The organism is Clavibacter tessellarius (genome assembly GCF_001618005.1).
In the GTDB taxonomy this organism is placed as follows: Bacteria; Actinomycetota; Actinomycetes; order Actinomycetales; family Microbacteriaceae; genus Clavibacter; species Clavibacter tessellarius_A.
The window spans coordinates 112707-168891 of sequence record NZ_LQXA01000013.1; the positions used below are offsets into that span (position 1 = coordinate 112707).

The following is a 56185-nucleotide window of genomic DNA, read 5'->3' on the forward strand; positions in this document are numbered from 1 at the left end:
CAGCTCGAAGTTGCGGTTGCTGCCGGGGGTGACGCGGCGGTAGTCGGCGGAGTAGTCCGACGGGATGAAGCGCGGGACCCCGGCGGCGACGGTCGCGGCCAGCAGCGCGCGCTGCGCCCCGACGATCACGGCACGGGCGCCGCTCACGGCGGAGACGACGACGCGCGCGCCGGCGACCCCGCGGATCAGCGCGGCCCGGTCCGTGTACGCCGCCTCGACGACCTCGACGCGCGGGTCATCGCCCCACGCGTCCCGTGCGGCGCTGCTGCCGGGGCGGGTGAGCACGCGGACGCGCGCGCCCGCCGCGAGGAGCTCGCGGACGATGCGGCGGCCGATGTCGCCGGTGGCGCCAGCCACGACGACGGGGCCGGATGCGGATGCGGGGGAAGAGGTGGTCACGAGTGTTCTCCGTCTCGGGGGGTGCGGCGCGCCGGTCGGCGCGAACGATGGGGGGCCGCGACGGGCTGCTCGAGGCGCGCCACGTCCGACTGCTCGGCGACGGGGCCCGCGGCCTCGCCGATGCCGACGGCTACGCGGGCGAGGAGGCGCCGGAAGGCCGTGCGCTCGGCCGGGGCGAGGTCGCGCATCAGGCCGTCCTCGACCTCGCCGAGCGCGACGCGGGCCGTCGCCAGCAGGGCGCGTCCGGCGTCCGTCGCGACGACCTGGCGGACCCTCCGGTCGCGCGGGTGCGGCTGCCGCTCGACGTGCCCGCCCGCGGCGAGCGCGTCGATCACGTACGTCATCTGAGTCTTGTCGATGCCGAGGCGCTGCGCGAGCGCGAGCTGCGACGACGGCTCCTCCGTGGTGATCGCGACGAGCACCTGGTACCCGCGCGGGCCGCCCGGCACATCCGCGACGGCGGTCTGCGCCGTGCGCACGAAGCCCTGGTAGACGGCCTGGATGGACCAGCCGAACTGCGTCTCGATGCCGCCGGAGCCCCAGTCGATGCCGGACGCGTCCACGTCGGGGTCGTGGTCGGCGCGGTCGCGGGTCGCGGCGGAGGAGGAGGTCATGGGGAGAACGTATCCCCAGAAGATCGTCTTTTGCAAATACGATCTTCGCGCGCGATGGATGGCCGGCGCGCAGCACCGCCCCCGGCTCAGCCGCCGAACGGCCGCAGCGACACCGACTCGAGCGTGCCGTCGCGCGTCTGGTCGACCACGAGGCGCACGGCGCGCGCGACCGACGCGGGCTCGAGGTACCGCGTCTCGTCGTACTCCCCGCCCTCCTTGGCGCGGAGCTCACGTTGCATGTCGGTGGCGACGCGTCCGGGGTGCACGCTCGAGACGCGCACGCCGTGCGGTCGCTCCTCCTCGCGCAGGGCGTCGCCGAGCGCGCGGAGGGCGAACTTGGATCCCGCGTACACGCCGCCCGTGGGGTTGGCCGTGAAGCCGGATCCGGAGTTGACGAGCACGACCTGCCCGCGGGCCGCCCGGAGCGCGGGCAGCAGCACGCGCGTCACCTCCGCGACGGCGAAGACGTTGACCTCGAAGACGCGGCGCCACTCGTCGACGGGCGTCTCGGCCACGGCGTCGCCGCCGATCACGCCGGCGGAGTGCACGAGCACGTCGAGGCGGTCGAGGGCCGGCACGAGGCCGGCGAGGCCGCCCGCGGCGAGGTCGGCCGGCCAGCCGACCGCGTCGGGCAGGGAGGCGGCGAGCGCGTCGACGGCGGCGCGGTCGCGGCCGTGCACGATCACGCGGTGGGTGCGGGCGAGGTCCTCCGCGACGGCGCGGCCGATGCCGCGGGTGGCTCCCGTGACGAGGGCGACGGGGCGGGCGTGGTCGGTCATGGATCCTCCTGGGTCGCGGTCCTCCAGGCTACCGACGGCATCCGGCCACCCGTCGGGCGCCGCGGGGAGCATGACGTAGCGTGAAGGGACGGCGGCCGCGAGGCGCGTCGACCCGCCGCCCGAGAGGATCCGCCCGTGCACGCCCGCTTCCCCGCCAGCCTCGAGGTGCTGCGCCAGGAGGCCCGCGACGAGCTGGACGCCGTGATCGAGCACCGCTGCCGGAACGGCGACGACCCCTGGGAGGTCATCCCGCAGCTGCCGACCGTGGACGAGCACGTGGTCGCGACCCTCCGCCAGGACGCGCTCGAGGCCGACGGGATGGCCGAGGAGCTCGCCCGCGTGCGGCATCCGTCGGCCGAGCCGGGCGTGGTCGCGCGCTTCGAGTACGGGCTGCTGCGCGCCATCGCGCTCGAGCACCCGGACCTCTCGCGTGCGGTCTGGACGCTCATCGGCCGCATGGAGCGCGACCTCCGCCGACGCGCCTGAACCGGTGATGAGAGCGGCATTCGCCCTCGGCGAACGCCTTGGCACTCCCCCACTCCGAGTGCTAATCTGAACGCAGTTGAGCCGAGGGGGCTCAACCCCGGAGATCATCACCGCAGATCATCAGAGGAGTCGAGCATGAACATGACCTTCGATCCGTTCCGCGAGCTGGACCGCGCGGTGGGCGCGCTGGCCGAGACCCGCCAGGCGAACCGGCCGATGCCCATCGACCTGCACCGCGAGGGCGACACCTACGTGCTGGCCGCCGACCTCCCGGGCATCGACCCGGGCTCGGTCGACATCGACGTGGACGGCCAGCTGCTGACCATCCGCGCTGAGCGGACTCTCGCCGGCGACCAGAACGTCCGCTGGCTGACGCGCGAGCGCGTGGCCGGCACGTTCCTCCGCCAGCTCACGCTCGGCCAGGGCATCGACACCGAGCGCATCTCGGCGCACTACGCCAACGGCGTGCTCAGCGTCACCATCCCGGTGAGCGAGCGGGCGAAGCCGCGCAAGATCGCGGTCACGTCCGACGAGCAGCAGGGCCAGGGCGGCCAGACGCTGACGGTGGAGCAGGGCGCGCACGCCGCGAGCTGATCCGCCCGGGCGCCGCATCGGCGCCGACACGACGAGGAGCCGTCGTCCGCATCCGCGGGCGGCGGCTCCTCTCGCGTCCGGGCTTACGCGATCCACGGTCACGCGCGCCACCCTCACAGCGAGCCGCAGTCAGGAGACGCGTCGTGGGACCCGCGTCCGAGCCCGGACCGAACCGTCTCGACCATGGATGCTGATCTCCCCTCCGCCAGCCCCCCAGATGATCTCGCGAGCGTGAGCGGCAGCCTCCGCCTGGGTGCCGAAGTGAGCCGAAGCAGATGGTGACCCCACGATGACAATGTCCCATCCACCAGCGCCGGAGGGGACCACCTCGCCCTCGACGTCGACTCCCGGGTCGCTCGCTGAAGCGGTGGGCCCGGATTCTCCCTCTTCGACCAGGGGGGCGTACTTCCGATGCGCGTTCTGCTTGGAGGTGCGCAACGCCATGCCGATCGCCGTCCACGAGTCGCCGGCACGCCGGGCCGCGCGAACCGCGTCGACGAGCCCCTCCTCCGCCGCCTCCACCGCCGTCCGGGCAGCGGCGATGCGCCGGAGGTGCGCAGCGTCACGCATGGTCGAGGGATCGATGCTGTCGATGAACTCCTGGACGCCCTCGTCGGCGACTCCCGCTTCCCTCCCGCTCATGTGTACGTCTCCTCTCATAGGTACTCGAACCGGCCCGGCCGGAGCACGTCCGCGTGGATGACACGTGCTGGCTCGTCCGCAGGGACGAGGACGATCTCCAGCAGCCGCCCGGTGGGATCCGCTCCGATCACGAGCATGCGCAGTTCCCCGCGGTACTCCTGCTCTCGATAGCGGAACGGATGATCCAAGGCGTGCATGATGTCTTCGTCCGAGATGCCGTGCTTCCTCGCACTCGGCACGATCTCCACGCCGTCATCATCTCATTGACGCGGGTGAGCGTCAATGAGTTGATGACGGCCTCGATGTTCAGCCGATCCGCGGCCGCAGCCCCCGATGGATCGCGAGCGGATTGCGCAGCGAGCCGTGGATCTGCATCACCGGCGCCTGGAGGTCCACCATCCGCCGGTTGTCGCGCAGCTGCAGCCGGTTCAGGCACGAGCGGTCGAACGACGGCGTGAACAGGTCGAACCGGGAGAAGCGCTCCGCGAGCTCCGGGTGCGCACGCTCGTGGTCGGCGAGCGCCTCCGCCGCCACCCGCCACAGGCCGTCGGGGCCGAGGTCGTCGCGGTCCTCGACGAGCGCGGCGGCGAACCGCAGGAACCCGTCCATCACGTCGGTGAAGACCGTGAGGGTGCGCTCGTCCTCGGGGATCTCCATGCGGATCCGCCGCACGTCCTCCGGCAGCTCGCGCTCCATGTCGAAGAGGGCGACCTCCTCGGCGATGTCCTTCATCAGCACGCGGACGACGACGTGGTCGCGGAGCACGAGGATCACGTTCTCGCCGTGCGGCATGAACGCGAGGTCGTGCGCGATCAGCGCGTGCGCGAGCGGCACGAGGTAGGCGTCGAGCCAGCGGCGGATCCATGCCGCGGCGCCGATCCCGGACGCGTCGATGAGCGCGCCCAGCACCGTGTCGCCGTGGGCGTCGACGTGCAGGAGGCTCGTCATGCTCATCAGCCGCTCGCCCTCGGCGAGACCCGGCACGGGCGACTCGCGCCAGAGCGCGGACAGCATCTTGCCGTGGGAGTGCCCGGGCGGCAGCGCCGAGTCGACCCGGGCGTCGCGCACGCCGACGGACGCGACCTCGCGGAGGATCCCGAAGCCGAGGCGCGCGAACTCGTCGTCGCCCGTCACGAGCGCGTGCACCCAGTCGTTGATCGCCGGGGTGACCGCCATGTAGGCCGGCGACAGCCCGCGCGTGAACCCCATGTTGAGGATCGACAGCGACGTCTTCACGTAGCAGCGTTCCGGGGTCGTGCGGTTGGCCCACGTGCGGATCGACTGTTGGGCGCCGTACTCGTCGTCGCCCGTGCCGAGGAGCACGATGTCGCGCGTCGCGATCAGGCCGGCGAAGGTGACCGTGACGACGTTCTCCCACTGCCAGGGGTGCACGGGCACGAGGACGCGCTCCGCCGGGTCGATGCCGTGGTCCGCCATCCGGGCGCGGAACCGCCCGCGGACGACCGGGCCGAGCTCCGCGTCGAGGAACGCCTCCCGGTCGAGGCCGTCGACCGAGGCGAAGTGCGCGAGGCGCTCGTGCACGGCGAGCCAGAGGATCCGCACGTCCTCCCCCGCCTCGGGCGCGTACCGGTCGTGGTCGTCGAGGTCGAAGCCGATGCGGCCGTTGGTCGCGACGAAGCAGGGGTGGCCCTCGTCCATCGTCGACTCGACCTCGGCGTAGGACGCGGTGAGGAGGCCGCGGGCGTCGGGCACGTCGCGGAGTCGCGAGAACGCGGCGGCCGAGAGCGTGCTCTGGATCTCGTCGAGGTAGACCGGCAGCACCTCGTCGGTGATGCCGAGGCGGTCGCGGAGGTCGAGCACCAGGTCGATGGCGTCGAGGGCCGCGGGCTCGCCGTCGACCGTGCGGCGGATGCTCGCCTCGTCGACGTCCCAGTGGTCGAGCTCGAGGATCCTGGCCCGGTACGCGTAGGCGCTGCGGCCGTCGGCGCTCGCGACGCGGTAGTCGGCCCAGGCGCGCGGGTCGTGCGGCGTGCGGGGTGCGCCGGGTGCCCGCTCCGGATCCACGCGCTCGGGCTCGACGAGCAGCTCGTGGGCGAACTCGGCGAGCGCCTTGCGCACGAGGTGGCGCGTGGCGGCGGCCCAGGCGTCGGGACGGAGGTGCGCGGCGGGGTGGACGCGCGGATCCGGCTCGGAGGTCCTCGACGCGGCAGCCGGCCGGGACTCGGGGTGGGTGTCGAGGGAGCGGTCGTGGGTGAGGGTCATGGCGTGTCCGTCCGTGGGGGTGGCGTGCGGGAGGGCGTCGTCGCGCGTGGCGACGCTGAGGAGCGCGTGCTTGGCGCCGAGGTCGACGACTCGGAGCGGCCGGAAGCCGACGAGCTCGTTGAGGCGCTGGATCCGGGTGTTCCGGACGTCGGGCTCGACGACGAGGCGCTCCACGGCCGGGTCCCGGAGCAGGTGCGCGACGACGTGCCGCATGACCGCGGTCGTGAACCCGGGCAGCGGGTCGCCGGCCGGCGGGGCGACGAGCAGGTGCATCCCGCGGTCGCCGGGGAGCGGATCCAGGTGCGCGCCGATGGGGTCGTCGGCCGGGTCGTACGCCTCCACGAGGAACGCGGGGACGCCGTCGTGGAGGCCGATCCAGGCCTCGCGCCGCGGATCCGCCGCGATGGACCGGTACTCGGCCCGCACGTCGTCGAGGGTCGCGTGCTCCATCTGCCAGAAGCGGGCGCGGGGCGCCGTGACCCAGGCGTGCACGAGCGCGGCGTCGGCGTCGGGGTCGAGCGGGCGGAGGTCGAGCCCGTAGCGGGGCTCGGCCCCGAGGTCCGCTCCGGCCGCGGCGTCCGCGTCGGGTGCGGCGGTCGAGGCGGGCGCGGGCGCGCTCACGCGAGCACCCCCGATCCGGCGACGGGCGCGTCGTCCGGCAGCCCGAACTCCTGGAACGCGATCCGCTCCTCCACCGCGTACGTCTCGCGGCCCGTGATGGCGCGCAGGATCCGCGAGTTGCGGTGCGCCGTCATCCCGAGGTCGGGCGCCACGAAGCCGTGCGTGTGCACCTCCGCGTTCTGCACGAAGAGCGTGCCGGCGTCGTCGACCGTGTGCTCGCGTGCCACGTCGAGCCGGCCGCGCGCGTCACGGTGCACGCGGTCGCCGAGCCCGTCGAGGATCCGCGGGGCCTGTGCGTCGTACCCGCTCGCCATGATCACCGCGCCCGTCGGCCACTCGCGCTCGGCGCCCGTCTCCGCATGCCGGAGCCCGAGGACCGCGCCGCCGTCCGGCGTCGCCCGGGACGAGACGACCTCCGCGTTGGTGAGCAGCCGCGTCGGCACGCCGGATCCCGCGTCGCCGCCGGGCGCCAGCCGCCCCTCCGCCCGCAGCGCGTCGAAGGCGAGCCGCTTCCGGTAGAGCGTGTGGAAGACGTCGTCGATGAGCTCGGAGTCGATCCCCTTGTAGAGGTTCCGCTGCTCGCGCAGGAGCACGTCGCGGGCCTCCGCGGTCAGGCCGAAGAAGTGGTCGCTGTACTCCGGGCTCGTCATCTCGAGCGTGAGCCGCGTGTACTCGAGCGGGAAGAAACGCGGCGAGCGCGTGATCCAGTCGAGCCGGTACCCGCGGGAGTCCACGTCCTCGAGGAGGTCGCGGTAGATCTCGGCGGCGCTCTGCCCGCTGCCGACGACCGTGATCGCATCCCGCTCCTGCAGTGCGTCCTTGGCGCCGAGGTAGCCGGAGCTGTGCACGACGCCCGGGAGGTCGCGCACGGCCTCGGGCAGCCACGGCGGGGTGCCCACGCCGATCACCAGGTTCCGTCCGCGGTGCACGTGCGCGCCGCCCGCGGAGTCGACCGACTCGACGACGTACGCGCCCGCGGCCTCGTCGAAGGAGACGGATCGCACGTCGCGGTCGAGCTCGATCCCCCGCGCGCGCTCCGCCGCCCACCGGCAGTACGCGACGTACTCGCTGCGGAGCACGAAGAAGTCCTCGCGGATGTAGAAGGAGTAGAGCCGCCCGGTGTCCTTGAGGTAGGCGAGGAACGAGAAGCGCGAGGTCGGATCCGCGAGCGTCACGAGGTCGGCCAGGAACGGCGTCTGCAGGTGCGCGCTCGGCAGCATCATGCCGGGGTGCCAGTCGAAGCGCGGCTTCCGCTCCAGCACGACGAGGTCGAGGTCGAGCGGATCCGCGAGGCACGCGAGCCCGAGGTTCGCCGGGCCGAGGCCCACGGCGGCGACGTCGCGGATGCGGTCGGGCGCGCCGACCGATGTCGCGGCGCTCATCGGGCGACCTCCGCCACTGCGTCGACGGCACGGGCGGCGTCGGCGGCGTGGCCGGCCTCCGCAGCCACGGTGACGTCGCCCAACCCCGCGTCGAGCGCGTCCCCCGCCGCCACGACCATCCCGAGGATCTCGCGGATGTGCGCGTCCGTGGTCGCGGGGTTCAGCAGCGTGAGCTTCAGGTGCGCGCGCCCGCCGACGCGCGTCGCCGCGACCATCGCCCGGCCCGAGTCCTGGATCGCCTGCCGGATGCCGCGGTTCACGGCGTCCGAGCGGGCGCCCGCGTCGGGCCCCGCGGATCCGTCCCGCTCCCCCGCCGGCACGTACCGGAACACGAGCGCGCTGATCTCCGGGCGCACCACCACCTCGAGCGCCGGATCCCGCCGCATCGCGAGCCAGGTGCGGTCGGCGAGCGCGATGACGTCGTCGAGCATCCGTCCGACCCCGTCGGCGCCCACCGTGCGGAGCGTGAGCCAGAGCTTGAGCGCGTCGAAGCGCCGCGTGGTCTGCAGCGATTTGTCGACCTGGTTCGGGATCTCCTCGTGGGCCCGGTCGGCGGGGTTCAGGTAGTCCGCGTGCAGGGTCGCGTGCCGGAGCGTGCGGCCGTCGCGCACGATCAGCGCGCTGGAGCTCACGGGCTGGAAGAAGGTCTTGTGGTAGTCGACCGTCACGGAGTCGGCGTGCTCGATCCCGTCGAGGAGCCGCCGGTGCCGGAGCGACGTGAGGAGGCCGCCGCCGTAGGCCGCGTCGACGTGCAGCCAGATGCCCTCGCGGCGGCAGACGTCCCCGATCACGGGGAGCGGGTCGACGCTGCCGAAGTCGGTCGTGCCCGCGGTGGCGACCACGGCGATCGGCAGGAGGCCGGCCGCGTAGCAGCGCGCGAGCTCGCGCTCGAGGGCGTCGACGCGCATCCGCATGGCGTCGTCGGCGGGCACGCGGATGACCGCGTCGGGCGCGAGCCCGAGGATGCGGGCGCTCTTCTCCACGCTGAAGTGGCCGACCTCGCTCACGAGGATCCGCATCCGCTGCCGGTCGGCCATCGACAGCCCGTGCACGGCCGCCGCCTCGTCGCGCGCGAGCAGCAGCGCCTGGAGGTTCGACTGGCTGCCGCCGCTCGTGAAGACGCCGTCCGCGTCGTCGCCGAGGCCGATGCGGCCCGCCGTCCAGTCGATGAGCGACCGCTCGATGAGGGTCGCGCCCGCGCTCTGGTCCCACGTGTCCATCGACGTGTTGACGCTCGAGAGGATGAGCTCCCCCGCGAGGGCCGGGATGAGGATCGGGCAGTTGAGGTGCGCGACGTACGACGGGTCGTGGAACCAGACGGCGTCGCGGAGGTAGAGGTCGTCGAGCTCGTCGAGCGCGGCGTCGAGGCCGCCGAGCGGGCGGTCGAGGTCGAGGCCCGCGAAGGAGCGGCGGAGGCGGTCGGGCGTGATCCCGGTGAACGGGCCGTCGGCGCGCCGGGCGGCGGAGCGCACGTGGTCGGCGGCGGCGCGGAGCGCGGCGTCCCAGCCGGGGAGCGAGCGGTCGGAGAACAGCGCGGCGGCGGGGTCCGCATCGGCCGCGAGCGGGTCGGCGCGGCGGTCGGCGAGGAGGGTAGAGGACAGGGGGACGGGGGCGTGCGGAGTGAGAGACATGGGTCCTTCGCGGTCGAGGTGGAGCCGTGTCCGGGTCACGAGCTGGCGTGCGAGTTAGGTAAGGCTCACCTACTATCGACGTGCTCGGGCGAGAACGCAACCCGGCCGACGACGACCCGCGGGGACCCTCCGCGGGGCGGTCGCGCGACCCCGGATCGGGGGCGCCCGGGCCGCACGGCGTGGCAGAGGCACCTGGTGACCGATGGGTCCGTGCCGTGCGTCCCTCCTCGCGGCGAGCCGCCTCAGTGGTGGAACAGCCGCAGGCCGGTCCGGACATGGACGATCCCGTGCTCCGCGCACGCGGCCGCGACCTCGTCGGCGCGCACGGATCCGCCGGGCTCCGCGATCCAGCACACACCGTGCCGCCGGGCGTGGTCGACGTTGTCGCGGAAGGGCAGGAACCCGTCGGAGACGAAGGCCACGGCATCGAGCCCCGCCAGCCATGCGCGTCGTCGGGCGGCGTCGATCACCGGGACTCCGCCGAGGAGCACGCGGGACAGTCGGGATGCCTCGTCTGGCGTCATGTCGCCCTCGAGGCAGCGGATCCGCCCGTTGATCCGCTCCTGTCGCCCGACCCCGGAGCGGAACGCCATGTCCCGCACCTCCGGGAGGCGCCGCAGCCACCAGGCATCGGCCTTCGCGCCGGCGAGACGCGTGCAGTCGACCCGTGACTGCTGCCCCGCGCCGATCCCCAGGGTGACGCCGTCGCGGACGTACGCGACGGAGTTCGACTGTGTGTAGCGGAGCGCGACCATTCCGAGGAGCAGGTCGTCCACGGCGCCATCCGGCAGCGGCCCCCCGTCCGCGGGCGCGAGCAGCCGCCGGTCGATCACCATGTCGTCCCGCGGCTGCGTGAGACGCACCCCGTGCACGTCCCGTGACTCCTCGGCAGGAGGCACGACGCGCTCGTCGGCCTCGAGCACGACGAAGGCGCCGCCCTTCTTCCGTCGCAGGATGTCGACGGCGCCGGGCTCGAAGGCCGGGGCGATGATCCCGTCGGACACCACGGACGACACGCGGGTCGCCAGATCGAGGGTGACCGCGTGGCTGACGGCGATGAAGTCGCCGTAGGACGACTTGGGGTCGGCATCCCGGGCCCGCAGGTACGCGCTCGTCACGTCGTCGACCTCCTCCGCGGCGTCGAGCCCGGCGTCGGCGCGGAGCACGGCATCCAGCCCGCCCGACCGGGCGACGCCCGCCGGGGACACGTGCTTGAACGACGCGGCCACCACCGCGCCGAGTGCGACGCCGGCCTCGCGCACGAGCTGCCACGCGTTCAGGGCGTCCAGGACGTTCACGTAGGAGAGCTCGCCGTTGACGACGGAGAAGGGCATGGCGTCCGGGAGGACGGGTGCGAGCCGCGCAGGGTCCCGGTGCGGGTTGATCCCGTATCGCATGTCCATGTCGCCATCGCCTCCTGCGGTCGTCGTGACGCGTCGCACCCGCGCGTCGGGAGCGGTCGGGATCGTGCCGCGGGACGCCAGTACATCGAGGATCCGCCCGGCGCCCGCTGCTCCGTGCACAGGCCGGGACCGGGTCGCCGCCCGCCCCCGCTCGTAGGGTGGGGGCATGAGCGATCGCGACGAGCACGCAGACGGCATCCGCACCGGGCGCGGCCCCGGCGATCCCGACGGGCTGGTGACCGTGGACGACGTGGTCGCGGCCGACGGCGGCCCCGCCGGCGTGGGAGACGCGGTCCGCGAGCCGGAGGGCACCGACTACGGGCACGCGGAGGAGGACACCCTCGCGGTCGAGGACGCGGATCCGGCGAGCGCCGAGTACCCGGAGCTGCCGGACAACCGCTCCGTCACCGCGGCCGACTCGCATATGAGCGCGCCCGCCGACGACGCCGCCGGCCACGTCGACCCCGAAGGCCGCTGACGTGACGGATCCGACGGCCGACGGCCCCGCGCGCCACCCGCTCGCCGAGCCCGCAGCCATCGACGCCGACTCGATGGAGGAGCTGGCGGAAGCCGCCGAGGAGGACGCCCGCGAGGACGCCCCCGACCCGTTCGGCGAGGGTCCCGACGACATGTGATCCGGCTCGGGATCCCCGGCGACGCCCCGCCCGGATCCCGTGCATGGGCGTTGCCTGAACGCCACCACACGCCGCGGGAGGCCGAGCGTAGCGTCGGCCGCATGGACACCGACGACCCGCGCCTCCAGCCCGCGGACACCTCAGACACCAATCAGGACAAGGACTTCATCTCGCCCAGCGAGGACGACACGCAGGTGAAGCAGGAGCAGCAGATCGTCGAGAGCGAGGGCGTCTCCGACGACGTGCCCGCCGCCGCGGACGACGTGCAGGTGCTCCCCGGATCGGGCGGACCCGACGACGTCGGTGAGATCGACGTGGATCCCGACGAGCTCAACCTCAGCGGCGACTCGATCCCCGGCCACCCCAAGCCCGAGGCGGGTGAGTGACCGTGACGGACGCCACCTCCACCGCCCCCGGTGACGACGCCACCGGCGACGACACGGCCCTCGACGCGGTCGGCATGGACCAGGAGACCGTCGTGAACGACGCGGTCGCCGGCGAGACCGTGCTGCCCGACACCGACGAGCCCGTGGAGCAGATCGACGAGGACGACGCGGTCGCGGCGGCCAACGCCGAGCCCGAGGCCGACGCCCTCGGCGTCGACGGCGAGGCCGAGGCGGTCCTCGCCGACAACGACCTCGCCGGCCAGGACATCGACCTCGACGACACCCCGCCGAGCTGACGCCCGGCACCCCACGCACCCGCACGACGCACCAGCCGAAGGAGAGCACATGAGCACCGACCAGTACACGTTCCAGGACCCGACCAAGATGTACGCCGACATCGACCCGACCGCGCAGCAGCAGGACGGGCCCGGCCTCGACGCCGACCTGGACGAGACCGCGGACCGCGGCGAGAAGACGTACCGCGGATCCAGCCGGCTCGAGGGACGCAAGGCCCTCGTCACCGGCGCCGACTCCGGCATCGGCGCGGCCGTCGCCATCGCCTACGCCCGCGAGGGCGCGGACGTCGCGCTCTCCTACCTGCCCGAGGAGGAGGAGGACGCGAAGAAGGTCGTCGCCCTCATCGAGGAGGCGGGACGCACGGCCGTCGCCATCCCCGGCGACATCTCCACCGCGGAGTTCAGCCGCGAGCTCGTCGCGAAGGCGGTCGAGGGCCTCGGCGGCCTCGACATCGTCGTCAACAACGCGGGCAAGCAGCAGAACGTCGACGCGCTCGAGGACATCTCGGACGAGGAGTTCGACCTGACCTTCAAGACCAACGTCTACGCGATGTTCTGGATCACGAAGGCCGCGCTCCCCCACCTGAAGCCGGGCTCGACGATCATCAACACGTCGTCGATCCAGGCCTACGCGCCGTCGCCGAACCTGGTGCACTACGCCACGACCAAGGCGTCGATCAACGCGTTCTCCAAGGGCCTCGCGCAGCAGCTCGCGCCCAAGGGCATCCGCGTGAACGTCGTCGCGCCCGGCCCCATCTGGACGCCACTGCAGACCGCGGGCGGCCAGCCCGCCGACGCGCTGCCCGAGTTCGGCGAGCAGACCCCGCTCGGCCGCGCCGGCCAGCCGGCCGAACTCGCCCCCGCCTACGTGTTCCTCGCGTCGAACGAGTCGAGCTACGTGATCGGCGAGACGCTCAACGTCAACGGCGGCATGCCGACGCCGTAGCGACCTGACGTCGGGCGCAGGCCGGACGCGCTCGCGCGAGGGCCGGAGGGGATCACCCCTCCGGCCCTCCGTCGTCCACGGGGGTGGCCAGCGCGGAGGCGGACGCGCAGCGACCATGGCGGCGCTCCGCCACGATGCGCCGGGTGATCGTCCGGTGATGTGCGGCGAGCACCGCGGTCCGCGCCACCACCTCCGCCAGGGCCATCGTGACGAGCGCGGTCGACCACGTGCCTGCCGCGTGCAGGTCGAGACGGACGCTCGCCTCGGCGATGATCCGCCCGCCCCCGTGGAGGGCGATCAGGCCGAAGGCGAGGCGCCCGCCCATCCCCGCGATCCACGCGGCCGCCGCGAGCCAGGACGCCCGGGCGACGACGACCCCGGCGCGCGCCTCCACCCGGGTGAGGAGCCCGCACGCGATGCCCAGCGCCGCACCCAGCGCGCCGAGGCCCGCGACGAGCGCACGGTCGGATGCGAACGGCGCGACGGCGCCGAGGTACTCGACCCCCGCCCAGGCCACGAGCAGGACCGGCCACAGGAGGCTGAGGAGCGTCAGGCGTCGACCCCGGAGCTGCCGCACCACGAGCAGGATCAGCGCGATGGAGACGAGCGCGTCCGACACGTCCATCCGCGACCCTCCTCCACCTCCGGCATCCGGCCCGTCGGTGCCGGAACAAATACATCTGCATGCGATGCATCTGTGGCAGATGCTATTGTCCATCCAGGGCAGGCGCAAGAGCCCGCGTCGTCAGCGAAGGAGGTGGGCATGGCCGCTCGGGAGCCCGCGATCGACGTCGTCGCGCTGAGCCGGCTCGCCCGGATCCTGCGCGAGATCGCCCTCGAGGCCAGCCAGGGCGGGCGCGACCTCCCGGTGACCGGCGGCGAGCTGACGCTCATCGAGGCCGTCGCCCGGCAGCCCGGCAGCACCATCCGCCAGCTCTGCGAGACGACCGGGCTCGCGCAGAGCTGGGTCTCGACGCTGGCCCGGCAGCTGGCCGACAAGGGCGTGCTGCGGCTCGAGGCGGATCCGGCCGACGGGAGACGCACCCTCGTGCGGCTCGCGCCGGAGACCGCTCGGCGCGCCCTGCACGAGGAGGGGCGCCGACCGATCGGCGACGCCCTGACACGCGCGCTCCCCCATCTCGACGCGGCCGACGCGGCGGAGCTGGAGCGCCTCCTCACGAGGGCCCATGCGCTGATCGCACCCGGACGCATCCGGGACGCCGAGCGCGCACCGGAATAGGGTCGGGGGATGTCCGGCACCACGGCCCGCGTCGGCGGGAACGTCCTCGCGGGGCTCGTCTCCGCCGTCCGCCTCGTGCGTCGGCCGCGGCCGCTGCATCCGCACGGCGTCGCGCTCTCCGGGACGCTGACGCCCGTCGCGGGCCGTGCCGCATCCGGGCTCGCGTGGCTCGACGGGCTCGACGCGCCGCTCGCCGTCGACGCCCGCTTCTCCCGCGGCGGCGGCCTCCCGCCAGCGCTCCCCGACGTGCTCGGGCTGGCACTGCGGATCCCGGACGGCGGCGGCACCACGGTCGACCTGCTGCTCGCGACCACGGGCCTCTCGCCGCTCGGCCGATTCCTCCTCGCACCGCGGCGCGCGCTCTCCGGCGCGCGACTCACCACGCTGATGCCGTACCGCGGATCCGCGGGACCGGTGCTCGTCGGCGTGCTGGTGGACGCGGATCCGCCGCTGCCGGCCGGCGCCGCCGACCTCGGGCGGGCGCTCGCGACCCGGCCCGCCGGGATGCGGCTCGTGCACGCGACGCCGCGCGGGCGGTGGCACGTGGCGGCGCGCATCGAGCTGGGCCACGACGCGAGCGGGCCGCTCGACACGGCGACGCGCGCGGATCCGGTGCTCGCGGCGCCGCCCGGGGACACCACCTATCCGTGGACGCGGCGGCTGCGGGCGCCGGGCTACCGGGCCGCGCGACGCGGCCGACCCGTCGCGTCCCAGCATGCGGCGCAGGATCCGGACGCCTGACGGGAAGCGGACGACCGACGCGATGGTGATCGGTAGGCGGCCGTCACGCGCTCATGGACGCAGGTCGGGCCGGAGGAGATCCCCCGGCCCGTCCGACACGTCAGATGCGTCAGGACTTGCGGCAGCGCGAATACTGGATGTAGGGGATCACCGCATCCATGCCGTGGACCTTGCAGTCGGATTGCCGGACGACGGCGCTATCGAACAGCGCGGTCAGGCTCTTGAAGCACTGGTCGCCGAGGTGGTAGAAGTTGCACACGTCGGTCGCGGCGCCGATCGATCCGTCGGGGTATTCGGGGTCGAGGTACCGCGGAGCGATGTACAGCCGCCCCGTCGGCTGACGGCGGTCGCTCGCGGCCACGGCCCCGGCGTCGGCCGGGCGGCTCTCCGAGGAGTGCGTCCACGTGGTCGTGCTCGCGGCCGACGCCGCATCCGTCGGCGAGGCGACGGAGACCCCGAGGGTCACGACGGCGGCGAGCGCCAGGGCGGCGGACAGGCGGCGGGCGACGCTGCGGATCTGAGATGACATGGGTGCTCCTTCTGCGCGCGAGAAGGGGGGGGGATCGCGGCGGATCGAGACGCTAGCGGGTCCTCGGGGCCGGGCCGTGCGCGCGGCCCGCGCCTGTGCACTCGGCCCCTGACCTCCGGCCCCGGTCCGCCGGCCTCCGGACGACCCGCTGCGCATCCGAACGAGTCCGGACGTGCATGCCGAGCGGGACGGAGGCAGGACCCGGGAGACGGTCCGACGGGCCGGAGGAGACCTCCGGCCCGTCGGACCGTACGGAGAGCGCGGGTGCGCTCAGGAGGGGCCGGAGGGGTCCCGGCCGGGTGCGCGCCGCGCGACCGTCAGCGGCCGCAGCGCGACTGGAAGGCGTCGGGGAACACGATGGTGTATCCGCCGGTGATGTTGCAGGTGCGCCAATCCACCATTCCCTGTCCACGCCGGAGGACGTAGGAGGCGATCGTCACGCAGGCCCTCCCCGTGTGATTCGCCGTGCAGATCTGGACCGCGAGCTTGTCGGGGTCGGTCTGGCCGTACGCGAGTCGCGCGAGGTCGTACGGCGTGACGAAGAAGGGGCGGTTGACCAGTCCCGCCTGGCTCGCCGTGATCGAGCCGGCGTCCGCGGTGGAGGACGAGGTCGGCGCGGCGGGGGCGGCGGATGCCGAGCCGGCCGGAGTGGAGACGGAGACGCCGAGACCGACGACCGCCGCGAGGGCGGCCGTCGCCAGGAGGCGGCGAGAGGTGCGTCGCGGGGTGGTTCCGAGGTGAGAGGGCATGTGGACTCCTTGTGGTCCGCGGCGACCGTCGCCGGGGAGCGATCGAACCGTAGCGATGCGCCGCGCCGCGCCGGACCGCCTGTGGACGGGTGCCGCCGTGCCGGTGGCGCACCGGAGCGGGGACGGACGCGTGACGCGGACCCAGCCCGCGTCGACGCGCGGAACGGGCCGGAGGAGATCCTCCGGCCCGTTCCCTCCGTCATCGCGCCGGCAGCGTGAGCGCCGGATGCCGCCGACGATCGCCCCCGCGACGCGGGCCCGGCGGTCGTCGTGGTCCGGCACCGGCCGGATGTGCCTCCGTCACCGGCCGCAGTGCGACCGGTGCGTCGAGAAGTACGAGATGGTGAAGCCCTGACCGCGCTGGCACGTGCGCGGGTCGGTCGTCCCCGGCCCGCCCCGGAGCACCAGGGTGAGCGACTCGACGCAGCCCAGGCCCGAGTGGAACCGGGTGCAGATCAGGCCCGCGAGCGCGCGGGGCTGGAGTGTCCCCGACTTGATGTTGTCGACCGCTCGCGGGCTGACGTAGAACGTGCGCTCGATGGGATCCGCCTGGCTCGCCGCGATCGGGTCCGCCTGCGCCGCGGAGGACGAGGTCGACGCGGCGGGGGCTGCGGATGCGGAGCCGGCCGGGGCGGACATCGACACGCCGAGACCGAGGACCGCCGCCAGGGCGGCCGTCGCGAGCAGGCGTCGGGTGGTGGACGGCGGGGTGGTCGTGAGGCGAGAGGACATGGGGCCCCTGATGGTCCACGACGACCATCGCCGCGGAGCAGTCGAACCGTAGCGACGCGCCGCCTCCCGGCGGGCCGCCTGTGCACGTGCGGGCGAGGGCGCGCCGCAGACGGCGGGTGCGTGCCACGCGCACCCGCCGCGGGAGCGGCCCCGGCTCCGGCCCGTTCGGCATCCGGCTACCGAGGCAGAGGGCACCGCTCCGCCCAGGAGGGTCCGGAGCGGTTCCGCGCAGGGGCTCGGCGCGCGTGGATCAGCGGCCGCAGTGCGATTTCCCGAACGAGGGGACGACCACGGTGTAGCCGCTCAAGCCCCCGCAGGTGAACACGGTCACCCGACCGAGGAGGCGCAGGCCGGCCTCCACGAGCGGCACGCACGTCCTCCCCGATCCATGTGCCGTGCAGGTCTTCACCGCGAGTCCCGCGAGGGAGATCTGTTGGCTTGCCAGCATGGAGAGGTCGGTCGAACTAACGAAGTAGGTGCGAGAGGAGATGTGCAGCCATTCGCTCGCCGCGATCGGATCGGCTACCGGGGACGAAGATGCGGACGAGGAGGCCACGACGGGCGTCGCGGTCGCCGGACCGGCCGGCGTGGCGACCGAGACGCCGAGAGCGATGACCGCCGCGAGGGCGGCCGTCGCCAGCATGCGCCGTGGGGTGAGACGCGCGGCGGCGCCGAGGGAAGAGGACATGAGGACTCCTGGTGGTCCGCGGCGACCGTCGCCGGGGAGCAGTCGAACCCTATTGACGCGCCGCGAGCCGTGCCGGGCGTCCACAGGAGCGGACGTGAACTCCAGACGGACGACTGGGGTGCGCCGGTCGCACCCGCCGCGTCAGCGGATGCGCTGGCCCGGCCTCCTCGTCATCCGCCGAGGACGAGGTCGGCGCGGCGGGGGCCGCGCTCGTCGTGGCCGCTGAGGATCGACCCGCCCGGCCTTGTCACTGCTCGCCCGCGGGCGTTCCCTGGGGAGAGAGCGCCGACGGCGGCGCCGGAACCGGCAGGAGACCCCATGAGGGAGCTGAAGCTCGTCGCGGCCATCACGAGGATCGAGGACGCCGAGGCGCTGGATCCGATCGTCGACCGGGTGAAGGGCGTCGTCACCGCGCTGCTGAAGCCGCGTGCCCTCGCCGACCTGCTGCACGGGGTGCCGTTCGGGCATCCGCTGCACCCGGTCGCCGTGCTGATCCCGACCGGCGCGTGGGTCTCCTCCGCGGTCCTCGACCTCCTGCCCGGCAACGAGAAGGCCAGCCGCGCGCTGGTGGGTGTCGGGATCCTCAGCGCCGCGCCGTCCATCGTCTCCGGCTACGCCGACTGGTCGCAGCTGCACGAGCAGCAGATGCGCGTCGGCATCGTGCACTCCGCGGCCAACGCGCTCGCGACGGGCCTCTACGGGCTCTCCTGGATCCAGCGGGCGCGCGGCAAGCAGACGAGCGGCCGGCTGCTCGGTCTCGCGGGCCTCGGGCTCGTGTCGGCCGGCGGCTTCCTCGGCGGCCACCTCGCCTACCGGCAGGCGGCGGGCGCGAACCACGCGGAGGACGTGCCGCACCGCTTCCCGGTGGGCTGGCAGGAGCTCGGCCAGCTCGACGACCTGCCCGACGGCCGCCTCACGAAGCGCGACGTCGCGGGCCTGCCCGTGCTCGTGCGGCGCCACGGCATGACCGTCGACGCCCTCAGCAACGTGTGCAGCCACCTCTCCGCCCCGCTCGACGAGGGCGAGCTCGGCACCGACCCCACGACCGGCGAGGCGTGCGTCACCTGCCCGTGGCACGACAGCGTCTTCAGCCTCGCGACCGGCGACGTGATCCACGGACCTGCCACCGCGCCGCAGCCCCGCTTCGAGACGCGCGTCACGGGCGGGCTCGTGGAGGTGCGGCTGCCGAACGCGGGGTGATCCCGACACGTCAACCGGCTGGATCCGGGCCGAGAGGACCCGCGTCGACCCGCGGGCCGGCTCGCAGGAGCACCGCCGCGGCACCCGCGAGGACGACGCACATCACGATGAGCAGCGCTCGGTAGGGCATGTGCGCGACGAGCGAGGCCCCGACCGCGATCGCCGCCGTCTGCGGCACCGTGAGCGCCATGTCGAACGCCGAGTGGACGCGGCCGCGCAGGCGATCGGGTGACCGCCTCTGGATGAGGGTCGTGCAGCCGACGACGAGCGGGGGCAGGGCGGCACCCAGGACGAGGGAGCCGAGCAGGACCGCCGGCGCGTCCGGCAGCATCCAGAGCAGGAAACCCGCGGCGAGCGCGGCGGATGCGCCGCCGGCCACTCGCAGCTCCCCGCGCCACCGGATCAGGCGCGCGGACAGGACGCCGCCGACGAGGGCGCCGGCGCCCTGCAGGCTGGACGTCGCGCCCAGGAACGACGGCTCCAGCCCGAGGCCCTGGCTCACGACGGCGAACACCACGCTCTCCGAGAGGCCGAGCGCGCCCCACACCCCGGCGCAGACGACCACGATCACGCGTAGCGCCGGATCCGTCCGCACGTGCGCGAAGCCCGCGCCGATGTCCGCCCGCACCGACACCGTCCGGTCGCGCGGGGACGGGGTCGGCTCGTCGACCCGTATGACCATCAGCGTGACGACGGCCACGGCGAACGAGACGGCGTCGACGACGGCGACCATGCCGCCCCCGAACGCCGTGAACAGGCCGACGCCCACGACCGGGCTGAGCACGCGGGCACCCTGCTGGACCGTCTGGAGCAGGCCGTTGGCGTCGCCGAGCAGCTCCTCCGGGACGATCGCCGGCAGGAGGGCGGACTGCGCCGAGGAGATGATCGTGGACGCGGCGCCGTAGAGCGTCATGACGGCGTAGACGAGCCGCACGTCGCCGGCATCGCGCACCAGCAGCAGGAGCAGGACCACGGCGCCCGTCATCGCGTTCACGATGATGAGCAGGGGCCGCCGGCGCACCCGGTCGACGAGCACCCCGACGAACGGCGAGGCCAGGGCGGGCGCGGTGAGGAAGAGGAACGTCGCGGCGGCGGCGCCGTCGGATCCGGTCAGCTCCCGCACCCACACCGCCGTCGAGAGGAACAGGGCGGTGTCGCCGAAGATCGAGGCGATCTGCCCGCCCAGGTAGATGCGTGAGCGGCGATCGCCGAACAGTCGCGCGAGGGGCCGGGCGGCGATCCCTGTCACGGGGCAGGGCGCATCGGGTAGCCCAGCACGAGCAGCTCGACGGGCAGCGCCCCCGCGGGCCGGGACGCGGGATCCGTGCGGCGCTCGCCGTGGAGCGGCCGGATCATGTCCTCGATGCGCTGCCGCAGCTCCGCGAGCTCGGCCGGCGTCAGCCAGTACCCGTACTGGTCGTGCACGGCGGCGTCCCGCCACTGCTCCGGGTACGCCGTCGCCGTCTCGCGCCACTCCCCGTACCGCGCGAGCCACCGGTCGACGAGGACGCGGTGGAGGACCTCGCCCGCCCGCCGCTCCTCCGCGCTCCCCTCCGACTCGAGGTGGAGGCCGTCGCTCGTCACCTCCCACGGACGTGCGCGCCCGCCGGGACGCGCGCTCTCGCGGACGAAGCCGTGCTCCGCGAGATGCCGCAGGTGGAAGGAGCAGAGGCTGGGCGACGCTCCCACGCGAGGGGCGAGCTGCGACGCGGTGAGGGGACCGTCGAGCGTCATCTCCTCGAGGATGGCGAGCCGCAGCGGGTTCGCGAGGGCTCGGAGCTCGGCGGCGCCCGTGACGCGTCGCTGTTCGGACCGGGCATCGAAGGACATCCTTCGATGGTCGCGACGCGAGCGACGCCGCGGGCGCGTCCTCCACAGCCGTCGTCGGCGATCAGGCCGTCGCATCCGCCGTCCCGCGCAAGCTCACGACCGCGACCACCGCGCAGCCCGCGAACGCCACGGACCCCGCGATCGTCGGCACCGCGATGCCCGCCGTCGCGAGCGCGCCGCCCAGCGCGGATCCGACCGCCAGGCCGAGCAGGCTGAGCACGCGGCCGGCGGCGCCCACCCGGCCGAGCAGCGGATCCGGCACCAGGCGCTGCCGGAGCGAGGTCGCGCAGACGCTCCAGACCACCGCGTGCAGGATGTAGAGCGCGAGCAGGACGCCCGCGACGACCGGATCCCGCGCGACCGCGAGCCCGGCGAGGCTCGCGCAGCCGAGCGCGAGGGCGGCCGTGATGGTCCATCGGGCGCCGAGGCGGGAGCGCAGGGGCGCGGCGATCGCGGATCCGGCCAGGCCGCCGAGCGCCGACGCCGCGAGGAGCACGCCGTAGCCGGCCGCGTCGAGCCCGAGCCGGTCGCGCGCGAAGAGCACGAGCACCGAGAACGGGAGCATGTAGCCGACGCTGGCCAGGCCGCCGATGAGGGCGAGCGATCCGACCACACGGTGCCGCGCGAGCCAGCGCACGCCCTCCGCAGCCTCGCGCACGACGGAGGCGCGCGGCCCGTCGAGGGGAGCCGCGGCGGGCGAGCGCCGCGGCAGCGCGAGCGCCATCGCCCCGGCTGCGAACCACAGCCCGCCCGTCACGTAGACGGGCACCGCGGCGGCGAGAGCGAACAGGATCCCGCCGAGCGGCGGCCCCACGAACTCGTCCGCCACGAGCTGGGTCCCCGCGATGCGCGCGTTGGCCCGGTCGAGGCCGTCCCGCGGCACGAGCGACGGCAGCACGGCGACCGCGGCGCCGTCGGCGGCGCTCTCGAGCGCGCCGACCACGGCCATCACCGCGTAGAGCACGACCAGGGAGCCGGCGCCCGTCTGCAGCGACACCGCGAGCGCGAGCACCGCCACGCCGCGGAGCGCGTTCGCGACCACGAGCAGCGTGCGCCGGTCGAGCCGGTCGACGTGCACGCCGACCGGCAGCGCGACCACGAGCCGCACGAGCGCGTAGGTGGTTGCGAGGCCAGCGACGAGCCGTGGGTCGTCGGTCAGGCCGGCCGCGACGAGCGGCATGGCGACGAAGACGAGCCCGTCCGCGAGGTTGGAGAGCGCGTTCGCACCCCACAACGCCCGGAACGGGCTCGTGGATCTCACGCCGGGCTCCCCGGGGCGGCGTGCGCCCCGAGGAGCCCGGTCATCGGGATCAGATCCCGGTGCCCTCGGACGCGGCCGTCCCGGGGCCGACGTCCGCGGTGGTCGCGCCGGATCCGGCCGTCGCGCCCGCGGCGGTCGAGCCGAGGAACGAGCTCAGCGCCGTGGCGACGTCGATGCCCGTGGTGTCCTTGAGCAGCTTCGGCAGCGTCGCCATGTTCTCGGCCACCGAGCGGTTGAGCGCGTTCGCGCCGTCCGCCGAGATGATCGTCATGTTGTCGACGTTCGCCAGCGGCGCCGCCATCTCGCGGGCGATCTCGGGCATCGACGCGATGATGCGCGCCTGCAGCGCCTCGCGCGACAGCTTGTTCTGCGCCTCGGCGAGCGCGGCGGCCGCCTCGGCCTCCGCCTGGCCGCGGGCCTGGATCGCGTCGGCGTTCGCCTTCCCGAGCGCGGTGATGGACGCGGCCTCATTCACGGCCGCGGTCTTCGCCGCCTCGGCGTTCTGCGTGCGCTGGTAGACCTCCACGTCGACCTTCGCCTTCTCGGCGTCGCGGGCCGCCTGCGCGTCCTGGACGGTCGCGTACTTGCGCGCCTCGGCGGGGAGCTCCACGTCGATGCGCAGGCGCTCCTTCGAGACCTCGGCTTGGGCGGCCACGGCCGTGCGCTCCTGGTCGGCGACCAGGCGGTCCTGCTCGGCCTTCGCGAGCTCGCCGGCCGCGAACGCGGTGGCGTTGGCGCGGTCGGTGTCGGCCTTGATGGCCGCGCGGCGCAGGTCGAGCTCGAGCTGGCGCTCGGCGGTCTGCTGGTCGTTCTCGATCGCGGCGAGCGCGGAGATCCGCTTGTTCTCGGCCTCCGCGACCTCGGCGATCTGGCGGGCGCGCGCGGCGTTCGAGCGGGCCCGGTCGTCGAGGTAGGTGCTGCCCGGCGTCGTGATCTCGCGGACGTTGAGCGTCTCGATCTGGAGGCCGAGCTCCGCGAGGTCGTTCTTCGTCTGGTTCACTGCCTCCTGCGCCACGACGGAGAAGCTCTTCACGAGCTCGTCCACGGGACGGTCGCCGATGAGGCCGCGGATGGCGCCCTCGAGCGACTGCCGCACGATCTCCGGCAGGGCGTCCTGCTGGAGGAGGTAGCGCTGCACGGCGCGGCGCACGCCGTCCTCCGTGCCCGTCACCTTGAAGTTGACGGTCGCGACGACGGCGGTGTTGATGAAGTTCGCGTCGCGCGCCTCGGCCGTGACGCTCGTCTGGTACTGCTCGAGGGAGAGCGTGAAGCCCTCCTGGAAGATCGGCCAGATGAAGGTCCGGCCGCCGATGATGACCTTCTGCGGGCTGGAGAACCCGGCCCCGCCCTCGCTGCGCTCGGCGTTGCGGCCGACGATGACGAGCGCCTGGTTCGGCGGCACGCGGCGCACGCGGGAGGCGATGAACGCCACCAGCGCCACCAGGATGACGATGACGACGATGACGGCGATGGCTGTCGTGCCGCCGGATATCAGGTCCACGGGATGGTTCCTCTCGTTGGGACGGGTGCTGCTAGGTGAGGGGGTCCGCGTCCGCGGGCGCGTCCGGCTCGACGTGCACCCGGAACCCGTCCTCGGAGACGACGCGGATGCGGGTGCCGACGGGGAGGCGCTCGTCGCTCGTGGCGAGCCGGCGCTCCAGCTCGCGGATGTGCTCGAGACGCACCTCACCGCCCGCGGAGGACGTGGGCGAGGTGACGACGCCGACCATCCCGACGGGCGAGTACGTGCCGCCGCTCTCCTGCTTCGCGACGAAGCGGACGGTGAGCTGCACCACGACGAGGGCGACGAGCGCGAGGGCCACGGCGATCGCGATGGCGCCGCCGGAGCCGATGCCCGCCTGGTCGGCGAGCACGCCGCCGACCCCGTAGATGGCGAGGGCCGCACCCAGCGCGACGCCCGAGACGAGGCCGTCGCCGCCGCCGATCGCGTCGAGCAGGTCGCCGAGCACGATGCTGGAGAGGAGGAGCAGGAGGCCGACGGCGCCGACGACCACGAAGACGATCACGCGGGGGCTCCGGGGCAGGCCGCCGCGGGCGAGACGTGCGCGCCGTCGTGGTGCGTGGTCATGCGGGGCCGATCTGCCGTGTGCGTGTCCCTCGAACGTACCGGGTGATCCGCTCCGCGTCGCGTCCTCGTCCGGGGGCCGCTCGACGCCCTATGCTCCGCGTCGCCGCGCGTAGCCTCGGGAGGTGATCCTCCTGTTCGGCACCCGCGCCCGCGACGCCCTCATCGTGATCGTCACGTTCGCGTGCCTCCGCTGCGGCGTGGCGAACCCCCAGCGCGTGCTGCACCGCACCGTCCGGCTCACGGCGTTCCTCGTGCCGCTGATCCGCCTCCGCTCCACCTACCGCGTGGTCTGCCCGCACTGCGGCCTCGAGACACGGCTCACGAAGGACCAGGCGATGCACGCGCTCGAGTGGGCCGTGCGGAACCGCGGCGCGCGGCGCTGACGCGCGCCGTCGACCCGCCGTCCGCCGCGAGCACCCGAGCGCCCGCGCCCCCGGACGGGGTGCTCCCGGACACCGCCCGCCGCGCTCCCAGGAATCCCGACCACGGGTTAGGAATAAGTTTCGCCCGCCGCCTAGAGTGGCGAGTGGCGCCACGCGCCGATTCCATCGACGACGACGGAGGGGATGCGACGATGCATTCGATCAGCAGGAGACAGGCTCTGGGGGTGGGGGCCGCCGCCGCGGGCACGCTGGCCCTCGCGTCCTGCTCGGCACCGGGCGGGAGGCTGGTCAACTCCGACCCGCCGATCCCGGCAGCCGCACCGGGCGAGAAGGTCACGCTCACGTACTGGGCGTGGCTGAAGGACCTGCAGAAGGTCGCCGACGTGTGGAACGCGCAGAACCCGGACATCCAGGTCGAGGCCGTGTGGATCCCCGGCGGCAACGCCGGCGGCTACAACAAGATGTACTCGGCCATCACCGCGGGCGGTGGCCCCGACATCGGCCAGGTCGAGCTCCGGCAGCTCCCCGAGTTCCTCCTCGCGAACGGGCTCGTCGACCTCACCCGCTACGGCGTCGAGGAGTACGAGGACCGCTACGACGAGGCGCTGTGGAAGCAGGTCAGCTTCCAGGACGGCGTCTTCGGGATCCCGCAGGACTCCGGCCCCATGGCCTTCTACTACCAGCCCGAGCTCCTCGACCAGGTGGGCGGCCAGCCGCCCGCCACGTGGGACGACTGGGCCGCCATCAGCGCCGAGGTCCGCAAGACCGGCGCCGGCAACTACCTCGACTGCTTCCCCGTCTCGGACGCCAGCGTCTTCACCTCCTACGCGACGCAGGCCGGCGCGAACTGGTTCCGGATCGACGGCGAGCGCTGGGTCGTCGACATGCTCGACGACCGCACGAAGGAGGTCGCCGCGTTCTTCGACAAGGCGATCGACGACGACGTCGTCAACACGACGTACACGGCGTACTCGCCGCCCTGGTACGCGGCCGCGGCCGACGCGAAGATCTTCGGCGCCACGAGCGCCAGCTGGGGCGACGCCCTCATCCAGTCGGTCTCCGGCGCGGAGGGCAAGTGGCGCGTGGCGCCCATGCAGACGTGGTCCTTCGACGGGGCGTACGGGTCGAGCTACCTCGGCGGATCCACCGCGGCCGTGCTGGCGAACAGCAAGCACCCGGTGGAGGCGCTGAAGTTCATGACGTGGATGACGACCTCGCCCGAGGGCATCGACGCGATGATCGAGAACTCCGGCATCGGCTGGTCCCCGGCGACCGACTACATCGGTGCGGCCCGGCAGGAGCCCAGCGCGTTCTTCGGCGGCCAGAGCTACAACCAGGAGGTCTTCGTCCCCGCGGCGAAGGAGCAGAACCTCGACTGGACCTGGTGCCCGCTCACGCAGTTCACGCTGAACACGCTGCAGGACGAGTTCCGCCGCAAGCTCACGAGCGGCCAGACCCTCGTCGAGTCCCTGCCTCTCGCGCAGGAGGCCGTGATCGAGGCCTTCCGCAACAAGGGGCTCACGGTCGAGGCGGCGTCCGCATGAGCGTCGACACGCGGCCCGCGGGCTCGCGCACCGCCGTCCGTCCCACCCGCGCCCCGCGCTCGGGCGTCAGCCGTGGCCAGCTGAAGAAGTCGCAGACCATCGCACCGTGGGTGCTGCTCGCGCCGTTCCTCGCGGTCTTCCTGCTGACCTTCGTGCTCCCGATCATCTACGCCGTGTTCCAGTCGTTCACGACCGTGCGCCGCGAGGGCCTCTTCGGCGAGCAGGGCGTGACCACCGCGTTCGCGGGGCTGGAGAACTACGTGCTCGCGCTCCACAACGACGCCTTCACGGCGTCCATCGGCCGGGTGCTGCTGTTCGGCATCGTGCAGGTGCCGGTGATGATCATCCTCTGCACGATCCTCGCGCTCCTGCTCGAGTCGGCGTCGGCGAAGTGGCCCCAGTTCTTCCGGGCGGCCTACTTCATGCCGTACGGCGTGCCGGGCGTGATCGCGACGATCCTGTGGGGCTTCCTCTACATCCCGGGCCTGTCGCCCATCATCGACATCGGCGAGATGTTCGGGGTCCAGCTCGACTTCCTCGGCGCCGGCACCGTGCTGTGGTCCATCGCGAACATCGTGACCTGGACCTACACGGGCTACAACATGCTCATCATCATCGCCCAGCTGAAGTCGATCCCCGGGGACGTGTACGAGGCCGCGCGCATCGACGGGGCGGGCGCCTGGCGCACGGCCTTCTCGATCCAGCTGCCGCTCATCCGGCCGGCGCTCGTGCTCGCGAGCGTCTTCTCGATCATCGGCACGCTGCAGCTGTTCGCGGAGCCGCAGGTGCTCAGCACCTCGGCGCCCGCGATCGACTCGCAGTACACGCCGAACCTGTCGGCCTACACGACGGCGTTCGCGTACAACGACTACGGCGTGGCCGCGGCGCAGGCCGTCATCATCGCGCTGGCCGCGTTCGTGCTGTCGTTCGTGTTCCTCGGCATCACGAACCGGAAGCCCAAGGAGGAGCGGGAAGCCGCCGCCGCGAAGAAGAAGGAGGCGCGCGCATGACCGCCACGGAGATCCGACCGACCACCGGCGAGGGCGCCGGGGACAAGGCGGAGCAGAAGCGCCTCGCGCAGGCCGCCGAGGCGAAGGTGAGCCGGCCCTCCAAGGTCGGGAAGACGAACGGGGCGGGCACGAAGCCGGCCACGCGGATCCTCGTCACGGCGATCCTCACGCTCGTCGCGCTGTACTTCCTCGTCCCCGTCTACTACATCGTGGTCGCGGCCACGAAGACGACGGCCGACCTGTTCAGCACCAACGGGTTCCTGTTCGCGAACATGAACCTCTGGCAGAACCTCACGATGGTGTTCACGTACGACGACGGCATCTTCGTGCGCTGGTTCATGAACTCGGTGCTCTACGCGGGGGTGGGTGCGCTCATCGCGACGTACTTCGCCGCCGCCGGCGGGTACGCGCTCGCGAAGTACAGGTTCAGGGGATCGAACATCGTGTTCGGCACCATCCTCGGCGGCGTGCTCGTGCCGGGCACCGCCACCGCGCTGCCGCTGTTCCTGCTCTTCAGCAGCATGGGGATCGCGAACACGTACTGGTCGGTGCTCATCCCGTCGCTCGTCTCGCCGTTCGGCTTGTTCCTCTGCCGGATCTACGCGCAGGCGTCGGTGGAGGACGCGGTGATCGAGTCGGGCCGGATCGACGGCGCCAGCGAGCTGCGGATCTTCCACACGCTCGCGCTCCGCTCGATGACGCCCGCGCTCGTGACGGTGTTCCTCTTCCAGCTCGTCGGCATCTGGAACAACTACTTCCTGCCGCTGATCATGCTGGCCGACGACAAGCTGTACCCGATCACGCTCGGCCTCAACAACTGGCGCAGCCAGGTCGATCGGCTGCCCGAGTTCTACCAGCTGACGACGGGCGGTGTCCTCGTCTCGATCATCCCGCTCATCATCGCGATGATCGTGCTGCAGAAGTTCTGGCGGGGCGGTCTGACGGACGGCGCGGTGAAGGGCTGACCCACCCGCGCACGGATCCGGGCGGCCGGGCAGGGCGACCTCCCCGGCCGCCCGCGCATTCGGCGCGGCGCCCCCGGACCCACGATGATGGATGAGCGGCACGTCGCCGCCCCCGCCCACGCGCAAGGAAGCCCATGACGCACGCCCTCCCCTACTTCGAGGACTTCGCCCCCACGACGGGCCCCGCCCGACGTCCCCGTTCCTGCCTGCACTCCGACGCCCCGCGGATCGTGCTGAACGGCGACTGGCGGTTCCGCCTCTCCCCCACGCCGCGCGGCCTCTCCGACGAGATGGCCGACCCGGCCTTCGACGACTCCGCCTGGGACGAGATCCCCGTGCCGAGCCACTGGGTGCTCGGCCAGGACGGCCGCTTCGGCCTCCCCGCCTACACGAACGTGCAGTACCCGTTCCCGGTCGAGCCGCCCTTCGTGCCGGACGAGAACCCCACGGGCGACTACCGCGTCGAGGTCGACGTGCCCACCGACTGGGAGTCGCTCGAGCGCGTCGTGCTCCGCTTCGAGGGCGTCGAGTCGGCCTTCAAGGTGTGGCTGAACGGCGACGAGGTGGGCACCGCGATGGGCTCGCGCCTCTCGCACGAGTTCGACGTCACCCCGTTCCTCCGCCCGGGCGTCAACGTGCTCGCCGTGCGCGTGCACCAGTGGTCCATCGCCAGCTACCTCGAGGACCAGGACCAGTGGTGGCTGCCCGGCATCTTCCGCGACGTCACCCTCCTCGGCCGCCCCCAGGGCGGGATCGACGACGCGTGGACCCGCGCCGAGTACGACCACGAGACGGGCGCGGGCACCGTGCACGTCGAGGTCGACGCCGAGCCCGCCGCGTTCCCCGTCACGTTCGAGGTGGAGGACCTCGGGATCCACGTCACCTGGGACACGCCCGACGACGTCGCCCCCGTGCACGTCGACCGCGTCGAGCCGTGGAGCGCCGAGAGCCCCACGCAGTACCAGGGCTTCCTCCGCACCAACGCCGAGGCGCTCTCCATCCGCCTCGGGTTCCGCACCGTGCGCATCGAGGGCGACCGCTTCCTCGTCAACGGCCGCCGCGTGGTCTTCCACGGCGTCAACCGTCACGAGGCCCACCCCGAGCGCGGCCGCGTCTTCGACGAGGAGCACGCGCGCGCCGACATGCTGCTGATGAAGCAGCACAACGTCAACGCGATCCGCACCAGCCACTACCCGCCGCATCCGCGCGTGCTCGACCTCGCCGACGAGCTCGGCTTCTGGGTCATCGACGAGTGCGACCTCGAGACGCACGGCTTCGAGTTCGGTGGCTGGGTCGGCAACCCCAGCGACGACCCGCGCTTCGCCGACCACTACCTCGACCGCATCGAGCGCACGATCGAGCGCGACAAGAACCACCCCTCCATCGTCATGTGGTCCCTCGGCAACGAGGCGGGCACCGGCCGGAACCTCGCCGCCATGTCGGCCTGGGTGCACCGCCGCGACCCCGGCCGCCCCGTGCACTACGAGGGCGACTACACGGGCGAGTACACCGACGTCTACTCGCGCATGTACTCGAACCTGCAGGAGACCGAGTCCATCGGCAGCGACGCGATCCCGGGCGACCTCCTCGGCTGCACGCCCGGCGAGGGCATGCGCCAGCGCACCAAGCCCTTCATCCTCTGCGAGTACGTGCACGCCATGGGCAACGGCCCCGGCCAGATCGGCGAGTACGAGGACCTCGTGCTGCGGTACCCGCGCCTCCACGGCGGGTTCGTGTGGGAGTGGCGCGACCACGGCATCCTCACCGAGACCGCGGACGGCGAGGCGTTCTACGCGTACGGCGGCGACTTCGGCGAGGTCGTGCACGACGGCAACTTCGTGATGGACGGCATGGTCCTGCCCGACGACACCCCGACGCCCGGCCTCGCCGAGTACAAGGCCGTCGTGCAGCCCATCGCGTTCCGGCTCGAGCGGGAGGGCGGATCCGCGTCCCTCGTCGTGGAGAGCCGGTACCACTCGATCTCCACGGCGCACACGAGCCTCGTCTGGGTGCTCGCGGTCGACGGCGACGACATCGCCACGGGCGTCCTGGACGCCGAGCCCGTCGCGGCCGGCGACACCGTCCGGATCCCGCTGCCGGCCGACGCGCTCGACGCCGGCGACCCCGCGGCCGGCGGCACCGAGGGCTCTGCGCCCGAGGTGTGGCTCACCGTGCAGGCGATCCTCCGCGACGACGAGCCGTGGGCCGAGGCCGGCCATGTGGTCGCCGTCGACCAGTTCGACCTCACGCCCGCGCCGCGCCCCGCCGTGCCCGCCCGCTGGCTCGACGCCGACGAGGAGACGTACCCCGCGTCCGGTGCCACGCGCCTCACCCTCGGCGACGGCGAGTTCGACCTCGCCACCGGCCGCCTCGTGCGGCTCGGCGGCCTCGAGGTCGACGGCCCGCGCCTCGAGCTGTGGCGCGCGCCCACCGACAACGACCGCAGCGACAGCAGCGGCTCCTACGAGCTGGCGGATCCGCGCCTCACCTTCGGGAAGGGCGTCCCCGGTCCGTCGAGCGAGGCGCGCTGGCGCCAGGCCGGCCTCGACCGGCTGACCCACCGGGTCCGCTCGGTGAAGGTCGGATCCGGCTCGCTCACGGTCGTCGTGCGCACGAGCGCGGCGCAGTCGTTCGACTCGGTCGACACGACGTACTGCTGGACCGAGGGCGCCGACGGCGCGCTGGACGTGCGCGTCGACATCGTGCCGAGCGCCGGCTGGGCCATCACCTGGCCGCGCGTCGGGATCCGCATCGACCTGCCCGCGAGCGTCACGAACGCGGAGTGGTTCGGCACCGGCCCGTTCGAGTCGTACCCCGACTCGCGCCGCGCGGCGCTCGTCGGCCGGTTCTCGTCGCTCGTCGACGACCTGGGCGCCGTGTACTCGCGGCCGCAGGAGACCGGCCACCGCAGCGACCTGCGCGAGCTCGAGCTCGGCACGTTCGACGGCGAGCGCGGCATCGTGATCGAGGCCCGGCCCGACACCGCGGGCCGCCGCCCCGGCTTCACGGCCTCGCGGCACACGCCGCAGGAGCTCGACCGGGCGGCGCACCCGCACGAGCTGCCCGCCAGCGAGGCGGTGCACCTGTACATCGACGCCGCGCAGCACGGGCTCGGCTCGCGCGCGTGCGGACTCGACGTGCTGCCCGAGCACCAGCTGTGGCCCTCGGCCCGCACGCTGGAGCTCACCCTCCGCAGCCGCTGACGCGGGAGCGGGACCGGGTCGCCCGTCCGGGCGGCCCGGCGCACGCCCTCCTCCCCCGAGGGCGAGCAAGCTGGAGACGACGGCGTCCGATGGCGGGCGCGAGGAGGACGCATGACCGACACCACCGAGCAGGGCACCGCGGGCACCAACTGGGCCGGCAACTACGCGTACCGGGCCCGGGAGGTCCGCACGCCGACGAGCGTCGAGGAGCTGCGGACGATCGTCCGCGAGGCGACGCGCATCCGCGTCCTCGGCTCCCGCCACTCGTTCAACGACATCGCCGACTCCGAGGTGCTGGTCTCGCTCGCCGAGCTGCCGGCCGACCTCGTGATCGACCGCGACGCCAGCACCGTCACGTTCTCCGCGGGCCTCGCGTACGGGAAGCTCGCGGAGCTCCTCGGCGAGGAGGGCCTGGCGATCCACAACCTCGCGTCGCTGCCGCACATCTCGGTCGGCGGCGCCATCGCGACGGCGACCCACGGATCCGGCATCGGCAACGGCAACCTCGGCACGGCCGTCACGGCGCTCGAGATGATCACGGCCGACGGCGAGACGGTCACGTACCGCCGCGGGGACGACGACTTCGACGGCGTCGTGGTGGGCCTCGGCGCGCTCGGCGTGGTCACGCGCGTGACGCTCGACGTGGAGCCCGCCTACCTCGTGCGCCAGCGCGTCTTCGAGGGGCTCAGCTGGGACGCGTTCGACGAGAACCTCGAGGACGTGTTCGGCGGCGCGTACAGCGTCAGCGTCTTCACGCGCTTCGGCGAGGCCACCGACCAGGTGTGGCTGAAGAGCCGCGTGCAGCTCGGCGTCGACGGCCAGCCCGAGGACGAGGTCGTCATGGCCGACTACTTCGGGGCGCCCGCCGCGACGGAGGAGCGCCACCCGATCCTCGGCATCGATCCGGTGAACAGCACGTCGCAGCTCGGGGTCGTCGGCCTCTGGTCCGACCGCCTCTCGCACTTCAAGATGGGCTTCACGCCGAGCGACGGCGAGGAGATCCAGTCGGAGTTCCACGTGCCGCTCGACCGGGCGGTCGAGGCCGTGCGGGCGCTGCGCGACATGGGCGACCGGATCCGGCCGATCCTCCTCGTCTGCGAGCTGCGCGCCGTCGCCGAGGACAGCCTCTGGCTGAGCCCCCAGAACGGGCAGGCGACCATCGGCCTGCACTTCACGTGGAAGCGCGACCAGGAGGCCGTCGAGGCGCTGCTCGTGGAGCTCGAGGCGGCCATCCGGCCCTTCGGCGCCCGCCCGCACTGGGGCAAGGTCTTCACCGCGACCGCGGCCGACATCGCCCCGCTGTACCCGCGATCGGGCGACTTCCTGGCCCTCGCCGAGCGCCTGGATCCGACGGGCAAGTTCCGCAACGCCTGGTTCGAGCGCTCGCTCCTCGGCTGATCCGCATCCGCCGCTGACCGGGACCGCACCCGGGATCCGCGACGCGCCGACGCCCGCGTCCGCGCGCCGCGGATCCCGGGTCGGCGTGGAGAACGGCGCGTAGGGTGAGCAGCATGTCGCCCGAGACCTCCTCCTACGTACCTGCCCCCGGGCGGATCACGATGTTCTCCACCACCTGGTGCGGCTACTGCCGCCGGCTGAAGTCGCAGCTCGACCGCGCGGGCATCGGCTACGACGAGGTGGACATCGAGCAGGTGCCCGGCACCGCGGAGCTCGTGGCCGCCATCAACGGCGGCAACCAGACCGTCCCCACGGTCCTCTTCCCGGACGGCTCGTCCGCCACCAACCCGTCGCTCGCCGACGTGACCGCGAAGGTGGCCTGACATGCAGCACCACGACCTCAGCGAGATCCCCGACTTCCTGGCCGCGTGGATGCGCGAGCAGCGCTGGTTCGCCTCCAAGGGCACCGAGCCGCGCCTCGAGCGCATCGGCGGCTGGAGCTTCAGCGACGAGGGCTGGTTCGCCCGCATCGAGACGCACCTGATCATCGACCACGGCAGCGCGAAGCCCGTGCTGTACCAGGTGCCGCTCACCTACCGGCAGGCGCCGCTGGAGGAGCTGAAGCCCTTCCACATCGGCACCACCGTCGAGGACGACGGCGTCGAGCTGCACGTCTACGACGGCCCGCACGACCCCGCGTACGCGTGGGCGCTCATCCGCACGATCCTCGACGACCGCGAGGCCGACGTCGACGAGACCTCGCTCGGCGCGACCGCGCGCGGCCAGCGCCAGCCGGGCGTGGAGATCGCGACCGTCGTCGGATCGCACGTGCTCTCGGGCGAGCAGTCGAACACGTCGATCATCTACGACATGGTCTCGGCCGACGGCCAGGCCATCAACCCGATGATCGTCAAGGTGTTCCGGGCGCTGCACCACGGCGAGAACCCGGACGTCGTGCTCCAGTCGGCCATCGCGGGCGCCGGATCCCGGCTCGTGCCGCAGACCATGGGCAGCGTGCTCGCCGAGTGGAGCGACTCCGGCCGCGAGGAGGGGCGCGCCATCGGGCACGTCGCCTTCGCGCAGGAGTTCCTGCCCGGCGTCACCGACGCCTGGCGCGTCGCGCTCCGCGCCGCCGAGGCCGACGCCGACTTCCAGGCCGAGGCCCGTGCTCTCGGCGAGGCGACCGCCGACGTGCACGCCACGCTCGCCGCCGCGCTCCCCACCGTCGAGGCCACGCCCGACGTCATCGAGGGGATCATGGTCAGCTTCCGCCGCCGTCACGCGACGGCCGAGCGCGAGGTCCCCGAGATCGTCGCCTTCCACGACGCCATCGCGAGCGTGTACGACGCCGCCGAGAAGGGCGTGTGGCCGAAGCTGCAGCGCATCCACGGCGACTACCACCTCGGCCAGGTGCTCTCGGTGCCGAACCGCGGCTGGGTCCTCCTCGACTTCGAGGGCGAGCCGCTCCGGCCGATGCACGAGCGCTCGCTGCCCGACGTCACGCTCCGCGACGTCGCCGGCATGCTCCGCTCGTTCGACTACGTCGCCGGCTCCTACGCGCTCGCGCACCCCGGCAAGTCGGCCGCCACGTGGGCGTCCGCCGCCCGCCGCGCGTTCGTCGACGGCTACATCGCCCGCTCCGGCACCGACCTCCGCGCGAACCGGGCCCTGCTCGACGCGTTCGAGATTGACAAGGCCGTCTACGAGGCGATCTACGAGGTGCGCAACCGGCCGGGCTGGCTGTCGATCCCGCTGCAGGCCGTCGCGCGCCTCGCCACCCGCTCGAGCACGCTCGGGGCGCCGACCACGCCGGGCGCGACCGGGCCGCGCGAGGCGGGGCCGATCACCTCCTGATCCGCGGGGACGGCCGGGCTCCGGTCGTCCCCCGTCGGTAGGCTGGCGGGATGACCGACCCCGCCGTCCCGGCCGTCTCCTCCCCCGCATCCGACTCCCCCTCCAGCCCTCCCGTCGCGGACCAGCGCCCCCTCGAGCGCACCTTCCACGGCGACACGTTCGTCGACCGGTACGAGTGGCTGCGCGACAAGGACGACGCCGACGTGATCGCGCACCTCGAAGCCGAGAACGCGTACACGGACGCGGCGACCGCGCACCTGGAGCCGCTGCGCGAGGCGCTCTTCACGGAGATCAAGGACCGCACGCAGGAGACCGACCTCTCCGTCCCCGTCCGCGAGGGCGACTGGTGGTACTACGCCCGCACGGTCGAGGGCTCGCAGTACGCGATCCGCTGCCGCCGTCCCGTCGCCGATCCCGACGACTGGACCCCGCCCGTCATCGAGCCCGCGGCCGACGGCGCCGCGACGCCGGGCGAGCAGATCCTGCTCGACTCCAACGTGGAGGCCGAGGGCCACGACTTCTTCTCGCTCGGTGCGTTCGAGGTGAGCCCCGACGGATCCCTGCTCGCCTACTCGACCGACACCGAGGGCGATGAGCGCTTCACGCTCAAGATCCGCGACCTGTCCACGGGCGAGGACCTCGCCGACGAGATCCCCGGCACCAGCCACGGCGCCACCTTCTCGGCGCACGGCGACCACCTCTTCTACGTCACGGTCGACGACGCCTGGCGCCCCGACACCGTGTGGCGCCACCGCGTCGGCACGCCCGCGACGCAGGACGTGAAGGTGTTCACCGAGCCCGACGAGAGCTTCTTCGTGGGCTTCGGCATGACCCGGAGCCGCCAGTACCTCGTGATCGAGGTCGGGTCGAAGATCACCACCGAGGTGCTGCTGCTCGACGCCGGCGATCCCACGGGCACGTTCCGGCCGGTCTGGCCGCGCCGCCACGGCGTCGAGTACGACGTCGACCACGCGGTCATCGACGGATCCGACCGGCTCCTCATCCTGCACAACGACGGCGCCACCAACTTCGAGCTGATCGACGTGCCGGCCGACGACCCGACCTCCACCACCGACCGCCAGGTCGTCATCCCCCACGACGACGACGTGCGCCTCGAGGACGCCAGCGCGTTCGCCGACCACGTCGTCGTCTCCTACCGCCGCGAGGGGCTCACGCGCGTCGGCGTGATCCCCTTCGACCGCGTCCTCGACGGCGAGCAGCTGCACGAGATCGCGTTCGACGAGCCGATCTACACGGTCGGCACGGCGGGCAACCCCGAGTTCGCGCAGCCCACGATCCGCCTCGGCTACACGAGCCTCGCGACCCCGGCCACGACCTACGACTACGTGCTCGCGACCCGGGAGCTGCGCCTCCTCAAGCAGCAGCCCGTGCGCGGCGGGTACGACCCCGACGACTACGTGCAGACCCGCGAGTGGGCGACCGCGGAGGACGGCACGGAGATCCCGCTGTCGGTCGTCTACAAGCGCGGCCTCGTGCACCCGGGCACGCCCGCGCCGCTCCTGCTGTACGGCTACGGCTCCTACGAGGCGAGCATCGACCCGTCGTTCTCCATCGCACGGCTGTCGCTGCTCGACCGGGGCATGGCGTTCGTCATCGCGCACGTGCGCGGCGGCGGCGAGATGGGCCGCCGCTGGTACGACGAGGGCAAGACGCTCACCAAGCGGAACACCTTCACCGACTTCGTGGCATCCGCCGACCACCTCATCGCGCGCGGGTGGACGAGCCCGGAGAAGCTGGTGGCCGAGGGCCGCAGCGCCGGCGGCCTGCTGATGGGCGCGGTCGCGAACATCGCGCCCGACCGGTTCGCCGGGATCCTCGCGGGCGTGCCGTTCGTGGACGCGCTGACGAGCATCCTCGACCCGTCGCTGCCGCTCACCGTGATCGAGTGGGACGAGTGGGGCGACCCGCTGCACGACCCCGAGGTGTACGCGTACATGAAGTCGTACACGCCGTACGAGAACGTGCGCGAGGGCGTGGAGTACCCACGCATCCTCGCGGTCACGAGCCTCAACGACACGCGCGTGCTCTACGTCGAGCCCGCCAAGTGGACGGCCCGCCTCCGCGAGGTCGGCGCGCCCGTGCTGCTGCGCACCGAGATGCAGGCCGGCCACGGCGGCAAGTCGGGCCGCTACGACGCGTGGCGCGAGCGCGCGTCCGACTACGCGTGGGTGCTCGACGTGGCGGGGCTGGCGTAGGGCTGGACTCCGCGAGATCTCCGCGGCCGCGCTGCCCGCTGTCGGGGCGCGCAGCGCGGCAGCGTCGCAGCGCTTCACGTCGCTGGGGTCACCGCTACTTCCCGCGCTCGGAAAGGGACGCGATGAGGCACCTCTGTGGAGTCCCCGGTCTGATCCGACGGGCTCGTTCCGGCCCAGGAATCGGCTACCATTGAGGCAATCGACCCCCTCCCAAGCCTCTCCACGATGCTCAAATGGGAGGGGCCTTTTTCTTTCCGAGGGGTGCGATGAAGCCCTACCTGTCCTGGCACGATCAGACCGCTCTGATGGTAGGCCGTGGCCTGATCGTGCCCGACGAATCGGACTGCGCCCGGTTCCTGGCGGCGCACAACTACTACCGCTTCTCGGGGTACGCGCGGTACTTCCAGACGGCTCCCCATCTCGGCGACGACGACTTCGTGAGCGGGACGGCGTTCGACGACGTCCGAGGGGTCTACGTCGCCGACGACGCACTGCGCGATTCTCTCGTCCGGCCGCTCGCTCAGGTCGAGCTCCTGCTGCGGTCGCATGTCGCACATGTCATCGGTCGCGAGCACGGCCCCTATCAGGCGTATCTCGAGCAGGACTTCTACACGGATGTCGGAGGTCGAGAGGCCACCGTCGAGTCCTGTCTCCGGGACATCGACCGCAGCAAGGACCGGCACATCCTCCGCTACCGCGGGCACGCAGGAGAGGACTCCGACTACAGCCGGCTGCCGGTGTGGTCCGCTGTCGAGGCATGGTCGTTCGGGACCCTGTCCAAGGCGATCGAGCGGGGAGCACAAGGAACCCTCGCCGACTCCGTCGCGACCAGCATCGGTGTGGCGAAGGCCGGATTCGCCTATCGCGTGAGGGCCTTCGTCTACCTCCGCAATCGCTGCGCGCATCACAACAGGCTGTGGAATCACTCCATCGTCGATGCCGGACCGACGCCGAACAACGTGCGGACCAAGGCCAAACGGATCGCGGGCCAGTTCGGCCCTCGATCGGTGCTCGACGTGATCGCGTCGCTGGATGACATGATCACCCGCGCCGACGTCGCCGTTCCTCTCCTACCGATGCTGGTCGAGACCCACGAGCGGGAGGGCCGATTCTGGCGGGGTCTGGCTGCGCCCGAAGGGCCGACAGATCACGCAGACGGTCCGAGATGACCGTCTGATTCGTCGTCCCCCGACCGTGGGCTCGCATGACGCATCGACCTCATCGTCGCCTCGGGACGTCTCGGCCTCGCTGCTCGACCCGGCGGGTGCGACGCGTCTCCCCTAGGGTGGATCCCTGACACGGGGTGCCCACGAGGGCTGAGATGAGACCCGTCGCACCTGATCCGGTTCGCACCGGCGGAGGGATGTCACCATGAGCGCTGCGCGCACATCAGCCCACGAGATCACCGGGACGGGGTCCGCTTCGGCGGATCTCCTCCACCTGCTGCGGGAGCGCGTGCCGCTCGTGCAGTGCATCACGAACGCGGTGGTCACCGGCTTCACCGCGAACGTCCTCCTCGCGCTGGGCGCCGCGCCCGCGATGACCGACGTGCCGACCGAGGCGGGTCCGTTCGCGCGCATCGCGTCGGGGCTGCTCGTCAACCTCGGCACGCCGCACGCGGAGCAGCGGGAGGCGGCCGTCGAGGCGGCCCACGCAGCGCGCGAGGCGGGCACGCCGTGGGCGCTGGATCCGGTCGCGGTCGGCGTCCTGCCGGTGCGCACGCGGCTCGCGCACGAGCTCGTGGCGCTGTCGCCGACCATCGTGCGCGGCAACGCGTCCGAGATCATCGCGCTCGCGACCGGCGGCGCGGGCGGCCGCGGGGTGGACGCCACCGACGAGGTGGAGGCGGCGCTCGACGCCGCGACGCTCCTCGCGCGCACCTACGGCACGGTCGTCGCGGTGTCCGGGCCGGTCGACCACCTCACGGACGGGACCCGCCTCGTGCGCGTGCACACGGGCGACGCGCTCCTCACGAAGATGACCGGCGGCGGCTGCGCGCTCGGCGCGGTGATGGCGGCGTTCGCGTCGACGGATCCGGATCCGCTGCGGGCCGCCGTCGCCGCGACGAGCGTCTACACGATCGCCGCGGAGATCGCCGCGGAGGGGACGCGCGGGCCCGGGTCGTTCGCCGTCGCGCTGCTCGACGCGCTCGATGCCGTCACGCCCGAGCTCGTCGCGCAGCGCGAGCGCCTCTCGTGAGCGCGCTCGACCTCTCCGTCTACCTCGTCACCGACCCCGCCCTGTGCGGCGCGCGCAGCGTGCCCGCGGTCGTGTCCGCGGCTGTGGCAGGCGGGGCGACGGCCGTGCAGATCCGCGACAAGCACGCGAGCGCGGCCGAGCTGCTGGCGACCGTGTTGGCCGCGGCGGACGCGATCGACGCGCACGCGGCCGCGCATCCGTCCGCGCCCCGACCGGTGCTGCTCGTGGACGACCGCGTCGACGTCGTCCTCGCGGCCCTCGCCCGCGGCGCGCGGGTGGACGGCGTGCACGTCGGCCAGTCCGACGTGCCGGCCGACCTCGTGCGCCGGATGCTCGACGCCGCGAGCCCCGACCACCGCCTCGTCGTGGGCCTCACCGCGAACACGCCAGCGCACGTGGAGGCGGTCCGCGCGCTCCCCGCGGGCACGGTCGACTACCTCGGCGTCGGCGTGATCCGCCCCACGAGCACCAAGCCCGACCATCCGGCGCCGCTCGGGCACGACGGGTTCGGGATCATCGCGGGCCTCTCCCCCGTGCCGTGCGTCGCGATCGGCGGCGTCGACGTGGGCGACGTGGCCGCGATCGCGGCGGCGGGCGGCGCGGGCACGTCCGTCGTGTCGGCGATCTGCGCGGCCGAGGACCCGGAGGCGGCGGCGCGCGAGCTGGCGGAGGCGTGGGAGCGGGTGCGGGTACGCGCGAGCGCGGGATCCGCTGGAGACGCGCGCGCGGCGGAGTCCGACGCGGCGGAATCCGACGCGACAGAGCCCGGCGCGCCGGCCGCGGATCCCGCCGATGCGGCGAGCGCCGAGCCGGCCGGCGACCCCGCGGCGGGCGACCCGACCCGCGTCCCCCGCGTCCTCAGCATCGCCGGCACGGATCCGACCGGCGGCGCGGGCATCCAGGCCGACCTCAAGTCCATCGCGGCGAACGGCGGCTACGGCATGGCCGTGGTCACGGCGCTCGTGGCGCAGAACACCAGGGGCGTGCGGGAGATCCACGTGCCTCCCGTCGCGTTCCTCCGCGCGCAGCTCGACGCGGTGTCCGACGACGTCGTGATCGACGCCGTGAAGATCGGCATGCTCGGCTCGGCCGCGGTGGTCGACGAGGTGGCCGACTGGCTGCGGGCGGTGCGTCCGCCGGTGGTGGTGCTGGATCCGGTGATGGTCGCGCAGTCCGGCGACGCCCTCCTCGACGCCGACGCGACCGAGGCCCTCCGCCGCCTGCTGCCGCTCGCCGACGTCGTCACCCCGAACCTGCCCGAGCTCGCGGCGCTCCTCGGCGCGCCCGAGGCCGAGGGCTGGGACGAGGCGCTCGCGCAGGGCCGCGACCTCGCGGGTCGCCACGGCGTCCGCGTGGTCGTGAAGGGCGGGCACCTCCGCGCCGACGACTGCCCGGACGCGCTCGTGACGCCGGGCGCGACGTCCGCGGATCCGGCGGTGGACATCGTCGCCGGCCCGCGCATCGCCACCACCAGCACGCACGGCACGGGCTGCTCCCTCTCGAGCGCGCTCGCGACCCTGCACCCGCGGCGCGGCGACTGGCTGGTCGCGCTCACGGAGGCGAAGGGCTGGCTCACGGGATCGCTCGCGCACGCGGACGACCTCGACGTCGGATCCGGCGCCGGCCCGCTCGACCACCTGCGCGCGCTGTGGGACGCGGCCGGCACGCACGCGGGATCGATCGCCGCGGAGATGTGGGCGGGATCCGCCGACCTCCGCCGCGAGATCGACGAGCTCGCCTTCGTCCGCCGCCTCGGCGACGGCACCCTGCCCGAGGCGTGGTTCTCCCACTACCTCGCGCAGGACGCGATCTACCTCCGTGCCTACTCGCGCGTGCTCGCGCGGGCGAGCCAGCTCGCACCCACGCCCGACGCGCAGGTCGTGTGGGCGCGGGCGGCTGCCGACGCGATCGCCGCGGAGTCGGCGCTGCACGCGGAGTGGCTGTCGCGGCACCCGGCGCCGATGGTCGCCGGGCCGGTGACGCGCGCCTACGTCGACCACCTGCTCGCGCACGCCGCGTCGAGCGACTACGCGGTGCTGGTCGCGGCGCTGCTGCCCTGCTACACGATCTACGCCGACGTCGGCACGCGGCTCCGCGCGGCGGGCGCGGCGGCGACGGCGTCCGGCGACGCGCATCCGTACGGCGCCTGGCTCGCGACGTACGCGGATCCGGCCTTCGCGGAGGCGACCCGCCGCGCGGGCGAGCTGGTGGACGAGGCGGCCGTGCTCGCGGGTCCCGCCCGGCGCCCGGCGATGCTCGCGGCGTCCCTCCTGTCTTCCGCCTACGAGCGCGACTTCTTCCGCGCCCCGGAGGCCCTCGGCTGATCGTCCACCGCACGGGCGCCCGGAGCCTGGGGACGCCCGGCCGCGTTCCCAGCCGCCCCCGCGGGAGGATGCCCGTGCCCCGACGCGACACCGCGCCGGGGCTCCCCGTTCCACGACCCGGGCACCCGCGTGCCCGACAGAGAGGACACCGCATGCGCGTCCAGGCCGAGACCCCCGCCATCACGATGCCCGCCCACCAGTTCACGGGCGAGGTCCACCTCCGCTGGCTCTCCACCCCGCAGACCGCCGACCAGCGCGCGGTCGTCGCGGCCGTCACCTTCGCGCCCGGCGCCCGCAGCGTCTGGCACACGCATGTCCTCGGGCAGACCCTGCACATCACGTCCGGCATCGCCCGGGTGGGCACGCGCGGCGGCGGCGTCGTCGAGGTCGCGCCGGGCGGATCCGTGTACATCGAGGCCGGCGAGGAGCACTGGCACGGCGCCACGGCCCACGCGCCGATGGAGCACATCGCGGTGCTGGAGGACGGCGACGACCCCGTCGCCGCCGTCGGCTGGGGCGAGCACGTGACCGACGAGGAGTTCCTGCAGCCGGCCGTGCCGGCGTCCGTCGCGACGCCGACCGCCACGCCCGCGGCCGGGCACCACGTGCCGCTCGGCACCCCGGTGCTCGTGCACGCGCTGCACTACACGGCGATGTTCGGCCCGAAGCCGTTCGACGAGGCGCTGCTCGTGTACCTCGACAACGGCTCGTACAAGATCCTCTCGCCCGGCGAGGAGCACTACGGCAGCTACGTCTCGGCGGCGGAGACGGGCGTCGAGCCCCGCCACGTGGCGTTCCTGTCCTGGCCGTCGGACGACTGGGAGCGCAACGTCGCGAGCCACACGCTCACGTTCTCGGACGACACGGGCGCCTTCATCCAGTCGCTCGTGCTGCCGGGCGACGCGGTGCCGCGGGCGCAGCACGGCTTCGCCGAGGTGGTCGCGGATCCCGAGCGCGTCGACATGACGGCCTCGTGGGAGCAGCTGCGCGTCACGCACGCCGAGGTGTTCGACCGCCTGCGGGAGCGCGCGCACCGCTGATCGGGTGCTGCCCGCGGAGGCGGGAGGCAGGCGGGTGGCGCGTCCTCGGGGACGCGCCACCCGTGCGTCTACTCGGCGGCGGTCGCGGGATCCGCAGCGGCGCCGGCGACGCATCCGCCCGCCCGGCTACGCTCGGTCCGTCCTCCCGAGGAGACCATGCGCGCCGCCCGGCCGCCGTCGCTGCTCCGGACCCGTCCCTCCCGAGAGCCGAGAACATGACCACGACCACCTCGCAGCCCACCCGCGCCCAGCGCCTCGACGGACTCCCCTGGACCCGCGCGCACTCGCGCATCCTCGGCGGCAGCGGCGTCGGCTGGGCGCTCGACGCGATGGACGTCGGCCTCATCTCGTTCGTCATCGCGCAGCTCGCGGTCGTCTGGAAGGCGGATGCGGGGCAGCTCGGCCTCGTCGCGTCCGCCGGGTTCCTCGGCATGGCGATCGGCGCGAGCGTCGGCGGCCTGGTCGCCGACCGGATCGGCCGCCGGCAGGTCTTCGCCCTCACGCTGCTGGTCTACGGGGTGGCCACCGGTGTCTCGGCGCTCGCGATGTCGGTGGGCGCGCTCATCGCGCTCCGCTTCGTGGTGGGCCTCGGGCTCGGCGCGGAGCTGCCGGTCGCGTCCACGCTCGTGAGCGAGTTCTCGCCCGCGCGGATCCGCGGCCGCGTCATCGTGATCCTCGAGTCGTCGTGGGCGGTCGGCTGGACCGCCGCCGCGCTCATCGGCTACCTCGTGATCCCCACGAGCGACGACGGCTGGCGGTGGGCGCTCGCGCTCGGCGCCGTGCCCGCGGTGTGGGCGATCGTCGTGCGGCTGCGCCTGCCGGAGTCGGTGCGGTTCCTCGAGGGGCGAGGGCGGCACGCGGAGGCGGAGCGCGTGGTGCGGGCGCTGGAGGCGGCGGCCGGGAGGGCGCCCGCGCCCGACGCCGACCGCCCGGCGAGCCCCGCGTCGGATCCGGCCGACGGCCCCGAAGCCGCTGCCGCCTCCGACGGCGCGCCTCGCGAGCGCCTCTTCGGCGCGCGCCTCCGACGCCGCACGCTCTCCCTCTGGATCGTGTGGTTCTGCGTCAACTTCGCCTACTACGGCGCCTTCATCTGGCTGCCGACGCTGCTCGTCGCGCAGGGCTTCTCGCTCGTGCGGTCGTTCGGGTACACGCTGCTCATCACGCTCGCGCAGCTGCCGGGGTACGCGGTCTCCGCCTGGCTGGTCGAGCGGTGGGGGCGACGGGTGACGCTCGCGGTCTTCCTCGCGGGATCCGCGGTGTCGGCCGGCCTCTTCGGCACCGCCGACGACGTCACCACGATCCTCGTGTTCGGCGCCCTCATGTCGTTCTCGAACCTCGGCGCGTGGGGCGCCCTCTACGCCGTGACGCCGGAGCTCTACCCGACCCGCGTGCGCGCGACGGGCGCCGGCAGCGCGGCGGGCTTCGGGCGCCTGGCCTCGATCGTCGCGCCGCTGTGCGTGCCGCCGCTGCTCGCGCTCGGCGGCGTCGCGCTGCCGTTCGGCGTCTTCGCCGCGGTGTTCGCGCTGGCCGCGGCTGCCGCGCTCACCCTGCCGGACCTCCGCGGCGCGACGCTGGAGGACTGAGCGGGCGGATCCGGTCGGTACGCTCGGAGTCCCGATCCGAGGAGCCGCCGTGATCCTGTCTGTCGTGATGCCCGCCGTGATGGTGGTCGTGGTGATCCTCATCGTCTTCGCCGTCATCGGCACCAAGCGCTCCAACCCGACGCAGGACGCCCAGGACGCCGTCGCCCGCGCGCGCCGCGCGGCGCGGAAGTCCGAGCGCGAACGACGGAAGGCCGAGCGCGGCTAGCGCCTTCCCGCATGACGACGCCCCCGCGACCGGCTGGTCGCGGGGGCGTCGTCGTGTGGAGCGGATCAGCCCGCGGCCAGCGCCTCCTCGAGGAGGTGCGAGAGCGCGTCGAGCTGCACGGACGTGGATCCGGCCTCGTCGAAGTCCTCGCCGTCGAGCGCGCGCGCCGCGAGGCCCGCCTTGCTGTCGATGAGCTCCGCGATCTTCGCGTCGATGGTCTGCGCCGCGATGATCCGCCACGCGGTCACGGGCTCCTCCTGGCCGATGCGGTGCACGCGGTCGATGGCCTGCGTCTGCTCCGCGCTCGTCCAGCTGAGCTCGGCCAGCACCACGTTCGACGCGGCCTGCAGGTTGAGGCCCACGCCCGCCGCGGTGAGCGAGCAGACGACGACCTGCACCTCGGGGTCGTTCTGGAAGGAGTCGATCGCGTTCTGGCGCGCCGCCGGGGACTGGTCGCCGCGGATCGACACGGAGCGGATGTCGCGCTTGGCGAACGTGGCCTCGGCCTGGTCCATCACGTCGACGTGCTTCGCGAAGAACACGACCTTGCCGACCGAACGCGCGAGCTGCGCGGCGTAGTCGGCCGCGAGCACGGCCTTGGCCTGGCCGATGCGCCGCACCATGGTGAAGACGTTCTCGCCGGTCTTCTGCGCCTTGGCCTCGTCGAGCTCCGACTGCGCCACGAGCCGCACGAGGCTCGCGCGCTCGGACGCGGGCCCCTCCATGACGTCGGGGACGGTCGTGCCGCGGGCGCCCACGAGCGCCGTGAAGCGCTTCACGAGGCGCGCCGCGAGCTCGCGCTCCGCCTGGCGGATCGAGCGGCCCAGGTCGTCGTCGAGCTCGACCGGCAGATCCGCGATGCGCTTGGAGGGCAGGTCGGTGGCGACGTCGATCTTGCGGCGGCGCACGATGCCGAGGTCGATGACCGCGCGGCGGGCCTCGGCGAAGAAGCCGGGATCCGCGGGCGTGAGGCCCGCTTCCTCGAGCTCCGCCATGAGGCGGGACGAGGGCTTGTCGCCGTCGATCCAGCCGAGGAGCTGCCAGATGGCGCGGAAGTCGTCGATGTCGTTGATGAGCGGCGTGCCCGTGAGCGCCATGAGCAGCGGCGCCGACTGGCGCTGGCGGATGCTCTCCGCGAGCGCGAGCACGAACTTCGAGCGCTGCGACTGCAGGTTCTTGATGAAGTGCGCCTCGTCGACGACCATGCCGCGGAACCCGAGGGTGCGCAGCCAGCCGATGTGCCGGTCGAGCACCTCGTAGTTGACGATGACCACGTCGGCGAACGCGTCGAGCGCGGCGCCGTCGCCGTGGATGACGGTGGCCCGGCGGTGGGGCGTCCAGCGCTCCACCTCGCGCTTCCAGTTCATCTTCACGACGTTCGGCACGACGACGAGCAGCGGGTACGCGTCGGCGACGGAGGCGGCGAGCAGCGCCTGCGCGGTCTTGCCGAGGCCCGGCTCGTCGGCGAGCAGGAACTCGCGGTGGCCGAGGCGCACGCTCTCGAGGAAGCGGGCCTGGTGGCGCATCAGCTCGAGGCCGTGCGGCGACAGGCGGTCGATGCGGGGGCTCTCCGGCAGGTCCATGCTCGCGATGCCGCCGCCGGCGCCGTACTCGAACGACTTGAACAGCGGGCCGAGGAGCTCCCAGTTGGCGAGGAGGCGCGCGGGCGGCGCGGCGGGCGCCGGCCGGTCGAGGTCGGGCTCGAGGAACGGGTTCGCGAGCACGCGGGCCTTCACCGACGGCGGGACGACCTGGCGCTCCACGAGCTTGGCGAGCGCCGGATCCTCGGGCTCGGGCTCGGGCTCGTCCTCCACGACCATCTCCACGCCGCCGTCGAAGAGCATGTGCTTGCGGAGGGCGCGGGCGGCCTCGGAGAGCTTGGCGTCCGGATCCAGCAGCGGCAGCACCGAGGTGTCGCGCGCCGCCGTGCGGGCGAGGATGCTCGCGATGCCGTCGAGGCGCTTCAGCGTCTCGGCGCGCTCGGGGTCGCTGAGCGGGGTGGCAGGGTCCTTCGCGTGCGTGCGCTCCTCGCGCATCAGCACCGCGATGACCTGGAACTTCGTGCGGTTGACGGGCTTGAGCTTGCCGCGCTGGGCGGCCTGCTCGATCTCGCGCACGGCGCGCGCCAGGACGGGGATCAGCCCCTCGTTGTCGATCGTGCGCGTGCGGGCGGAGGACCGCCGCTGGCCGGTGCGAGCCATGCAACTCCTTGTTCACTGCCGGGGCCAGGCGCTGCCTGCGCTCCCGGATCGGAAGGACTCAGCGTCCGTCGCGCACGGTGACGCGTGCGGTCGGACGGCGGCGAGGGGACCTTCCTCGAGCAACCGGGTTCACCGGGTCGGGGGTGGGATGCGGGTCCGCCGCCTGCGCCCGGCCGCCTCGGGGAGGACGGGCACAGGGAGAGTTTAGGGTACGCCGCGGCCCCCGCGCGCCGGTGTGCGCGGGGCGGCTCGGCGGGGTCCGGGAAGCCGGCGGCCGCCCGCGCTCGCGCCGCATCCGGCCCGGTCGCCGCGGATGGCCCGGCCTAGGGTGGATGCATGACGGATCAGGCGACACCCACCGGCACCAACGAGGCGGGCGCCCCCGGCCGCTACGTCGAGGAGGGTGAGTTCACCCGCGACACGAACTACATCGAGGACCGCATCCTCCGCGACGGATCCCAGGGCTGGCCCGTCGAGGCCGGCCGCTACCGTCTCGTCGCGGCGCGCGCGTGCCCGTGGGCGAACCGCTCGGTCATCGTCCGCCGCCTGCTCGGCCTCGAGGACGCCATCTCGCTCGGCCTCCCCGGCCCCACGCACGACGCGCGCAGCTGGACCTTCGACCTCGACCCCGACGGCCGCGACCCGGTCCTCGGCACCGAGCGCCTCCAGGAGTCGTTCCTCGCGCGCTTCCCCGACTACCCGCGCGGGATCACGGTCCCCGCCCTCGTCGACGTCCCCTCCGGCCATGTCGTCACGAACGACTACCCCCAGATCACGCTCGACCTCTCCACCGAGTGGACCGAGCACCACCGGGAGGGCGCGCCCGACCTCTATCCCGAGCACCTCCGGGCGGAGATCGACGAGGTCGCCGACCTCGTCTTCCGCGACGTGAACAACGGCGTGTACCGCTGCGGCTTCGCGGGCTCCCAGGAGGCGTACGAGAAGGCGTACGACCGCCTCTTCTCCCGCCTCGACTGGCTGAGCGACCGGCTCCGGACGCAGCGCTACCTCGTGGGCGACACGATCACCGAGGCCGACGTGCGCCTGTTCACCACGCTCGCCCGCTTCGACGCCGTCTACCACGGGCACTTCAAGTGCAACCGGCAGAAGCTCGACGAGATGCCGGTGCTGTGGGCGTACGCGCGGGACCTGTTCCAGACGCCCGGGTTCGGCGACACCATCGACTTCGTGCAGATCAAGCAGCACTACTACCTGACGCACACCGACATCAACCCGACGCGCGTCGTGCCGGTCGGCCCCGAGACCTGGGGCTGGCTCGAACCGCACGGGCGCGAGGAGCTGGGCGGCCGGCCGTTCGGCGACGGCACCCCTCCCGGCCCGGTCCGCGAGGACGAGCGCGTGCCCGAGGGCCACGGCGCCGTGCCGCGCGGCGGACGCGTGACCCGCCCGTCGGAGGCGCGTGCCTCCGTCTCCGGCCAGCCCGTGCCCGGATCGGCCGACGCCACGGCGGACCGCTCCTGATGGCGGCACGCACGCCCGCGACCTCGCTCACCCCGCGTCGCCGGATCCTCGGCCTCGCCATCCGCCACGTCCCCGCCGTCGCGCGCTCCCTCCGCGGCACACCCGCGGCGGGAACGCGCGTCGTCCGGCACCGGGCCGGCACGCAGGGCCTCCCCCTCGACGTGGCCGTGTGGACGCCGCCCGGGCACGACCGCTCGGCGACCGGATCCCCCGTGCTCGTCGTCCTCGCCCGGCACGACGGCGACTGGCTGCCCTCGACGCTCGCGAAGGATCTCCGCGCGGTCGTCGTCACGATGGCCCCGGACGACGACGCGCAGGCGCTCGCCGGCTTGTCCTGGATCGCCTCGCACGCCGCCGGCTGGAACGGCACGCCCGAGCGCCTCGGCATCCTCGGCGACGGCCCGGGCGCCGACCGCGCGCTGCGGATCACGGCCCTCGCGCGCGACGCCGACGGGCCGGCCGTGCTGCGGCTGGTGCTCATCAGCCCGTCGGGCGACGTGCCCACCGGGCAGGCGTCCGACCGGCAGGGCCACGGGCTCGACCGGCTGCCGGACGCGCTCGTGCACGTGGGCGCCGCGGATCCGCGGCTCGACCACGTGGTCGAGGGCGTCGCCGCGCTCAAGGCGGCGGGCGCGAAGGCGCGGCTCGTGCGCATCCCGCGCGCGGAGCAGGGCTGGCTCGCCTACCCGGCGGCGGATCCCGCGCTCGCCCGCCGCTCGCTCGACGAGATCGTCGCCTACCTGCGCCGCGGCCTCACCGAGGAGCGCGCGTTCGGGGTCGGCCCGGCGTAGGCGCGTCCTCCACCGGCACCTTCACGAGGATCCCGGCGGCGACGAACACGATCGCGGCCACGTACTGCAGCGACTGCCAGGTGACGGCCTCCACCGGGATCACCGCGACCGGGTTCCACATCACCGCGACGGCCGCGAGCAGCGCCGCGCTCCACCAGCTGCGGGCGCGCACCGAGAACACGATCATGATGAGCGCGAGGATCGCCACCGCGAACCGCACGACCGTGAACAGGTCGCCGTCGATCACCGCGAACCCGGCCAGCAGCACGATGGCGCCGAGCAGCCCGGGCGCGAGCGACGGACGGGTGAACGCGGGGGCGGCGGGGGTGCGGGTCACGCGCCCAGTCTGCCAGGGGGCGCCGGGCGGGAGCCGCGCCGCCGGACGCGCGGACGCCCCGTCTCGATCGGGATCGAGGCGGGGCGTCCGTCGTGCGGGTCGTGCTACTTGATCGACTCGACCGCGGTCTTCACCTGCGCGGCGACCGTCTCGGACAGCGGCGCGGCGCCGGCCTCCATGCCGGCGAGCTGCTGGCCGTCCGTGCTGGTCACGTAGCCGAGGTAGGCCTTGACGAGCTCGCCGACGGCGGGGTCCTTGTACTCCTGGCAGGAGATGAGGTAGCTGACGAGGACGATCGGGTAGACCCCAGCGGCCTCGGTCGTGTAGTCGAGGTCGAACGCGATGTCGTTCTCCTCGCGGCCCTCGGACTCGGGCGACGCCTCGACGATGGCGGCGGCCGCCTCCGGGGAGAAGCCGACGAACTCGTCGCCGACCTTGATCTTCGCGACGCCGAGCGTGCCGGCCTTCGACGCGTCCGCGTAGCCGATGACGTTCGTGCCGCCCTTGACGGCGTCGACGACGCCGGTCGTGCCCTGGGCCGCCTCGCCGCCCTGGTAGGGCCAGACGCCCTTCGGCTCCGCGTCCCAGACGGACTCGGCCGTGGTGTTGAGGTACTTGGCGAAGTTCTCGGTGGTGCCCGAGTCGTCCGAGCGGTGCACGGCCGTGATGCTGGCGTCGGGCATCGTGGCGTCGGGGTTCAGCGCGACGATGGCCGGGTCGTTCCACTTGGCGATGGTGCCCTTGAAGATGCCCGCGGCGGTGGCGGCATCGAGGTTGAGCTCCTTGACGCCGTCGATCTGGAAGATCATCGCGATGGGCGAGATGTAGGCGGGGATGTCGATCGGCTTCGTGCCGTCGGCGCACTGGCCGAAGGTGCCGGTGAGCTCGTCGGTCTTGAGCGCGCGGTCGGAGCCGGCGAAGGCGGCGTTCTGACCGCCGGCCATGAAGGCCTCGCGTCCGGCGCCGGATCCGTCGGGCGAGTAGTTGATCGTGACGCCGGTGTTGGCCGTCTGGAAGGCCTTGGTCCAGGCCTCCTGAGCGGAGCCCTGCGACGAGGCGCCGATGCCGTTGAGGGTGCCCTCGAGGGTGGAGCCGGATGCGGCGCCTCCCTCGGCGGGGGCCTCGTTGGACGCGCAGGAGGAGAGGGCGAGGGCGACGACGGCGGCGAGGGCCGCGGCGCCGGTGAGGCGGGTGCTGTTCACGGGGGTGGAGCCTTCCAGATGGATCGGGTGGTGGTCACTCGGCCGGTGCGGGGCCGTGGGCGACGCTATGCAGGCGGATCCCCGGGGTGGGGTACGGGAGGTGGACGCCAGGTGGACGCGAGCTTTCCCGCAGGTGCGGGAAAGCGGATCGGGCCCGTGATCCCGGGCCTCGCCCCTCGAACTGGGGGCGTCGCCGGTGGCCCTCGGCACGGGATCGCGGGCCGGCCTCCGTCGCGAGGATGAAGTCCGCCGCCCGGGCGCCCTCCGGCCGCGACGCGCTCCTAGCCTGAGCCCATGACCCCACCCCGTCTCCTCGCCGCCGTCGCCGCGCCGCTCGCCGGCGTCGCGTACGCCGCCGTCTGGATCGTCGCCGAGTCCGGGCGCTCCGGCCTCGCCGGCGTCGCGACCCTCGCCGTCGCGTACGGCGCGGCCGTCGCCCTCGCCGTGTGGCTGCCCGCCGCGTCCCTCGCGATCGTCGTCGCGATGCCCGTGCTGCAGCTCGCCGGGTACGCGCCGCCCGTCGACTCCACCACCTGGCCGATGCTCGCGGCGATCGGCGTGGTCGCGTTCGTCGTCGGCGCCACCGGCACCCGGCGGATGCGCGTCGCGTCCGCGGCGGCAGCCGTGGTCGGCGCGGCGGTCGCGGCGCTCGGCCTCGGCAGGGGCACCGCATCCGGCCCGACCGCGTGGGTCGGCGTCTCCTCCGCGCCGGACGCGACCGCCCTGCTCGTGCTCGGCGCGGTCGGCGCCGTCGGCGTCTGCGCGGCGCTCGGCGCGGGCCTCGGCGCGGCCGTCCGCCTCGGTCGCCTCGACCGCGTGCTCGCGGACGCCGAGGACCGCCTCGCGCAGACCGACCTGGAGCTGCGCCTCGGCCTCGAGCGCGCCCGCATCTCCCGCGACGTGCACGACTCCGTCGCCCACGCGCTCACCATCGTCGTGGCGCAGTCCGAGGGCGCGACCGCGATGTCCGACCGCCAGCCGCAGGTGGTCCGCGGAGCCCTGACCGCGATCTCCGGCGTCGCCCGCGACGCGCTGTCCGACGTGCGCGGCCTCGTCGAGCGGATCACCGAGGCCGGCGACGAGCTGCTGTCGCTCCAGGACGTGCCACTGCTGGTCGAGCGCATGCGCGAGGTCGGCATGGAGGTGGCGGTCGACGAGCTCGGCGAGCGCCCCGCCCTCCGGCCCGCGCAGCAGCTCGCGGTCTACCGCATCGTGCAGGAGAGCCTGACGAACGCGCTCAAGCACGGCGGATCCCGGAGCCGCGCGTCCGTCGTCCTCGACTGGCGGGGGCCCGGCCTCGCGCTCCTGATCCGCTCCTCGGGCACCGCGCCCCTCGTCGGTCGGGGCTCGCTCCCGGGCCCCGGCGCGGGGATCGCCGGGATGCGCGAGCGGGCCCGGATCGGCGGCGGCTGGCTGACGGCCGAGCCCGACGGCGCCGACGGGTTCGTCGTCACGGCCTTCCTGCCCGCGGACGACGCCGTGGTGCCGGATGCCGCCGACGCCGACGCGACCACCGCCCAGCCCGCCGCGGTGCCCCGTGGCTGACCGCGTGCGCGTCGCCGTGGTCGACGACCAGCGGCTGTTCACCGAGGGGCTCCGGATGCAGATCGACGCCGCGGACGACCTCGAGTGCGTCGGCATCGCGGACGACGGGCGCGCCGGGATCGACCTCGTGCGCCGCGAGCAGCCCGACGTCGTGCTGATGGACCTCCGCATGCCCGTGCTCGACGGCCTCGCCGCGACCGCGTCGCTCCGCGACGGCGCCGACCGGGCCCCTCGCGTGGTCGTGCTCACGACCCTGCGCGACGACCGCGCCGTGCACGCGGCCGCCCGCGCCGGCGCCTCCGCGTTCCTCACCAAGGACGCCCGCCCCGAGGTGCTGCTCGCCACCGTGCGGGCGGCCGCGGCGGGCGACGTCACGGGCGACCCCGAGGAGCTGCTCCGCGACTTCGGCGCCCCGCCGCCCCGCGCCGACGTGGGCGCGCTCGACCGCCTGACCCCGCGCGAGCGCGAGACCTTCCTGCTGGTCGCGCGCGGACTCACCAACAGCCAGATCGCCGAGGCGGCCTTCGTCTCGGAGTCGACCGTGAAGACGCACGTGCAGGGGGTGCTCGCGAAGCTCGGCCTCCGCAGCCGCCTGCAGGTCGTCGTCTTCGCCCATGAGAGAGGACTGGTGCGCTCGTGAACGCATCCCCCATCCGCGCGTCCGCCGGGCGCCTGATCCGCCGGATCCGCACCCCGCGCGGCGTCGTCGCCACCCTGGTCGCCGCGGGTCTCGTCGGCGTCGCCGTCGTGAACGCGCCGGCGCCCCGCACCGAGCCCGTCCCGGATCCGCCCGCGCAGGACGCCGCGGCGTGGACCATGCCGCTCGACGCGGCCGTGGGCGTCTCGATGGACGCCGGCGACGTGGCCGAGGACATCCGCCTGCGCCCGTGCCTCACCGCCCAGGGCATCGCGGACGAGGCGCCCGCGCTCGACCCGGCGGTGCTCCTCGCGCCGGAGTCGCACGCGGACGGTCGCCTCGTCGCGCCGCCGCTCGACGAGGCCCGCGCCGCCCGGTACGGCCACGGTCCGGTGGTGGATCCCGCGCGCGCCGAGCTGCGGGAGTGGCGGATGGCGCGCAACGACGACGACGCGCGCGGCCGCGCGCTCGATGCCTGCCTCCCCGGTGTCCGCGCGGGAGTCTGGGCGCACCCGGGCGCGAACCAGGACATCCAGATGCGCGCGCTCGAGCTGCGCGCCGACGCCCGGGAGCGCGCCCTGGGCGACCCCGCGGTCGTCGCGGCGGCCGACGCGTGGCGCGGTTGCCTGGCCGAGTCCTCCGCCGACGAGCTCCGCGACCGGGGCCGCCCGCTGCCCGCGGATCCGATGACGCTGCTCGAGCCCGGCGACGACGCGCCCGCGGCGGACACCGCGCTCGCCCGCGCCGACGCCTCCTGCCAGGCGTCGTCGGGCTACCGCGCCGCCCTGTACGACGCGCAGTGGCGCGAGGAGTCGCTCGTGACCGCGGCCGACGCCGCCATGCTCTCCTCCGCGCGTGCCCGCCAGGTGGTCGCGACGACCGCCGCTGTGCGCGAGGTGCTGCTCGGCGACGGCGCGGAGGCGGACGACCGCGGCTGAACGGGATGCCGCGCAGCTGACCCGGACGGCGCCCGGCGGACGGGATCCGCTCGGGCGCCGCACGGCCCGTGGCAGGCTGGCGCCCTCCCCCTCCACCCCGACGAGAGGCGCTCCATGCCCGAGACCCTCGACGCCCAGCTCGACCGCATCGTCGCCGCGCGCGACCGCGACGACATGGGCCCGACCATCGCCGCCCTCCTCCCCCTCCTGGAGCGGCACCCGGACGACGCCCGCGTGCTTTACGAGGTCGGCGGCGCCTACGACACCGCGGGCGAGGAGGCCCGGGCGCTCGAGCTCTACGAGCGCGCGGAGGCGCAGGGTCTCACGGGCGACATCCGCCGCCGCTGCTACCTCCAGCACGGCAGCACGCTGCGGAACCTCGGGCGCGTCGACGAGTCGCTCGCGCTGTTCGCGCGGGTGCGGGCCGAGTTCCCGGACTCGTCGTCGCTCGCCGTGTTCGAGGCGCTGACGCTGCACGCGGCGGGGCGGGCGGATGCGGCGCTCGCGCGGATCCTCCTGGTCGTCGCCGACCGCGTGCCCGACCCGGAGCTGCAGCGCTACCTGCCCGCCATCCGCGGCAACGCGGAGCACCTCGCGTCCCTCGACGCGGCGGAGCCCGCGTAGCCGACGCGGCCGGGCCAGCGGAGCAGGGACCGCCCGTCCCGCGACGGGCACCGCCCGCGCCGTCGGATACCGTGGACGGGCCCGTCCGCCCGACCCCGTCGGGCCCCGCCTGCCCCGAGGAGCCCCCATGCGCGCCGTCGTCTACGAGGAGTTCGGCACGACGCCGGTCGTCCGCGAGCTGCCCGACCCCGTCCCGTCCGCCGCCGGTGTGGTCGTGCGCGTCGAGGCCACGGGCGTCTGCCGCAGCGACGCGCACGGCTGGCTCGGGCACGACGACGGCATCGAGCTCCCGCAGGTGCCGGGCCACGAGCTCGTGGGCCGGATCCACCAGGTCGGCCCCGAGGTCACCCGCTTCCACGTCGGCGATCGCGTCACGGTCCCCTTCGTCTGCGCCTGCGGCCGCTGCGAGGAGTGCCGCGCCGGCAACGGCCAGGTGTGCCGGGACCAGACGCAGCCGGGCTTCACGCACTGGGGCTCGTTCGCCGAGCTGGTGGCGCTGCACGACGCCGACGTCAACCTGATCCCCGTGCCCGAGGGCCTCGACGCCGGTGCCGCCGCGCTCCTCGGCTGCCGCTTCGCCACGGCCTTCCGCGGGCTCGTGCACCGGGCACGGCTGCAGCGCGGCGAGCGCCTGCTCGTCGTCGGCTGCGGCGGGGTGGGCCTCAGCGCCGCGATGATCGGCATCGCCGTGGGCGCGGAGGTCATCGCGGTCGACATCGACCCGGCCGCCCTCGCGCGCGCCTCGGAGCTGGGTGCCGGGTACACGATCGACTCGTCCGGCATGTCGGAGGAGGACGTGCTCGACGCGGTGCGCGCCGTCTCCCCCGACGGCGTGCAGGTGTCGGTGGAGGCGCTCGGGCGCGAGTCCACGATGCGACTGAGCCTGCTCGCGCTCGCGCCGCTCGGCCGCCAGGTGCAGATCGGGCTGTTCGCGAGCGAGCCGGCGATGCCCGTGCCGACCATCATCAGCCAGGAGCTGAGCCTGCACGGCAGCCACGGCATGCCCGCGCACGACTACCCGGAGCTGATGGCGCTCGTGGCGTCGGGCGCGCTCCGCCCCGAGCTGCTCATCGAGCACCGGATCCCGCTCGACGACGCCCCGGCCGCGCTCGAGGCGCTCGCGTCGGGCGACCGCTCGGCCGGCATCACGCTGGTCGAGGTGGGCTGAGCCCGGTCCCGCCCGGCCCGACTACCGCGGCGCGTCGAACCAGGCGTCGACCGCGGCGGTGATCCCCGCGTCGTCGACCACGACGTCCGGGACGATGGGCACGCCGTAGCGCTTCCCCGTGCGATCCGCGTCCACGGCGTTCGTGAGGTTCACGATCGCGCCGTCGAACAGGGTCCGCGGCTCGTTCGCCGTGCTGAACCCGTAGGTCGGCTGCCCGAACGAGCGGACCCCCGCCTGGCCGACGAACGCGAGGGCGGCGGCCTCGCCGGAGCTCCCGGTCATGCCGTCAGTGAGCACGGCGATCGGCAGGCTCCCGGGCACCCGACCCGCGGCGCTCGTCTCGACGACCTTCCCGTCATCCGCGACGGCGCCGCCCTGCACCGTGACGGGGAGGGACGTGTCGGAGGACTCGAAGGACATGACCTCGCCCTCGTCGAGGAGCGGCGACAGGGCGGCGAGCATGGGCCACATGTCCCCGCCGCGATTCCCGCGGAGATCCACGACCCAGCCTCGGGTCGTCGTGGGCGCGGCGGCCACGAGCGCCTGGGCGCCCGCGTCGATGTAGCGCTGGTGCGCCGCGTCGTCCCCGCCGACGAGGGTCGGGACGACGATCGTCGTGATCCCGTCGGCCGTCGTCACGGTGGGCCGAGGCTCGGGGCCGCCGGTCGTCGGCGGCGCTCCCCGGAACTCGACCGCCGCCTCGTCCGGCGTGAGGAACGCGCTGTGGTCCCCGCCGAGCTGCGTGACCGCCTTCCTCAGCGCCGGGTAGGTGGCGCCGTAGCTGCGGGCGTCGGCGACCTTCGCGGCGACGCGGGCCCGCACCTCGGCGACCGTGGCCGGATCCGCCGCGAGGCCGTCCTCCATCCGGTCGACCGCGATGTCGGCGTAGCGCTGCGGCGACGGCGGGATGACGTAGATGCCGTGCTTCTCGAGGAGCGGCGCGGCGGCGAGGGTCCCGCCGACGAGGAGGACGACCGCCGCGGCGAGCGCGACGGCGAGGCGGCGGAGCAGGCGGGAGCGGCGGGAGCGCGTCGTGGGCACCGGATCACCCTGCCCGAAGCGCGCGCGGGCCGACGCGTCGTCTCCCCCGCCGCCGGGCTGCGATGCTGGCGGGGTGACCCGATCCCCCTCGCGACGGCCCGCGCGCACCGCGTCGGCCTGCGGCGACCTCCCGCGCGGCGTGCGGATCGGGTACGGCGTCGCCCTCGGCGGCCTGCTG

At 73.8% G+C, this 56185-nt stretch carries 56 protein-coding genes and 1 riboswitch (2 of these 57 only partly in view); of the genes, 33 read left to right on the forward strand and 23 right to left on the reverse strand.

Annotated features, from left to right (window positions below):
• The 3 genes from AWH51_RS02765 to AWH51_RS02775 all read right to left on the reverse strand — a co-directional run.
• Window positions 1-399 carry the 5' portion of an NmrA family NAD(P)-binding protein gene (locus AWH51_RS02765; protein WP_063070601.1) on the reverse strand. Its footprint begins 546 nt before the window's first position, so only the first 399 of its 945 coding nucleotides appear in the window; it begins with the start codon at window positions 397-399; its stop codon lies off the left edge, out of view.
• Window positions 396-1013, reverse strand: coding sequence for a MarR family winged helix-turn-helix transcriptional regulator (locus tag AWH51_RS02770; RefSeq protein WP_063070602.1), 618 nt, complete (start codon window positions 1011-1013; stop codon window positions 396-398). The genes AWH51_RS02765 and AWH51_RS02770 overlap by 4 nt, the downstream gene beginning before the upstream one ends.
• An 86-nt stretch (window positions 1014-1099) precedes the next feature.
• Entirely contained in the window at window positions 1100-1792 is a 693-nt protein-coding gene (locus tag AWH51_RS02775; protein WP_063070701.1) for an SDR family oxidoreductase, read from the reverse strand.
• Window positions 1793-1927: 135 nt separating this feature from the next.
• On the opposite strand from AWH51_RS02775, the gene AWH51_RS02780 reads away from it, so the two are divergent.
• Together AWH51_RS02780 and AWH51_RS02785 are read left to right on the forward strand one after the other, a co-directional pair.
• Window positions 1928-2278, forward strand: a complete 351-nt coding sequence (locus tag AWH51_RS02780) for a hypothetical protein (protein ID WP_063070603.1) — start codon at window positions 1928-1930, stop codon at window positions 2276-2278.
• Window positions 2279-2413: 135 nt separating this feature from the next.
• Window positions 2414-2872: an Hsp20/alpha crystallin family protein gene (locus AWH51_RS02785; protein ID WP_063070604.1), complete on the forward strand. Its 459-nt coding sequence runs from the start codon at window positions 2414-2416 to the stop codon at window positions 2870-2872.
• A 129-nt stretch (window positions 2873-3001) separates the two neighbouring features.
• On the opposite strand, the gene AWH51_RS16365 is transcribed toward AWH51_RS02785, so the two are convergent.
• From AWH51_RS16365 to AWH51_RS02820, 6 genes are all read right to left on the reverse strand, one after another.
• On the reverse strand, window positions 3002-3514 hold the full coding sequence (locus AWH51_RS16365) for a DUF2188 domain-containing protein (RefSeq protein ID WP_217491901.1): 513 nt from the start codon (window positions 3512-3514) through the stop codon (window positions 3002-3004).
• Window positions 3515-3528: 14 nt separating this feature from the next.
• Window positions 3529-3762, reverse strand: a complete 234-nt coding sequence (locus AWH51_RS02800) for a BrnT family toxin (RefSeq protein WP_063070605.1) — start codon at window positions 3760-3762, stop codon at window positions 3529-3531.
• A gap of 58 nt (window positions 3763-3820) precedes the next feature.
• The gene (locus AWH51_RS02805) at window positions 3821-6358 is read right to left on the reverse strand and encodes a GNAT family N-acetyltransferase (RefSeq protein WP_063070606.1); all 2538 of its coding nucleotides are present in this window, start codon (window positions 6356-6358) and stop codon (window positions 3821-3823) included.
• Window positions 6355-7740 carry a lysine N(6)-hydroxylase/L-ornithine N(5)-oxygenase family protein gene (locus tag AWH51_RS02810; RefSeq protein ID WP_063070607.1) on the reverse strand — a complete coding sequence of 462 codons (1386 nt, stop codon included), beginning with the start codon at window positions 7738-7740 and terminating at the stop codon, window positions 6355-6357. The genes AWH51_RS02805 and AWH51_RS02810 overlap by 4 nt, the downstream gene beginning before the upstream one ends.
• Window positions 7737-9371: a pyridoxal phosphate-dependent decarboxylase family protein gene (locus tag AWH51_RS02815; RefSeq protein ID WP_081234809.1), complete on the reverse strand. Its 1635-nt coding sequence runs from the start codon at window positions 9369-9371 to the stop codon at window positions 7737-7739. The genes AWH51_RS02810 and AWH51_RS02815 overlap by 4 nt, the downstream gene beginning before the upstream one ends.
• Before the next feature lie 242 nt (window positions 9372-9613).
• Window positions 9614-10972 (reverse strand): phosphoribosylaminoimidazolecarboxamide formyltransferase, encoded by a 1359-nt coding sequence (locus AWH51_RS02820; protein ID WP_368072666.1) that lies wholly within the window; start codon window positions 10970-10972, stop codon window positions 9614-9616.
• On the opposite strand from AWH51_RS02820, the gene AWH51_RS02825 reads away from it, so the two are divergent.
• The 5 genes from AWH51_RS02825 (at window position 10941) to AWH51_RS02840 (ending at window position 13037) form a co-directional block, all read left to right on the forward strand.
• Window positions 10941-11252, forward strand: coding sequence for a hypothetical protein (locus AWH51_RS02825; protein WP_063070609.1), 312 nt, complete (start codon window positions 10941-10943; stop codon window positions 11250-11252). The two genes, AWH51_RS02820 and AWH51_RS02825, sit on opposite strands and share 32 nt — an antisense overlap.
• 1 nt (window position 11253) lies before the next feature.
• Window positions 11254-11409, forward strand: coding sequence for a hypothetical protein (locus AWH51_RS16170; protein ID WP_175345454.1), 156 nt, complete (start codon window positions 11254-11256; stop codon window positions 11407-11409).
• Window positions 11410-11510: 101 nt separating this feature from the next.
• Window positions 11511-11795, forward strand: a complete 285-nt coding sequence (locus tag AWH51_RS02830; protein ID WP_063070610.1) for a hypothetical protein — start codon at window positions 11511-11513, stop codon at window positions 11793-11795.
• Between the two features lie 2 nt (window positions 11796-11797).
• Complete coding sequence (locus AWH51_RS02835; RefSeq protein ID WP_254654448.1) at window positions 11798-12091, forward strand: hypothetical protein; 294 nt, start codon at window positions 11798-11800, stop codon at window positions 12089-12091.
• A gap of 49 nt (window positions 12092-12140) precedes the next feature.
• A complete protein-coding gene (locus tag AWH51_RS02840; protein ID WP_063070612.1) occupies window positions 12141-13037 on the forward strand; it encodes a glucose 1-dehydrogenase in 897 nt (298 codons plus the stop codon).
• 52 nt (window positions 13038-13089) lie between these two features.
• Here AWH51_RS02840 and AWH51_RS02845 read toward each other — a convergent pair whose 3' ends face one another.
• Window positions 13090-13662: a hypothetical protein gene (locus tag AWH51_RS02845; RefSeq protein WP_063070613.1), complete on the reverse strand. Its 573-nt coding sequence runs from the start codon at window positions 13660-13662 to the stop codon at window positions 13090-13092.
• A 138-nt stretch (window positions 13663-13800) separates the two neighbouring features.
• Between AWH51_RS02845 and AWH51_RS02850 the strand changes: the two genes are divergently transcribed.
• Complete coding sequence (locus AWH51_RS02850; RefSeq protein WP_063070614.1) at window positions 13801-14277, forward strand: MarR family winged helix-turn-helix transcriptional regulator; 477 nt, start codon at window positions 13801-13803, stop codon at window positions 14275-14277.
• Between the two features lie 9 nt (window positions 14278-14286).
• Window positions 14287-15018, forward strand: coding sequence for a hypothetical protein (locus AWH51_RS02855; RefSeq protein WP_063070615.1), 732 nt, complete (start codon window positions 14287-14289; stop codon window positions 15016-15018).
• Between the two features lie 109 nt (window positions 15019-15127).
• Here AWH51_RS02855 and AWH51_RS02860 read toward each other — a convergent pair whose 3' ends face one another.
• The 4 genes from AWH51_RS02860 to AWH51_RS02875 all read right to left on the reverse strand — a co-directional run bounded on the left by AWH51_RS02860 (window position 15128) and on the right by AWH51_RS02875 (window position 17716).
• Window positions 15128-15547 (reverse strand): hypothetical protein, encoded by a 420-nt coding sequence (locus AWH51_RS02860; RefSeq protein WP_063070616.1) that lies wholly within the window; start codon window positions 15545-15547, stop codon window positions 15128-15130.
• A 317-nt stretch (window positions 15548-15864) separates the two neighbouring features.
• Entirely contained in the window at window positions 15865-16296 is a 432-nt protein-coding gene (locus AWH51_RS02865) for a hypothetical protein (RefSeq protein ID WP_063070617.1), read from the reverse strand.
• A 300-nt stretch (window positions 16297-16596) separates the two neighbouring features.
• Window positions 16597-17028: a hypothetical protein gene (locus tag AWH51_RS02870; RefSeq protein ID WP_063070618.1), complete on the reverse strand. Its 432-nt coding sequence runs from the start codon at window positions 17026-17028 to the stop codon at window positions 16597-16599.
• A 250-nt stretch (window positions 17029-17278) separates the two neighbouring features.
• Window positions 17279-17716, reverse strand: coding sequence for a hypothetical protein (locus AWH51_RS02875; protein WP_063070619.1), 438 nt, complete (start codon window positions 17714-17716; stop codon window positions 17279-17281).
• Window positions 17717-18034: 318 nt separating this feature from the next.
• Here AWH51_RS02875 and AWH51_RS02880 point away from each other — a divergent pair, with 318 nt between their 5' ends.
• Entirely contained in the window at window positions 18035-18916 is an 882-nt protein-coding gene (locus AWH51_RS02880) for a Rieske (2Fe-2S) protein (RefSeq protein ID WP_063070620.1), read from the forward strand.
• Window positions 18917-18926: 10 nt separating this feature from the next.
• Here the strand turns inward: AWH51_RS02880 and AWH51_RS02885 are convergent, their stop codons facing one another.
• The 5 genes from AWH51_RS02885 to AWH51_RS02905 all read right to left on the reverse strand — a co-directional run bounded on the left by AWH51_RS02885 (window position 18927) and on the right by AWH51_RS02905 (window position 24034).
• Window positions 18927-20165 carry an MFS transporter gene (locus AWH51_RS02885; protein WP_175345455.1) on the reverse strand — a complete coding sequence of 413 codons (1239 nt, stop codon included), beginning with the start codon at window positions 20163-20165 and terminating at the stop codon, window positions 18927-18929.
• On the reverse strand, window positions 20162-20746 hold the full coding sequence (locus tag AWH51_RS02890; RefSeq protein ID WP_063070621.1) for an ArsR/SmtB family transcription factor: 585 nt from the start codon (window positions 20744-20746) through the stop codon (window positions 20162-20164). Before AWH51_RS02890 ends, AWH51_RS02885 begins: the two co-directional genes overlap by 4 nt.
• Window positions 20747-20807: 61 nt before the next feature.
• On the reverse strand, window positions 20808-22007 hold the full coding sequence (locus AWH51_RS02895) for an MFS transporter (RefSeq protein ID WP_063070622.1): 1200 nt from the start codon (window positions 22005-22007) through the stop codon (window positions 20808-20810).
• A 49-nt stretch (window positions 22008-22056) separates the two neighbouring features.
• Window positions 22057-23508 carry an SPFH domain-containing protein gene (locus tag AWH51_RS02900; RefSeq protein WP_063070623.1) on the reverse strand — a complete coding sequence of 484 codons (1452 nt, stop codon included), beginning with the start codon at window positions 23506-23508 and terminating at the stop codon, window positions 22057-22059.
• Between the two features lie 31 nt (window positions 23509-23539).
• Window positions 23540-24034, reverse strand: a complete 495-nt coding sequence (locus AWH51_RS02905; RefSeq protein WP_063070624.1) for an NfeD family protein — start codon at window positions 24032-24034, stop codon at window positions 23540-23542.
• Window positions 24035-24218: 184 nt separating this feature from the next.
• Between AWH51_RS02905 and AWH51_RS02910 the strand changes: the two genes are divergently transcribed.
• The 15 genes from AWH51_RS02910 (at window position 24219) to AWH51_RS16175 (ending at window position 44041) form a co-directional block, all read left to right on the forward strand.
• A complete protein-coding gene (locus AWH51_RS02910) occupies window positions 24219-24479 on the forward strand; it encodes a hypothetical protein (RefSeq protein WP_063070625.1) in 261 nt (86 codons plus the stop codon).
• A gap of 191 nt (window positions 24480-24670) precedes the next feature.
• A complete protein-coding gene (locus AWH51_RS02915; protein WP_063070626.1) occupies window positions 24671-26023 on the forward strand; it encodes an ABC transporter substrate-binding protein in 1353 nt (450 codons plus the stop codon).
• Window positions 26020-27033, forward strand: coding sequence for a carbohydrate ABC transporter permease (locus AWH51_RS02920; RefSeq protein ID WP_063070627.1), 1014 nt, complete (start codon window positions 26020-26022; stop codon window positions 27031-27033). Before AWH51_RS02915 ends, AWH51_RS02920 begins: the two co-directional genes overlap by 4 nt.
• Entirely contained in the window at window positions 27030-27998 is a 969-nt protein-coding gene (locus tag AWH51_RS02925) for a carbohydrate ABC transporter permease (protein WP_063070628.1), read from the forward strand. Before AWH51_RS02920 ends, AWH51_RS02925 begins: the two co-directional genes overlap by 4 nt.
• Window positions 27999-28132: 134 nt before the next feature.
• Window positions 28133-31201 (forward strand): glycoside hydrolase family 2 TIM barrel-domain containing protein, encoded by a 3069-nt coding sequence (locus AWH51_RS02930; protein WP_063070629.1) that lies wholly within the window; start codon window positions 28133-28135, stop codon window positions 31199-31201.
• A gap of 111 nt (window positions 31202-31312) precedes the next feature.
• The gene (locus AWH51_RS02935; protein WP_063070630.1) at window positions 31313-32599 is read left to right on the forward strand and encodes a D-arabinono-1,4-lactone oxidase; all 1287 of its coding nucleotides are present in this window, start codon (window positions 31313-31315) and stop codon (window positions 32597-32599) included.
• Window positions 32600-32712: 113 nt separating this feature from the next.
• Window positions 32713-32982, forward strand: a complete 270-nt coding sequence (locus AWH51_RS02940; protein ID WP_063070631.1) for a mycoredoxin — start codon at window positions 32713-32715, stop codon at window positions 32980-32982.
• 1 nt (window position 32983) lies between these two features.
• Complete coding sequence (locus AWH51_RS02945; RefSeq protein ID WP_063070632.1) at window positions 32984-34453, forward strand: maltokinase N-terminal cap-like domain-containing protein; 1470 nt, start codon at window positions 32984-32986, stop codon at window positions 34451-34453.
• 50 nt (window positions 34454-34503) lie between these two features.
• A complete protein-coding gene (locus AWH51_RS02950) occupies window positions 34504-36669 on the forward strand; it encodes a S9 family peptidase (protein WP_063070633.1) in 2166 nt (721 codons plus the stop codon).
• Window positions 36670-36935: 266 nt separating this feature from the next.
• A complete protein-coding gene (locus tag AWH51_RS02955) occupies window positions 36936-37838 on the forward strand; it encodes an Abi family protein (RefSeq protein ID WP_063070705.1) in 903 nt (300 codons plus the stop codon).
• 120 nt (window positions 37839-37958) lie between these two features.
• Window positions 37959-38050: riboswitch (TPP riboswitch) on the forward strand.
• The gene (gene thiM / locus AWH51_RS02960; RefSeq protein WP_081234829.1) at window positions 38041-38868 is read left to right on the forward strand and encodes a hydroxyethylthiazole kinase; all 828 of its coding nucleotides are present in this window, start codon (window positions 38041-38043) and stop codon (window positions 38866-38868) included. Its footprint overlaps the riboswitch before it by 10 nt.
• The gene (locus AWH51_RS02965) at window positions 38865-41192 is read left to right on the forward strand and encodes a bifunctional hydroxymethylpyrimidine kinase/phosphomethylpyrimidine kinase (RefSeq protein ID WP_063070634.1); all 2328 of its coding nucleotides are present in this window, start codon (window positions 38865-38867) and stop codon (window positions 41190-41192) included. The genes thiM and AWH51_RS02965 overlap by 4 nt, the downstream gene beginning before the upstream one ends.
• Before the next feature lie 152 nt (window positions 41193-41344).
• On the forward strand, window positions 41345-42232 hold the full coding sequence (locus tag AWH51_RS02970) for a cupin domain-containing protein (protein ID WP_063070635.1): 888 nt from the start codon (window positions 41345-41347) through the stop codon (window positions 42230-42232).
• Window positions 42233-42447: 215 nt separating this feature from the next.
• Entirely contained in the window at window positions 42448-43815 is a 1368-nt protein-coding gene (locus AWH51_RS02975) for an MFS transporter (RefSeq protein WP_063070636.1), read from the forward strand.
• A gap of 49 nt (window positions 43816-43864) precedes the next feature.
• The gene (locus AWH51_RS16175; protein ID WP_175345456.1) at window positions 43865-44041 is read left to right on the forward strand and encodes a hypothetical protein; all 177 of its coding nucleotides are present in this window, start codon (window positions 43865-43867) and stop codon (window positions 44039-44041) included.
• A gap of 65 nt (window positions 44042-44106) precedes the next feature.
• Here the strand turns inward: AWH51_RS16175 and AWH51_RS02980 are convergent, their stop codons facing one another.
• A complete protein-coding gene (locus AWH51_RS02980) occupies window positions 44107-46242 on the reverse strand; it encodes a DEAD/DEAH box helicase (RefSeq protein ID WP_063070637.1) in 2136 nt (711 codons plus the stop codon).
• Window positions 46243-46578: 336 nt separating this feature from the next.
• On the opposite strand from AWH51_RS02980, the gene AWH51_RS02985 reads away from it, so the two are divergent.
• Together AWH51_RS02985 and AWH51_RS02990 are read left to right on the forward strand one after the other, a co-directional pair.
• Window positions 46579-47724 (forward strand): glutathione S-transferase family protein, encoded by a 1146-nt coding sequence (locus AWH51_RS02985; RefSeq protein ID WP_063070638.1) that lies wholly within the window; start codon window positions 46579-46581, stop codon window positions 47722-47724.
• Window positions 47724-48515, forward strand: a complete 792-nt coding sequence (locus tag AWH51_RS02990) for an alpha/beta hydrolase (RefSeq protein WP_063070639.1) — start codon at window positions 47724-47726, stop codon at window positions 48513-48515. Before AWH51_RS02985 ends, AWH51_RS02990 begins: the two co-directional genes overlap by 1 nt.
• On the opposite strand, the gene AWH51_RS02995 is transcribed toward AWH51_RS02990, so the two are convergent.
• The gene (locus AWH51_RS02995; RefSeq protein ID WP_063070640.1) at window positions 48478-48852 is read right to left on the reverse strand and encodes a DUF6804 family protein; all 375 of its coding nucleotides are present in this window, start codon (window positions 48850-48852) and stop codon (window positions 48478-48480) included. The two genes, AWH51_RS02990 and AWH51_RS02995, sit on opposite strands and share 38 nt — an antisense overlap.
• A 104-nt stretch (window positions 48853-48956) precedes the next feature.
• A complete protein-coding gene (locus tag AWH51_RS03000; RefSeq protein ID WP_063070641.1) occupies window positions 48957-50054 on the reverse strand; it encodes a phosphate ABC transporter substrate-binding protein PstS in 1098 nt (365 codons plus the stop codon).
• Window positions 50055-50348: 294 nt separating this feature from the next.
• Between AWH51_RS03000 and AWH51_RS03005 the strand changes: the two genes are divergently transcribed.
• The 5 genes from AWH51_RS03005 (at window position 50349) to AWH51_RS03025 (ending at window position 54966) form a co-directional block, all read left to right on the forward strand.
• On the forward strand, window positions 50349-51599 hold the full coding sequence (locus AWH51_RS03005; RefSeq protein ID WP_063070642.1) for a sensor histidine kinase: 1251 nt from the start codon (window positions 50349-50351) through the stop codon (window positions 51597-51599).
• Window positions 51592-52239, forward strand: coding sequence for a response regulator (locus tag AWH51_RS03010; protein ID WP_254654449.1), 648 nt, complete (start codon window positions 51592-51594; stop codon window positions 52237-52239). Before AWH51_RS03005 ends, AWH51_RS03010 begins: the two co-directional genes overlap by 8 nt.
• A complete protein-coding gene (locus tag AWH51_RS03015; protein ID WP_063070644.1) occupies window positions 52236-53174 on the forward strand; it encodes a hypothetical protein in 939 nt (312 codons plus the stop codon). The genes AWH51_RS03010 and AWH51_RS03015 overlap by 4 nt, the downstream gene beginning before the upstream one ends.
• 114 nt (window positions 53175-53288) lie before the next feature.
• Window positions 53289-53798: a tetratricopeptide repeat protein gene (locus AWH51_RS03020; RefSeq protein WP_063070645.1), complete on the forward strand. Its 510-nt coding sequence runs from the start codon at window positions 53289-53291 to the stop codon at window positions 53796-53798.
• 127 nt (window positions 53799-53925) lie between these two features.
• Entirely contained in the window at window positions 53926-54966 is a 1041-nt protein-coding gene (locus tag AWH51_RS03025; protein ID WP_063070646.1) for a zinc-dependent alcohol dehydrogenase family protein, read from the forward strand.
• A gap of 21 nt (window positions 54967-54987) precedes the next feature.
• Here AWH51_RS03025 and AWH51_RS03030 read toward each other — a convergent pair whose 3' ends face one another.
• Window positions 54988-56007 carry a S41 family peptidase gene (locus tag AWH51_RS03030; RefSeq protein WP_107490150.1) on the reverse strand — a complete coding sequence of 340 codons (1020 nt, stop codon included), beginning with the start codon at window positions 56005-56007 and terminating at the stop codon, window positions 54988-54990.
• Window positions 56008-56080: 73 nt separating this feature from the next.
• Here AWH51_RS03030 and AWH51_RS03035 point away from each other — a divergent pair, with 73 nt between their 5' ends.
• Window positions 56081-56185 carry the 5' portion of a sensor histidine kinase gene (locus tag AWH51_RS03035; protein ID WP_063070648.1) on the forward strand. The gene runs 1080 nt beyond the window's last position, so only the first 105 of its 1185 coding nucleotides appear in the window; it begins with the start codon at window positions 56081-56083; its stop codon lies off the right edge, out of view.

Coding starts and splice junctions, on each gene's coding strand:
- AWH51_RS02970 (WP_063070635.1), top strand. CDS start 41,345: ATGCGCGTCCAGGCCGAGACCCCCGCCATCACGATGCCCGCCCACCAG.
- thiM (WP_081234829.1), top strand. CDS start 38,041: ATGAGCGCTGCGCGCACATCAGCCCACGAGATCACCGGGACGGGGTCC.
- AWH51_RS02940 (WP_063070631.1), top strand. CDS start 32,713: ATGTCGCCCGAGACCTCCTCCTACGTACCTGCCCCCGGGCGGATCACG.
- AWH51_RS02935 (WP_063070630.1), top strand. CDS start 31,313: ATGACCGACACCACCGAGCAGGGCACCGCGGGCACCAACTGGGCCGGC.
- AWH51_RS02915 (WP_063070626.1), top strand. CDS start 24,671: ATGCATTCGATCAGCAGGAGACAGGCTCTGGGGGTGGGGGCCGCCGCC.
- AWH51_RS03025 (WP_063070646.1), top strand. CDS start 53,926: ATGCGCGCCGTCGTCTACGAGGAGTTCGGCACGACGCCGGTCGTCCGC.
- AWH51_RS02875 (WP_063070619.1), bottom strand. CDS start 17,716: ATGTCCTCTTCCCTCGGCGCCGCCGCGCGTCTCACCCCACGGCGCATG.
- AWH51_RS16365 (WP_217491901.1), bottom strand. CDS start 3,514: ATGAGCGGGAGGGAAGCGGGAGTCGCCGACGAGGGCGTCCAGGAGTTC.
- AWH51_RS02955 (WP_063070705.1), top strand. CDS start 36,936: ATGAAGCCCTACCTGTCCTGGCACGATCAGACCGCTCTGATGGTAGGC.
- AWH51_RS02820 (WP_368072666.1), bottom strand. CDS start 10,972: ATGCCGTCTGCGTGCTCGTCGCGATCGCTCATGCCCCCACCCTACGAG.
- AWH51_RS02865 (WP_063070617.1), bottom strand. CDS start 16,296: ATGCCCTCTCACCTCGGAACCACCCCGCGACGCACCTCTCGCCGCCTC.
- AWH51_RS02810 (WP_063070607.1), bottom strand. CDS start 7,740: ATGAGCGCCGCGACATCGGTCGGCGCGCCCGACCGCATCCGCGACGTC.
- AWH51_RS02845 (WP_063070613.1), bottom strand. CDS start 13,662: ATGGACGTGTCGGACGCGCTCGTCTCCATCGCGCTGATCCTGCTCGTG.
- AWH51_RS02975 (WP_063070636.1), top strand. CDS start 42,448: ATGACCACGACCACCTCGCAGCCCACCCGCGCCCAGCGCCTCGACGGA.
- AWH51_RS02985 (WP_063070638.1), top strand. CDS start 46,579: ATGACGGATCAGGCGACACCCACCGGCACCAACGAGGCGGGCGCCCCC.
- AWH51_RS02980 (WP_063070637.1), bottom strand. CDS start 46,242: ATGGCTCGCACCGGCCAGCGGCGGTCCTCCGCCCGCACGCGCACGATC.
- AWH51_RS02950 (WP_063070633.1), top strand. CDS start 34,504: ATGACCGACCCCGCCGTCCCGGCCGTCTCCTCCCCCGCATCCGACTCC.
- AWH51_RS02920 (WP_063070627.1), top strand. CDS start 26,020: ATGAGCGTCGACACGCGGCCCGCGGGCTCGCGCACCGCCGTCCGTCCC.
- AWH51_RS02990 (WP_063070639.1), top strand. CDS start 47,724: ATGGCGGCACGCACGCCCGCGACCTCGCTCACCCCGCGTCGCCGGATC.
- AWH51_RS02830 (WP_063070610.1), top strand. CDS start 11,511: ATGGACACCGACGACCCGCGCCTCCAGCCCGCGGACACCTCAGACACC.
- AWH51_RS02770 (WP_063070602.1), bottom strand. CDS start 1,013: ATGACCTCCTCCTCCGCCGCGACCCGCGACCGCGCCGACCACGACCCC.
- AWH51_RS02840 (WP_063070612.1), top strand. CDS start 12,141: ATGAGCACCGACCAGTACACGTTCCAGGACCCGACCAAGATGTACGCC.
- AWH51_RS02775 (WP_063070701.1), bottom strand. CDS start 1,792: ATGACCGACCACGCCCGCCCCGTCGCCCTCGTCACGGGAGCCACCCGC.
- AWH51_RS03020 (WP_063070645.1), top strand. CDS start 53,289: ATGCCCGAGACCCTCGACGCCCAGCTCGACCGCATCGTCGCCGCGCGC.
- AWH51_RS02815 (WP_081234809.1), bottom strand. CDS start 9,371: ATGTCTCTCACTCCGCACGCCCCCGTCCCCCTGTCCTCTACCCTCCTC.
- AWH51_RS02785 (WP_063070604.1), top strand. CDS start 2,414: ATGAACATGACCTTCGATCCGTTCCGCGAGCTGGACCGCGCGGTGGGC.
- AWH51_RS02855 (WP_063070615.1), top strand. CDS start 14,287: ATGTCCGGCACCACGGCCCGCGTCGGCGGGAACGTCCTCGCGGGGCTC.
- AWH51_RS02890 (WP_063070621.1), bottom strand. CDS start 20,746: ATGTCCTTCGATGCCCGGTCCGAACAGCGACGCGTCACGGGCGCCGCC.
- AWH51_RS02825 (WP_063070609.1), top strand. CDS start 10,941: ATGAGCGATCGCGACGAGCACGCAGACGGCATCCGCACCGGGCGCGGC.
- AWH51_RS02860 (WP_063070616.1), bottom strand. CDS start 15,547: ATGTCATCTCAGATCCGCAGCGTCGCCCGCCGCCTGTCCGCCGCCCTG.
- AWH51_RS02870 (WP_063070618.1), bottom strand. CDS start 17,028: ATGTCCTCTCGCCTCACGACCACCCCGCCGTCCACCACCCGACGCCTG.
- AWH51_RS02930 (WP_063070629.1), top strand. CDS start 28,133: ATGACGCACGCCCTCCCCTACTTCGAGGACTTCGCCCCCACGACGGGC.
- AWH51_RS02850 (WP_063070614.1), top strand. CDS start 13,801: ATGGCCGCTCGGGAGCCCGCGATCGACGTCGTCGCGCTGAGCCGGCTC.
- AWH51_RS02925 (WP_063070628.1), top strand. CDS start 27,030: ATGACCGCCACGGAGATCCGACCGACCACCGGCGAGGGCGCCGGGGAC.
- AWH51_RS02945 (WP_063070632.1), top strand. CDS start 32,984: ATGCAGCACCACGACCTCAGCGAGATCCCCGACTTCCTGGCCGCGTGG.
- AWH51_RS02880 (WP_063070620.1), top strand. CDS start 18,035: ATGAGGGAGCTGAAGCTCGTCGCGGCCATCACGAGGATCGAGGACGCC.
- AWH51_RS03005 (WP_063070642.1), top strand. CDS start 50,349: ATGACCCCACCCCGTCTCCTCGCCGCCGTCGCCGCGCCGCTCGCCGGC.